This is a genomic window from Klebsiella indica (genome assembly GCF_005860775.1).
GTDB lineage: Bacteria > Pseudomonadota > Gammaproteobacteria > Enterobacterales > Enterobacteriaceae > Klebsiella > Klebsiella indica.
On sequence record NZ_VCHQ01000002.1, the window covers coordinates 115,344 to 173,014 of the forward strand.

Consider the following 57,671-nt stretch of genomic DNA (forward strand, 5'->3'; position numbering starts at 1 on the left):
AGCGCAATGGCTAACAACACCGACGGGAATGCGAACAGCGCATCCATCAGGCGCATTACCGCATTATCAATCCAACCGCCGAAATACCCCGCCACCAGGCCCAGCATGGTGCCCAATAGCCCGCCAATGGCGATAGATGTAAACGCGATAAGAATCGACACCCTGGAGCCATAAATCAGGCGGCTTAAAATATCGCGCCCGAAATTATCTGTCCCCAGCCATGCGCCCGGTGTACCAATGCCTTTTAACGACCGCTCAAGGTTCATTTGATTGGGGTCGTGCGGCGTAATCCAGGGTGCCAGCAATGCCATCAGCACAATGACGATAACCACTATCAGTCCAATAACCGCTATCCGGTTCTGGCAGAAACGTCGTAATGCGTCCATCAACGTTCTCCCTGTGTGGCATTGAGATCGATTCGGGGGTTGACCAGCACATACAGCACATCAACGCAGGTATTCACCACCACAAAGATCAATGCGGTGAACATAATCGTACCTTGCACCACCATGAAATCGCGTTTTTCAATGGCGCTGATAATGAGCCTCCCCATCCCCGGCCAGGCAAAAATGGTTTCGGTCAGAACCGCGCCGCCCAACAAGGTTGAGATCTGAATCCCCAGCACCGTCAGGATGGGGTTTAACGCATTGCGAAACGCGTGCTTACCAATCACGGAGAACTCCGACAGTCCTTTCGCCCTGGCTGTGCGAATAAAAGACGCGTTGATAACTTCCAGCATGGCGGTACGAGTGATGCGCACAAATGTTGCCATCGGCACCGTGGATAACGCGACGCCGGGCAATATCAGATGGCGCAGCACATCCATAGCCCCTTCGTCCCAGTCCCCCATGCCTGTCGCGGGCAGCCACGCCAGTCGAACGGAGAACAGCAACACCAGCAGTAATCCCAACCAGAAGACCGGAATGGAAACGCCAATCAATGCCAGCAACACGCTCACATAATCAAACAGACTGTGCTGACGCACGGCGGAGATAATCCCCGCCGGGATGGCCACCAGCAACGACAACACCAGCGCGAAGCCGCCGAGCAACAACGTGTTCGGCAGACGTTCCATAATCAGCGCACTGACGCTTTCGCCGTAATAGAGGGAATAGCCCAAATCGCCATGCGCTAGATCCCGCAAAAAAAACAGATATTGCGAAAGCAACGAACGATCCAGACCCAGCTTCATCCTCAATTCATGGACAGCTTCCACAGTGGCTTGCGGGCCAAGCATAACGGCGGCCGGGTCGCCGGGGATAATCCGGGTTATCAGGAATACGATAGTCGCTACCAGAAACAGCACCACGACCATTTGCAGCACACGATGACACAGAAAACGGATCATTGCTTATTTGCTCATGGTCACGTTCGTGTCTGGCGTCACGATACGGATTAACCCGTCGGGAGACACCTGATAGCCTTCCACCTTGCGGTTGACGCCGTTCACAAAGTCTTTGGTCCAGAGCTCAATGCGTGGCGAATCAGCCAGGATCTTCTGCTGTGCCTGCTGGTACAACGCGCTGCGTGCCTGCTGATCGCCCGTTTTCCCTACCGCATCGGTCAACAGTTTATCCACATCCGGGTTGCTGTAGCCCTGACCATTCCCCAGCGAACCAATCTGTTTACTGCTAAACATCTGATACAGGAAAAAGTCAGGATCGGGGTACCAGGACCAGCTCAGGTTATAAAACGTCGGCAACCCTTTTGACACGGATTCGCTAAACGAGCCCCATTCCATGCTTTTGATGGAAAGATCAATACCGATCTGCTGGAGTTGCTGCTGCATGATAGTCGCAGCCTTGATGCGATCCGGGTCCTGCGGCGTTACCAGTGTTGCCTTAAAGCCTTGTGGATAACCCGCCTGAGCCATCAGTTTTTTCGCGCCTGCCAGATCCGGCTTCACCGCTTGTTCCGACGCGCCAGTCCAGTATCCCCAGGAGCCTTGCGGCAAAGGCGAGTACGAACGGGAGCCTCCGCCCCACTGGAAAATTCCTTTGACGATGTCATCCACATTCACCACTTTCTCAATGGCCTGGCGCACGCGGATATCCTTTGTGGGACCATTTTGCATATTCATGGCGCTGAAGGTGACATTTAACCCAGGTGTCGACATCAGCCGGGCATTGCGGCTGTCCTGAACCGCTTTACGGTTTGGGCCGTCAATATTGGTCGCGATGTCGATTTCCCCGGTTAACAGGGCGTTAGTCATCATGTTGAGATCAGGGATAAACTTCCAGACCACATGCTCAAGATTCACATTGTGCGCGTAATACTTGTCGAATCGGACAAGGCTGATTTTCTCGTCTTTATTCCACTTCTTCAGCATGAAAGGCCCTGTGCCGACCGGGTGCAGGCCAAAATTGTTGCCCTGTCCTTCCACTTCTTCTTTAGGAACAATGGCGTTGCCCACGTCAGTCAGTACTGCGAGAAAAGCGGCATTCGGTTGGTTAAGCGTGACTTTGACCTGATTAGGGGGGATAACCTGAACGTCCTGAATCATCCGTGCGCGCTTCATGACAGACTCTTTTGCCGAGCGCAGCAAGCTATAGCGCACATCTTCCGCCGTCATTTTCCGGCCCTGCTGGAATTTCCCGGGCTGAAAATAGACATCATCACGCAACGTGAATGTGTACGTTTTCATATCCGGACTAACCTGCCACTGTGTCGCCAGGCCTGGAATAATGCTTTTGAGATTTTTGTCGTAATACACCAGCGTATTGAAGATATTCATCATCACGTCGGATTCGTAAGTCCCGGTATATTTTACCGGATCCAGCGTACCGGGCACCGCTTCCAGGCCGATATTCAGATTCTCAGCAGCATACCCTGCCGCGCTGAAACCCAGACTGGTTACAGAAAATGCTCCTGCAATCACCATCAAAAGACGTTTATTCATTTAACCCCCGAACGGTTAAGGTAGCGAAGTTGTGTGTATCTGTAGCCACGGCATGTGGCCTGACGTTATCCGGGGAACGAACACAGGGTTACCGCAAGACGTGATACCAAGCGGAGACAATAGTGCGACGCATTAGCTCACGGCCTGCCAGCAAAGACTGAATTCCATCCCTTTTTTGTTCCATTTTATGGAACCATGTTCTATTTTTTATGTTCTTAACATAAAGCGGTGAGCAAAAACCCGTCAAGGTGTTTTTGTCCCTGTCATGATATTTTTTTATTTGTAATTCAAAGACATTGCACTAATGTAGAGCGAGTGGTGCACTGAAATTGTGCGTGTATGTCTGACTCAGCATGGACGCCCGATAAATACTGGTGTGTGCATTATCTGGCCATATCGCAAAAATAGTGCGCAGCCTGGATGGATGACCTGAAATGGACGAAACGGGAGCCAACACCTGAGACACTTTCTCCATGTACCGACAATTACATGCTATAAACTACGCTCGCTGCAACGCCGATACAGACGCGCTCAGACGGTTATTATGCGGATGTATTGGCCTTGCGGCCCAGGTTCCTTATTAACGAGATGTGCATGAGCATACTAAATAACACAGCAGCGGTTCTTCAGTTGATGAGCCGTCTGAAGCGCAGTGTCACTGTGAGCGATGTGGTAGAACACCTTGGTTACCCAAAGAGCACTGCATCCCGCTTACTGAAACAATTATCCGAAACCGGCTTTCTGGAGCGCGACAGCCGGACACGGGCCTATCAGCCCAGCCTGCTGCTGCTGGAAGTTACCTGGCTGGTGCGTCATAACTCCAACCTCAGCGACCATATTGAACAGATGTTGCAGCCGTTGTGCCAGCAAACCGGGCACACCGGTTATATCTCCATGCTAAGCGGGCAGGATGTGCTGGTGCTGCGGGTGATGCCCGGTATGCACGCCCTGCGGGTAATTACCCATCCGGGGACCCGCTCCCCCGCCTGGGGGACATCCACCGGACGTGCCTTGCTGGCCTACCTGAACGACAACGAGCTGGAAACGCAGTATCGCCCGATTCTGGCACCCAATGGAGAGGCATCCATGTCACTGGCAACTCTGCAACAGCAGATTCAGGTTATTCGTCATCGCCAGTGGGCCTCGGCCATTAATGAATCCGTCCCTGGCGCAGCGTCAGTCAGCAGCGCTGTGCGCGATCCGCATACCGGCGAAATGCTGGCATTTTGCCTGACATTCCCGTCATCCATCGCGACAGAACAGGAAGTCAGCCAGCTTGGCGAACGCGTTCGCAATGTAGCAAGACAGGTGGGTAAAACGGTCGGGGATCCACGCTGGCTGGAGGGCGGGGAAGAATGATAGCGCACCAGGCGTTATTTCGGGACCCGGTTGTAATACACTATATCCGGGTTAAACCCCTGGATATATTCCTGCACATTTTCGCGTATTCCGATCAGGCTGCGGCCTTGCAGGACAATCACATACGGGGAACGGGCCAGTAGCTCGCGTTGCATCTACTGGTAAATATGCCCGCGTTGCTCAAACGAGAGCGTGGTAATCGCGGCCTGGGTTTGTTGGTTCAACTCGGGGTATACTTAGCCAGAGCGAATTGTCAGGGTTGTGCGTCCATTTCCCGGGATCCAGGCGAACGCCGAAGCAATAAGTATTCGGGGCATAATAATCCGCGCTCCAGAAACTCAGAGTTGCCTGGTAGTGATGCGCTTACGTGGCGGCGGAGATTTCGCGGCTACTGCCGATCTGGAGTTCTACCCTCACGTCCCCGCAGATTAATCTTATCCGTAATGCCTGGGCGATATCCAGATAAGGCAACTGGTCCGCCACGGAAGGCGTAAACGTCACATCTTTCATTCCGGCCTATTCCTGTATCGTGCGGGCTTTATCCGGGTACTAATGAAACGGTGAGTCATCCAGTGTGCCCGTAACCCCATCGGCAGGAAAGCCTGATGCACGAAGAACTCCTCCTTGAACTGTTTTTCGACAATATTGTTGTAATCAGACAAATAACGTGCGGCCTCCCGGAAGGCCGGGTTGCCTGCTCGCACAATGCTCTGGCCTTCTGTACACCCATGGCTAGCTTGATGAAGGACAGACTGTCATGCCGCTCGTTCTCAGCGAGATGCCCTGTCAGTGCAATGAACTCACCATGCTTGGGCCAAGGCTCGAACAGACAGGCTATGAGAAAGAAGCGCTCGTCCCACGTTTCGCTCCACAATAATTAGCTCTGGATGGCCAGGTGTGTAGACGTTAGTCCAGGTTGAACGACCGAGGTTGTTGTAACTGGTTGTAATTTAGGCTGTCGTGCAAAAAAATTGAGAACAGGTATTGCTATCACTCCGGAGTTCGTTCATAATTCCGCCCATCCTGTTATGGGGTTGATGGAAAAGATTTTTAAAATCAATGAATTAGGTTTTAGAGTTGTTTCCCGCTCCAAAAATTTGAAAGCACCATCCAGATGACAGGATTTCAGGTTGCGGTAAAGTAGTTAACGCAGAAGCAGCTTGAAAGACGAAGATTAAGCGGGAATAGCTCAGTTGGTAGAGCACGACCTTGCCAAGGTCGGGGTCGCGAGTTCGAGTCTCGTTTCCCGCTCCAGATTTTGATTTACAGATAGCCGCAGTTATCTGTAAGTCTATGAAAAAGGACCTTCGGGTCCTTTTTTCGTTCCAGCGCATCCCACAAAAATTTCCCCACTCCCGGACTTTTTCGTCTGTTTTTAGTCCATCGTCTGCACGCAGTACCTCCCAAACTGGCCGAGCTTCCTGGCGTTGATGTTGTCTCTGATTTGCAACGTAAGAGAATGCGGATGATTGAGGTCTTTGAGGCGCCCTACAACTAACCGGTTGTGCCGTTTTCCCGGTTGGCGGGCAAGTACAGGGATAAAATCAATCGTGGTCAACCAATCCTTAACTGAACGGCATTACAGGCGGGATTTACCGGCTGGCGCCGCCCTGAGAAGTGAGCTTTTTACCCCAGAAGGGGATTAGCATCTGTTGCGGAAAACATCTTGCCCGCCTGGTGAAACTGAATGCGGGTTGCATGGTAATAAGTGTTATCGGTTATGTCCTGTCTCCGCGTATGATTGGCACCACGAAAAGCAACTTGTTATTCGAGATCCTTTCTCAGCTACGCAAGATGGGGATAGATATCTCTGTGCCGCAGACGGCCATTATCAGAAATACCTGGCCTGAGAAGGTGTCACCTGGAATATCACTATGCAAATTGAACCATTACCGCCGCTTAATACCTTGATTGCTTTTGAGTGTGTCGCGCGCTACGGGAATATCTCACGGGCGTGCCTTGAATTGAATCTGACGCAAAGCGCCATTAGCCGACAGATAATCCAGCTCGAAGAGATGCTTGGCTGCAAATTGTTCCTGCGCACGCAGCGTCGGGTGTTGCTGACGCCGCGTGGCGAGGCTTACGTCGCCCAGGTGCGGACACAACTGGCGGCGCTTTCCCAGGCGACGGCGGAAGTGATGGGCTGGAATGGTCAGCCCCTGGTGACTATCGCCTGTACCAGCGCGATGAGCTCTCTGTGGTTATCTCCCCGGTTAGCGGCGCTACATCGCCAGTTGCCGGACCTGCAAGTGCGGATGCGCATTTCCGATAGTTTTGCCGATTTGCGTACTTCCGAGTTTGACCTTGCGATTTTTTATCTCCGTGAACCCCCGCCAGGGCTGGAGTCGACCGTATTATTTGACGAAATCTGTTACCCCATGTGTGCGCCGGACTATCTGGCGAAAATGGGGCCGCTCGACTCCGCCGCAGATTTATTGCGATTTACGCTGCTGGTTCAGGACGACCCGCAACGGGAATGGACTGGCTGGCGCGAATGGTTCGAGTCGCAGCAAGTGCCTGGTTTTTTCCCCCGCCAGTGCTGGCGGGCCAATAACTACCCTTTTCTGGTGCAGGCGGCGGTTCAGGGGGATGGCATTTTGCTGGGATGGGAAGGATTAGTACAAGACCAGATTACCCGTGGGGAACTGGTCCCCGCCTGGCCTGGCAAACTGGGCGCGGCGGGGAAATGTTTCCTGATGACTCCGAAAGAGCGTTATCTCAAGCCGGTTATTCGCCAGGTGATTAACGCGTTATATCAGTCGCGTTAAACCCCTTGTTTTATCTGTCAGGAATCATTCCGCTGAGATAAATAAACCCCTGATAGCGTAGTGGAAATATCATTACTTTCTTATATGTCCACGCGGGCAGTAAAAGCATTTAATTATAATGATAGACTTTTGTTTATTAAGGTTATTCATTATCCGGTAGTTTTTTTATCCTTGACTATGCTGCGTCTTCTGCGTGAAGTATGCATACCAATAAGGGTGAAAATTAACCACATGCTTTGTGAAATTGCCGCGGCAAGATTAAAATCATGGCTGAGGGAATAAAGTCCGCATACCCCGCCAATAATATTCAGAATGGCATAAATGTCAGAATCTATCTGTAGATTACGCATTTGTACTAATGCATAGGCTAACAGGTAGCAGAATACCCCAATTAACCCGACGACCGTATGTAATTCCACCGGACCTAATTCCTTTTGTATAAATCATTACGATGAAAATAACGTTTTCAGGGGTGTTCTGCCGCCTGTTTTTTGCATAGTCTGATACGAAAAATTCATGCATTAGTCATAAAACATTTTGATATAAATCATAATTGCGACACTCCACGATGCAGAGGAGATGCGTAAAGCAGACTGATAACTCACGGAGAAAAATAAATGAAAGAGAGTCACTCCCATTGGCAGGAATTATTTCAACAGGGGCGTCTGAGCCGCCGGTCTTTTATCACCGGCGCCGCAGCACTGGGGATTGGTAGTTCGTTTTCTCTTTCTCCTCTGAATGTTTTTGCCGCCGATGCCGTTCCAAAAAAAGGCGGCACGCTGAAACTGGGGATGTCCGGCGGGAATACCAGCGATACGCTGGACCCACGTCTGTTTACCGACTGGGTGCCTTTAAACCAGGCTTATATGCTGATGAATGGCCTGGTGGAAATTGATGAACATAACCAGGCGGTGCCGGAACTGCTGGAAAGCTGGGAAGCCAAACCGGGCGCGAAAGAGTGGGTGTTTAAAGTACGTAAAGATGTGACATTCCATAATGGTAAAACACTCGATGCGGATGACATTCTCTGGTCTATCAATTTACACCGTGGCGACCAGTCGCGCAGCGCCATTAAAACGCAACTGGACAGCATTGTTAACCTGGTGAAATCCGCACCGGACGAAATTACGCTCACCCTGGATAGCGGCAATGCCGACTTGCCTTATCTGCTGGCGGATTACCACCTGCTGGTGGTGCCCAATGGTTTTAATGATTGGTCGCACCCGATTGGCACCGGCCCGTTTGTGTTCGGCCAGTACCAGCCAGGGGTACGTTCGTTATTCCAGCGCAACCCCCATTACTGGAAGCCGAACCGCGCGTTTGTCGACGCGGTGGAAGTGCTGGTCATCAACGACGCCACCGCGCGAACCAATGCGTTGATCTCAGGCCAGGTGCACGCCATCAACCGTGTGGACTTCAAAACAGTCGATTTCCTCAAACGTAGCCCTGCGTTGAATATCGTGCGCTCGTCCGGCGGGCAGCATTTCACCTTCCTGATGGATTGCCGCACCCCGACATTCAGCAACAATGATGTGCGTCTGGCGATTAAGTACGGCATCGATCGCGAAAAAATTCTGTCAACCATCCTGCGCGGCTACGGCCAGTTGGGCAACGATCACCCCATTCCGAAAACCGATCGTTTCTTTAATCACGCGCTGGAACAACGGGTGTACGACCCGGACAAAGCACGTTTCCACCTGAAAAAAGCCGGAATGGATAGTCTGGCCGTGGAGCTGTCTTCATCGGATGCGGCATTTGCCGGGGCGCTGGATGCGGCGGCTCTGTTCCAGGATCAGGCGAAAAAAGGAGGGATTCAGGTCAGCATCAAACGCCAGCCCGCGGACAGCTACTGGGACGATGTCTGGATGAAAGCGCCATTCTGTATGGGGTACTGGGGTGGGCGGCCTACCGCCGACCAGATGTTCTCCACCGCCTGGCAATCCACGGCGAAGTGGAACGACACCCACTGGAAAAATGAAAAATTCGACGCATTGCTGCTCCAGGCGCGCTCGTTGCTGGATGACCGCAAACGCGCGGAAATTTATGGTGAGCTACAAAGCATTGCCCGTGACGACGGAGGGGCGATGATCCCCCTGTTTGGTGATTATCTGGATGCCGCCAGCAAGAAGGTCGGCGGTATCGCACCGCATCCATTGTTTAACTTTATGGGTGGCCACCTTGCGGAACGGGTCTGGCTGGAGGCGTGATGAAAAAGCTGATAATCCAGCGTTTGTTGCTGGGGATCGTAACCTTGTGGCTGGTATCAATGCTGATTTTCCTCGGCACCGAATTATTGCCGGGAGATATCGCCAGCGCGTTGTTGGGGCAAAACGGTACCCCGGAAACCATCGCGGCGCTCCGCAGCCAGTTAGGGCTGGATCAACCCGCCGCATGGCGTTACCTCCAGTGGCTGGGCGGGGTGTTGCACGGCGATTTGGGGGTGTCACTGGCGAATAATGAGCCTGTCAGCGCAGTGTTACTGCCGCGTCTGGAGAATACCCTGTTCCTGGCCGGGTATGCGGCGGTGGTGGCTATCCCGTTAGCTATGGTGCTGGGGATAGCCTCGGCTATCTGGCGCGATTCCTGGTTTGATCGTCTGGCTAATAATCTGACGTTGCTGAGTATTTCGGTACCGGAGTTTTTTGTCGGCTACCTGCTGGTGATGTTCTTTGCTATCCATTTCGCGTGGTTTCCCAGCCTGGCGACAGTCGCCCCAGGAGTGAGCTTCGGCCAGCGTTTGTACACCTGCACATTGCCGATGCTCACGCTGGTACTGGTGGTGCTGGCGCATATGCTGCGCATGACGCGAGCGTCGGTCGGGGCGGTCATGTCCAGCAGCTATATCGAAACCGCGTTGCTCAAAGGGCTGCCCAAATGGCGCATTGTTCTCAGCCATGCCTTGCCCAATGCGCTGGCGCCCATTATTAACGTTATCGCGTTTAACCTGGCTTATTTGATAGTAGGGGTCATTTTGGTGGAAGTGGTGTTTGTCTACCCGGGGGTGGGTCAGTACATGGTGGATGCCGTTACCCGGCGCGACCTGCCGGTAGTGCAGGCGTGTGGACTGATTTTCGGCGGCACCTATATTATCCTGAATATGCTGGCAGATTTGTTGGCTATCTGGTGTAACCCTCGTTTACGTCACGCGAGGTCTTCATGAACAGAGTGAGACAATGGCGTATACCGCTGTCGGCTATGCTGGGGTTGGCGATTATTGGCGTGAACCTGGTCGCCGCGTTGTTCGCGCCCTGGATCGCGCCGCACAGTGAAACCGCGCAGGTGGGTGATGTCTGGATGCAGTCGGCGGCGGGTTTGCCGTTTGGCACGGACAGCCTGGGGCGCGATATGCTTTCCCGCCTGTTGTTTGGCGCGCGCACCACTATTTCTATCGCGCTGATCATCACATTTTGCTCGTTTCTGCTGGGGATTATCACCGGTTTTACGGCCGCGATTTATGGCCGTTGGGTGGATGTCTTGCTGACGCGTATCGTCGATACCCTGATGTCTATTCCGGTGCTTATCCTGGCGTTGATTGTGTTGTCGGTGCTCGGCACCTCCATTCCGGTCCTGGTGGCGACCATCGCCTTGCTGGACGCGACCCGTGTGTTCCGCCTGGCGCGCCTGGTTGCCCAGGACATTGTGTGCCAGGAATATGTCGAAGTCGCTCGCCTGCGCGGGGAGGGGATTGGCTGGGTACTGCGTAAAGAGATCCTGCCCAACGCGATTCCCCCGTTACTGGCGGAGTTCGGCATGCGTTTTTGCTTTACGTTTTTGTTTATCGCGGGCTTGAGCTTCCTGGGACTGGGCATTCAACCGCCTTATGCCGACTGGGGCAGTATGGTGCGCGACAACGCGCAGGCGATTAACTTCGGCCTGTTGGCGCCCCTTTATCCGGCGGCGGCTATCGCGTTGCTGACCATTGGCGTAAATCTGGTCGTGGACTGGCTGTTAACCCGCCAGCACCTTTCTGTCGGGGGGGAATTATGACGCAACCTGTTCTTGAGATGCGCCAGTTGCGTATCGAAACGTACGAAGGCTTACCGCTGGTGCAGGACATTTCCCTGACGCTGCTTCCTGGCGAGGTTCTGGGGCTAATTGGCGAATCTGGCGCGGGGAAATCCACCATCGGCCTCGCGGCGTTGGGATACGCGCGCCCCGGTTGCCGGTTCGGCGGTGGGGAAGTCTGTATCAATGGCACCGATCTGCTGGGGCTGTCTTCCGCGCAAAAACGCGATTTTCGCGGCAAACGCGTGGCTTATGTAGCGCAGAGCGCGGCGGCGGCATTTAATCCCTCGCTTACCATTGGCCAGCAGGTATGCGAAGGACCGGTACGCCATAAGCTGATGAGCAAAGAGGCGGCCCGGCAATGGGCGGTGACCTTGTTCCGGGCGCTGGATCTCCCGGACCCGGAATATATTGGCAAACGTTATCCGCACCAGCTTTCCGGCGGGCAGCTCCAGCGCGCGATGGCGGCGATGGCGATGTCCTGCAAGCCCGATCTGTTGGTGATGGATGAACCGACCACCGCGCTGGACGTGACCACCCAGATTGAGGTACTGGTGATGCTGCGCAAACTGGTGCGTGAATTCCACACGGCGGCGCTGTATATCACCCATGACCTGGCGGTGGTGGCGCAAATCGCCGACCGCATTATGGTGTTGCGTCAGGGGCGGGAGGTGGAGTGTGGCACGGCCGGGCAAATCCTCCAGCAACCCCAGGAAGCCTACACACGCCAGTTGGTGAGTGAACGCACCCACCCGCTGGCGCCAGCCCAGGCGCAAACATCAGACCCGCAACCACTGCTGGCGCTGGAGCGGCTCAGTACCAGCTACAGCGGTAAAATCGTGGTGCATGACGTTTCCCTGAGCCTGACTCGGGGCGCGACGCTGGCGGTTATTGGTGAATCCGGTAGCGGCAAAAGCACCCTGGCCCGCGCATTGTGCGGCTTAAATAATGAAACTCAGGGCAAGGTGCGCTTTCAGGGGGCCACGCTGGCGAATCACTACAAACAGCGCGATAAAGAAACGCTGCGCCGTATCCAGATGATTTATCAGTTGCCGGATATCGCGCTGAACCCGCGCCAGACGGTGCTGGAGATAATCGGCCGCCCGCTGGTGTTTTATTTCGGGTTCGACAAAAAACAGGTGCGCGTCAGGGTCGGGGAACTGCTGCGCCTGACGGAGTTGCCGGAAACCTTACTGGAACGCACGCCAGGCGCGTTATCCGGTGGCCAGAAACAACGCGTCTGTATTGCCCGTGCGCTGGCCGCCAACCCGGATCTGATCATTTGTGATGAAGTGACCTCGGCGCTGGACCCGCTGGTGGCGGAAGAGGTGCTGAATCTGTTGCGCCGCTTACAGGAGCAACTGGGGCTGTCCTATCTGTTTATCACCCACGACCTGAGCACCGTAAAACGCATCGCTCACCAGGTCGCCGTGATGTATCAGGGCAACATCGTCGCGCAGGGCGCGACCAGCGATGTCTTTAGCGCGCCGATGCACACTTACACTGAAAAACTGCTGACCTCGGTGCCTGAAATGCGCACCACCTGGCTGGATGATGTGCTGGGGAAGCGGGGCGGCAATAATTTACTGGCAGGCGCGTCATGAAAAAAATCCTTACCCACTTCCCTTATTCGGTCACAGTCAGTGAACACGTGTGGATCCCGCTGGCCGATGGCACCCGGCTGGCCGCGCGGATGTGGCTCCCCGACAGCCCACAACCCGTGGCGGCGATTCTGGAATATATCCCGTACCGCAAACGGGATGGTACCCGTACCCGCGATGAACCCATGCACGGGTATTTCGCGGGCCATGGGTACGCCGTGTTGCGCGTGGATATGCGCGGTAGCGGCGAATCCGATGGTTTACTGGCTGATGAATATCTGCTTCAGGAGCAGGAAGACGCACTGGAAGTTATCGACTGGATAAGCCGCCAGCCCTGGTGCAGCGGGGCGGTGGGCATGATGGGCAAATCCTGGGGCGGGTTTAATTGCCTGCAACTGGCGGCACGTCGCCCGCCGGCGCTGAAAGCGATCATTACGGTGTGCTCCACGGATGACCGTTATAACGACGATATCCACTACAAAGGCGGTTGCCTGCTGAACGACAACCTGTGGTGGGGCGGGATCATGCTGGCCTACCAGAGCCGACCCCAGGACCCGGCGCTGGTGGGTGATAGCTGGTTCGATGCCTGGCGTGAGCGCCTGGAGAACATGCCTTTTTTCCCGGCGTTGTGGATGGAACACCCGCACAAAGACGCCTACTGGCGACATGGTTCCGTCGGGGAGGACTGGGCGGCGATTCAGTGCCCGGTCCTGGCGGTCGGTGGCTGGGCGGATTCCTACAGCAATGCGGTGTTTCGTTTGATGGATAATCTGACGGTGCCGCGTCGGGCGATAATCGGTCCCTGGGCCCATATCTATCCGCAGGACGGTACGCCCGCGCCAGCAATAGGTTTCCTTCAGGAAGCGGTGCGCTGGTGGAATCACTGGTTGAAGGGGGAAGACAACGACGCACTGGCAGGGCCGCGCCTCCAGGTCTGGCTGAATGACAGCCAGCCGCCTGCCGCCAGTCGCCCGACGGCGAGTGGCACATGGGTCGCCGTGGATTGCGACACCGCCGATGCCGCGCGTCAGATGGCCTGGTATCCCGCACATGGCCGCCTCGCGCTTCAGCCCGACGCACAGGCAGGCTGGCAGGCGATATGTTCCCCGCAAAGCCACGGACTGATGGGCGGCGAGTGGATGGGGGCGGGCGTTCTGGGGGAAAGCCCGCCGGACCAGCGTATCGACGACGGCCAGGCGACCTGTTTTGAGAGCGCACCGCTGGATGCTCCCCTGACTATTTATGGCTTCCCGCGTTTTCGGGTGGCGCTGCAGAGCGATAAACCGGCGGCCATGTTGTATGTCCGGTTGTCGGATGTCGCCCCGGACGGGGCGGTGACACGCATCACTCATGGTTGGGTCAATCTCTGTCATCATCAGGGGCAACACCAGGCGCAGGCATTAACGCCCGGGGAAACCATTGATGTTGAGGTGCAGTTAGATGGCATCGCCTGGCGGTTTGCCCCCGGACACCGGGTGCGTATCGCGCTGGCGACCACCTTCTGGCCTATGGTCTGGCCCATGCCGGAGGCGGCGACGCTGACGCTGGATCTCGCGCGGGCGGTGTTGCATCTGCCGGTGTGCGATAGTCTGGCTACGATCCCTGGCCCCAACCCGCATCCGGAAACGGCGCCGGATACTCCGCTGACGGTGTTAAGTCCAGGCCGGGTGGATCGCGAGTTGCATTATGATGTGGTGACGGATAGCTGGATCTGCGTCACGCAGGGCGTAGGTGGGGTATTCGGGGAAGGGGTGTATCGCTTTGATGATATCGACACCACGGTAGATCACAGCCTGCGCCGCGAGCTGACTATCTGCAACCAGGATCCATTGTCGGCCTGCTACCAGCTTACCCAGACGATGAAGATTGGCCGGGAAGGCTGGTGGACGCAGGCGGATGTCGCGTTGACGCTACGCGGCGACAAAGACGACTACCTGATTAGCGGGGAAATGACGGTCACGCACAACGATCAATCTGTCTGGCATCGTTGCTGGGAACAGCGCATTCCTCGTCAGTAATTAGCCGCTCTCCCGGTGGGATTTCCCGCGGGGAGAGCGGAAAAATTTTTTTAACTCAACGAGTTAATGTGTGGATTTTCGTTTTGTTTCCCACTCCCGGCGTTTTTCGCTGATCCGCCAACGGATACCTGCCAGCACCTTTGACCGGGTTTACCGGATGATTCTCCGACAAACCCGGAAGGTACGGACGGTCAATCCCCCGTATCGTTAAACGACGGGGTCAGGCCCGTTTGTTTATCATGGCTGCGTATTCCGCCAGGGGTTAGTCTCCGGACCAGTTACCATGTAGCGACATGCGTAAACGGAAGGGAATTTTGACTCTGGCCAGCGGACCCTGTACCCAGTGCGCAGTATCCATAATAAGTAGCTCAGAGGTGTGCGCCCGAAGGTCGTTCATGACGCACACAACCCATCCATCACCTTCTGGCGCATCTTTGCTGCGCGGGATAAAGGCTGGCTCCTGGAAACACTGCGCATCGCCTGGATACCACATTTCACTTTTCCCGGTGACAACATCAATACGCGCTAACTGGTTGAAAAACTGGAACGGAAGGGCGCCCAGCGTTGCCGAATCAAAGGGCAACTGCGGATCGTAGGCGAGCGTAAAACCATAACGATAAGGTTTGCCGTTATAGCGTTCGTCACAGCGTGGGAATTCGCAGGGGAAGGGCGTGGCCGTCAACAGTTGCGGCACAACATCATGGTCTTCGGCGTCCAGGTCGAATGTCCAGCGCATCAAGGCGGCTTTCAGGGATTCCGGCGGTGGGACGGCGCCATCGGCCTGAGGGAAAAAATAGAAGACGTTGCCGTTTGTGACCGGCATATCGACAAAAATTTTATTGCCCTCTTCATAAGCATTGAGCGTATGCCCCTGAAAGCCATTCACCGGCCCATAAAACCAGCGTATATCTTGCGCCGAGCCGTTACGCGGCAGGACACCGAAAAGCTGCGGCAGGTCAGGTTGCCACTGGAAGTGTTGCCCGCCTTTGCGCATGCGTTCAAGATCTGCTGTCAACGGGATAATCGGGAAAATGACGTAATTTTGCGTGACGGCAAAGTCGTGGATCATGGCGGCATAGGGGGCCTGGAACCAGATTTCCCTGGTCAGCTCCCCGGTATCGCTGATTTCGAAATAGGCGATGTCCGGCGTGGCGTCGCCTTTGGCTTCATACGCAAAGCAGAGAAGCGCATCGTTATCCGGGTCCCGTTTGGGGTGTGCGGTAAAGGTTGCGGATTTAATCTGCCCGTTGAAATCCCATTCACCGATTGTTTCCAGTGTATCGGGGTTCAACGCCCAGGGCAGCGAGTCTTCCTTCATGGACAGCAGAATACCATTGTGTGTAATCACTGTGGTATTCGCCGTTGTATTATTCGAGGCCGCCAGGGGATCGTTGGTGTAGACGTTGCGATAAACCCCATTCAGGGAACGATGTTCGCGGCGTTGTGCTTTCAGGCGCTCGGTTTCGACATAGCGTCGTTTCAGGCTGACTTTCCCGCCTGTAAAGCGAAATGCGCTGACAATACCATCGCCGTTGAAGAAGATATCGTTGCCAAGCATGGGAGGATATTGCGGATCGGGAGCTACCTGATAGAAGGTGCCGTTGATGGCCTCCGGGATAGTGCCCTCCACCTCAAGGTCGACAATGCTGGCTTCCACGCGACTGGGTTTGTAAAGACCGGTGAATTCGGGTGTATCTGGAAATTGCAGGCTCATATATTACGCTCCATTAATCATGGTTATGGGTTTCGCGTCATGTTCAGAATGGGTAAGAAAGGCGCGAGTTCTGTACGCTTATCCAGTGTTCTGTCGTAAATTCGGCGATCATCCAGTCACCGTTAAAGCGGCCCAGACCGCTGTTTTTTTCTCCGCCGAACATGCAGTAGGGATCGTCGTTAGGCGAAATGTCGTTTATGTGCGTCATTCCCGCTTCTATCTGCCGGGCAAAGCGCATGCCGCGCCCTTCATCCCGGGTGAACACCGCACTGGACAGGCCAAATTCAGTTTCGTTGGCTAATGTCAGCGCATGTGCTTCGTTGTCGGCCTTAATGAGCGGGGCTATCGGGGCGAATTGCTCGGATTGCGCCAGATCGGCGTGGTTTGGTACATCAATGAAAACGTGCGGCGGCAGAAGACAGCCATCGGCCTCGCCGCCCAGCGCCAGCGCGATCCCAGCCTGACGGGCGGACTGAATACGCGATAACGCGGCGTTTAGTTGTTTGTGGTTGATCAACGGGCCGATCACGGTGTCCGGCTCGTTTGGATCGCCGACTTTAAGCTGGCGCGCCCGTTCCACAAAAGCTTCCGTGAATCGTGGGTAGATGCTGGCATCGATAATAATGCGATTGCTGCTCATACAAATTTGCCCCTGGTGCAAAAAACGTCCGACGATGGCACCATCAACCGCCAGAGCGATATCCGCATCGTCCAGCACGACGCAGGGCGCATTGCCGCCCAGTTCCAGTCCGACATGCTTGAGCGTCGGCCCCGTCGCCGCCAGTTTGCCAATATGCCTGCCGACCCGCGTGGACCCTGTAAAGGAAATCAGACGAGGGACGGGATGGAGCGTGAAGGCGTCGCCAATCTCCTGCACATCGCCAATGACGACATTCAGTACACCCGTAGGCAAACCCGCCTGTTCGTAAATGCTGGCCAGCAACAGGCCGCCCGTTACCGGGGTATCTTCGGCAGGTTTGAGCACAACGGCGTTCCCCAAGGCCAGCGCTGGCGCGACGGAACGGTTTGACAGGTGCAACGGAAAATTCCAGGGGCTAATGACGCCGATAACACCCAGTGGGGAACGGTAGATTCGATTTTCCCTGCCAGGCACATCGCTGGGCGGTATGATGCCTTGTACACGCCCCGGCAACATCGCGGCGGCGAAGGTGCAGTCGCGCGCGGATGCATATTCGATTTCGGCTTTGATTCGGGTACTGCCGGATTCCGCAATTAGCCAGTCGACGATTTCGTCATGACGCTGCTCCATGATGTGCACGACGTTAAGCAGCACGGCGCTACGGTGGGCGACACTCGTCCCGGCCCAGGCTTTTTGTGCGATGGCGGCACTGCGATAGGCCTCGTCAAGATCGGCCTGGCTGGCCTGGGCTATTTCGGTCAGCACTGATTGATTAAAAGGATTGATGTCAATGAGTGGGGTGCCCGATGCGCCGGGACGCCAGTTTCCATTAATGTATTGGCCAGTGTAAGCATGTTGGTGTGTGTTCATGATGAACTCCGGTTGCAGGTGAGATAGCGATGAACCAGCCGTGCTGCCAGCATTGTGTGCAGGCCGTTGTCAGTTTTCTGGCGGTTAAACGCGCGTTTGTTATTGTGAGTGTGAAACTGGATAGCAGTGCGCTGCCCCGGACGTAGATAGCAAGCCCTGACCTGATGAACTGCGCATCCTGGCTAAGTTGTGGCGCAATCCATCGCAGCAACAGGCAATCCACCAACGTGTCGGCCGATGGCTTGAAGGGTTGATTTTTTCTCACAGCACTCCTCCGTCGCGTGGTGGTGTAGTGGACAGGTACCGGGGCCCGGTCTGGCAATGCACAGGCCGTCTCCAAAAGATAAATGAACGACTCCGTTTACTTTATTCACAGTATAGATAAAAGATCAACATTTCTGTACCATGTCGTTCACAAATGAGGGAGCAGAAAACACAATGCGTAAAAAAACAGAAGCTCGCCGCCTGCAATTTGTCATGGCTGCCGGGAAATTATTTGTCACTCAGGGATTTGCCTCGGTCACCATGGAAGCGATCGCTGCGGAGGCATCCAGTTCCAAAGTGACGCTGTACAACTACTTCTCATCCAGGGAAGCGCTGTTCGAGGCCTATATCATCGAGGCGGGTAAAGGCTGGGTGGAGCGTTTGCTGGATGCGCCAAAGACAAGCCAGAGTCTGTCTGACACCTTGCATCATCTGGGGATGGCTTATCTGGATTTGGTCACTAAAGCAGATATCGTGGCGCTCAACCGGCTGATCATCGGCGAGGCGGGGCGTTTTCCGGAGCTGGCAAATTTGTTTTATCAATTAGGGCCGAAAAAAACGTTGTTGCATATTGGCGAGGTCATCAGCGGGCTTATGGAGAAAAAGTTGCTGCGTCAGGGAGACACGCGGGCATTATCTCTGCATTTTAAAGCGCTATGTGAGGCGGGGATTGTCGAACGGATTATGTGGGGTCTGGATCCTGTTCCAGCCGATACGGCCCAACTGGAATCAGCAGTCAGCACCGCGACCGCGGCGTTTATTCAACTTTATGCGCAGCCTTAGGGCCGTCGCGTCAGGTATTGCGTATTGGTAATGAAAACAGGAAGCTAAATCTCCCGTTATGGCGGAATTCTCTGTCGTCACGCGGATAATGAAGTGCAATAGCCTGTGGCTAACGGCACACATTCGATACCCGTAAACCCCTACGGTTTAACCGTAAAAAACTGGGATTCACATTGCCGCGCAATCTCCCACAACTTATTACGGATCACCTGCTTCAGCTGCAGGGTCGATTGTGACTGAGGTCGGTCGCGTCGGCTGAGCAGCATCACCTCGAACGGCAGCGGCTGTGCTACGGGTAACAGCTTCAGTTGATCGGCATAGCGACAGGCGGTGAACAGATCGACAATCCCCACGCCACCGCCCGCCAGTACCATGTCGGCAATCACCGAGTAGGTTTTTATCGATAGCGAAACCCCAGGATTTAACCCTTTATCGCGCAACGCGCGATGCAGCACGCGTCCCAGCGGGTCCTGGTTTTGCATCATCAGCAGGTTATTAGCGCACAGCCATTCGAGGGTGACCGGTTCGTTGTGCGGGTGAGCCAGCGGTAACAACGCCACCATCGAAGATTGGAATAAAGGTTCCGCCAGCAGGTTTGCATCCGCCTGCTGACCAAACACCAGCGCGAAATCGAGCTGGTTGTCGAGAATGCCGCGGCACAGGGTGCTGAAGTGTTCGGTGACCAGTTCTACGCTGACCGACGCAGCCTGCTGACGCCAGGTCACCAGCGCCGGGGCCAGCACCATCTGGCCAAAAGCGTGCGCGGCGCCGACGCGTACCGTCTGCCCTTCGCCGTGCCGCAGTTGCTCCGTTAACTGGGTAATGGCTTGTAAACGTTGATACAGATCTTCCACTTCCGGCAGCAGACGCCGCCCTTCCGCGGTGACAATCATCCCCTGGGTACGCCGTTCAAACAGCGCAAAACCAAGCTGCTGCTCGGCATGATTCAACACCCGGCTGACATTTGGCTGCGACACATTCAGCAGGCGTGCCGCACCGCTGATGCTACCGGTCTGCACTATGGCCTGAAACACTTCAATATGCCGCAATCGCATGGTTTATTCGCCCCAGGTGGCGTCGAGCACACGCAACCAGTTACCGTAACAAATCTTCTCCAGCAGGTTTTGCGTATAACCGCGTGCTGCCAGTGCCTCCACTACCTTCGGGAAACCGGCTACGTCTTTTATATCGCCGGGCATTGTCGCGCCATCGAGGTCGGAGCCAAAGCCGACGCCATCTTCACCGACTTTCTCCAGCAGGTATTCGACATGACGTACGATAGCCTCCACGGTGGTAGGGGCGTGGCGATCGCCATCTTCACGCAGGAACGGTACGGCAAAGTTCACGCCAACAAAACCCCGGGTTTCGGCAATCGCCGCCAGTTGACGGTCGGTAAGGTTACGCGACTGGGCGCTCAATGCATGCGCATTGGAGTGGCTTGCCACCAGCGGCGCATTGCTGATGTCCGCCGTCTGCCAGAAGCCTTTTTCATCCATATGCGACAGATCCACCATGATGCGGCGTTGGTTACAGTCGCGTACCAGCTGCTTACCCGCTGGGGTCAGGCCATTGCCGATATCCGGCGAGGAGGGATAACGAAACGGCACACCTTCGCCAAACTGGTTCGGGCGGCTCCACAGCGGCCCAAGGGTGCGCAACCCGCTGGCGTAGAGAATGTCCAGCAGCTCGCCGTGCGTATCCAGCGCTTCCGCCCCTTCAATGTGCATTACCGTCGCCAGCACCCCTTTCGCCATGCACTCACGAATCTCCCGCACGCTGTGGCAAATCTTTACCTGACCGTTTGACGCCTGCTCAATACGCAGCAATAACGCAAGCATAGAGAAGGTCGCATCGCGTGCACTGCTGATAATTTCCTGAGGAAAATCTGAGAGATCTGGCGTACTTCTTGCAACTGACGGATGTGACGGCACCCAGGTGGCAAAAATTCCACCGGCCATATTCCCCTGGCGGATGCGGGGAAAGTCCATCTGGCCTGATGCACTGCCGTTGAAAAAGACCTTCACCGCATCGGGTTGATGGTGTTGCCACAGTTTGTTCAGGACATCGTTGTGACCATCAAAAACCGGAATGGCAATCTGCTTGGCGTTAGGTGAGTCAGACATGTTGTATCCGTTGCTTATTCAGGGGAAAGCGTAAAGCTGCCAGTTAGTAGGGCAGGATGCACCAAAACAGGGCGAGCGGCCGCACATGAAACAAAAGGTTAATGCCTGTTATTAATCCCCCCGCACGGCGGGAATGTCAAGACAAAAAAACAGCAAATGATATTTTTTTATTATAATAATCAATGGATTGGAGTTGATATGGTAACCAGAAGACGTTTTCTTGTAGGATGCACCGCCGTACCTTTTCTTTCGTATCTCAGCCTCAATTCCGCCTTTGGCGCCACTCCGCCCAGTATGCTGGTGATGGCGATGCAATTGGATAATATGACCAGCCTCGATCCTCACGAGAGTTTCGAAGCCACTGGCGGGCAGATTTGCGGCAACCTGTATCAGAAGCTGGTGATGCCTGACCCGCAACAGCCGGATAAGGTGATTGGCGCCCTGGCAAAAAGCTGGGAGGTCAATGCCGACAACAGCGTGTATACCTTCCATATCGACCCGACGGCCAAATTCGCCGATGGTACCCCCGTCACCGCCGACGATGCGGCGTTCTCCATCGAACGTATCGTAAAACTGGATAAAAGCCCGGCGTTTATCATCAACCAGTTTGGCTTCACTAAAGATAACGTCACCCAACTGGTGACCGCGAAAGACACCCATACGCTGGAGATGAAGCTGGGCGCTCCGGCGGCTGAAACCTTCCTGCTGTATTGTCTGTCGGCCACCGTCGGCAGCATTGTGTCGAAGAAAGCCTGCCTGGCAAATCAGCAGAATAACGACTTCGGCAACGCCTGGCTGAAACAGCACAGCGCGGGTTCTGGCGCTTTTACCCTGCGTACCTGGAAAGCCAGTGAAACCGTGATTCTGCAACTCAGCCCGCAGTTCGCGGACCAGAGCAAAATCAAACGCGTGATCCTCAAACACATCACTGACCCGGCAGCACAGGCGTTAATGCTGAAAAAAGGCGACGTGGATGCGGCTTACGACCTGACCACCGAACAACTGTTACAGGTGAAAAACGACCCTGCGATCTCGCTGGTGACGCAGCCGCTTTCGGCTATCATGCTGATGTCGTGCAACACCAGTAATGAGTACCTGAAAAAACCGCAGGTGTGGCAGGCGCTAAAATGGGCGCTGGATTATGACAGCATCCAGAAGAACATTCTGTCGATGAGTTTCACCACTCATCAGAGCTTCCTGCCGAGCGGTTTCCCGGCGGCGCTGGATGATACCCCTTTCCATAAAGACGTTGCCAAAGCCAAAGCGTTGCTGGCCGAGGCGGGCTATCCGGACGGTTTTGCCATCACCCTCGATCACTACTCGATGCAGCCGTACCCGGATATTGCACAGGCGATTCAGACCCAACTGGGTGCGATTGGCATCAAGGTATCGCTGATTGCCGCTGAGAACCGCCAGGTGTTGACCAAAATGCGCGCTCGTCAGCATCAGTTGGCGCTCACCGCGTGGGGAGCGGATTACTTCGACCCGAACTCCAATACTGAAGCCTTCTGCGTTAACACCGACAACAGCGATAACGCGCGCAACCGCACGCTGGCGTGGCGTTGTAGCTGGTCTGACGATGAGTTCAACAAACTCACCGCACAGGCGCTGCACGAAGCCGACCCGGCCAAACGTATCGCGCTGTATCACCAGCTTCAGCAGATGGGGCGTGAGAAGAGTCCGTTTATCTACATGATGCAGAAAACCAAAAACGTCGCCGTTGGCAAAAATATCAGCGATGTCCACATGACCGTTCTGGAGCAGTGGCCGTATCAGCAGGTGAAAAAAGCCTGATGCAGTTACTGAAAAAGATCGTCAGCACCCTGAGCAGCCTGGTGCTGACGTTGTTCGGCTTGTCGGTTTTGACCTTTTTTATTGGTCGCGTGATGCCCACCGATCCGGTGCTGGCGGCGGTCGGTGATAACGCCCCGCAATCGGTAGTGGAACGCGTGCGTGCGGAAATGGGGCTGGATCAACCGCTTTACATCCAGTTTGGTCATTACCTCAATCAGCTGTTACATGGCGATCTCGGTAAATCGATTTTGACCTCCAATCCGGTCACTACCGATATCGCGCGTTTCTTTCCAGCGACCATGGAGCTGGCGACGGCGGCGATTATTATCGCCGCGTTGATCGGCATCCCACTCGGCGTGTGGGCGGCGGTGCGACAAAGTAGCTGGGTGGATCAGACCATTCGCGTGGTGTGTCTCGCCGGCCATTCGCTGCCGGTATTCGTGCTGGCGTTACTTAGCCTGCTGGTGTTCTACGCCGTGCTGGGCATTGCGCCGGGACCCGGCCGTCAGGACATTATCTGGCAGGATATGGTGCCGCAGGTCACCGGCTTTCTTACCATCGACTCTTTGCTGGCGGGTGAGTATGACGCCTTTCGCGATGCGCTGGCGCATATGGCCCAGCCGGTGTTGATCCTCGCCTATTTCAGCATGGCTTACATCACGCGGATGACGCGCACCTTTATGCTCAATGCCCTTAGCGGCGAGTTTGTGATCACCGCGCGCGCCAAAGGATTGTCTGCGGCGCGGGTGATCTGGCGCCACGCTTTTCCCACCGTAGCGGTACAACTGGTGACGGTACTGGCGCTGACTTACGCCGGGCTGCTGGAGGGCGCGGTAGTGACGGAAAACGTTTTTTCCTGGCCGGGGCTCGGACAGTATCTGACCACTTCGTTGATGAACGCTGATATGAACCCGGTAGTTGGCGCCACTCTGCTGGTCGGCACCGTGTATGTCGTGCTTAATCAACTGGCCGATCTTCTCTATCGACTTTGGGATCCGCGCGTAAAATGATCTTCTTTTCTCGTGACTGGCTACTTGATGACACGCCAGCGAACCGCCGCCAGGCGGTATGGGGCCGTCGCTATCGCCTGTGGCTCAGCCTGCGTAACAACCCGTTGGCGATGGCGGGGCTGCTGGTCATTTTCCTGATGTTACTTCTGGCGGTGTTTGCGCCGCTGCTGACGCCGTTTGATCCAGGAACGCAGCATCTGGCTAATCGCCTTGCGGCGCCGTCATGGGCGCACTGGCTCGGCACCGATGAACTGGGCCGCGATGTCTGGACTCGAATCATCTATGGCGGACGTACCACGCTTGGTATGGTGATCGCGGTCGTGGTGCTGACCGCGCCGCTCGGCCTGCTGATTGGCTGTATCGCCGGTTATGCAGGCGGGATTGTGGACAAGGCGTTGATGCGACTGACGGATATTTTCCTCGCTTTCCCGCGCCTGATTCTGGCGCTGGCGTTTGTTGCTGCGCTGAAACCGGGCGTCGAGAGTGCGGTTCTGGCCATCGCGCTGACTGCCTGGCCGCCCTATGCGCGTCTGGCACGGGCGGAGACCTTACAGTTCCGCAACAGTGATTTTATCGCCGCCAGCCGTCTGACCGGCGCAGCGCCGTTGCGTATTATTCTGCGCCATATCATGCCATTGTGCGTGCCGAGCCTGATTGTGCGCGTCACTCTTGACATGAGTTCTATCATTATCACCGCCGCCAGCCTCGGCTTTCTCGGTATGGGCGCTCAGCCGCCTTCACCGGAATGGGGCACGATGATTGCCACTGCGCGTCGTTTCCTGTTTAGCGAGTGGTGGGTGCCGCTGATGCCGTGCATCGCCATTTTCCTGACCTCGCTGGCGTTCAACTTTCTGGGCGACGGTCTGCGCGACGTGCTCGATCCGAAGGAGCGCTAAATGCTGGTAGAAATTGAAAATTTGCGCATTGCCTTTCGCAACCGCGCCGACACCTTTGAAGCGGTGCGCGGCGTCAGTTTTAGCGTTGGCCGGGAAAAGTTTGCCCTTGTCGGCGAGAGCGGTTCCGGCAAATCGCTGACGGCGCGCAGCCTGATGCAACTGCTGCCAGGCAACGCGGCGGTGACGGCGGACGTCCTGCGTTTTGATGGCATCGACCTGCGCGGCGCCAGCGAAAAAGTGCTACGTCAGATCCGCGGCAAGCGCGTTGGTTTTATTTTGCAGGACCCGAAATATTCGCTCAATCCGGTGATGACGATTGGTCAGCAGATTTCCGAAGCCTGGCGCGAACATAAGGGGGGGAGCAAAAAGGCGGCGCTGCAGGCCGCGATTGGCTTGCTGGAACAGGTAAAAATCCGCGATCCCGAATCGGTGGCGAAACGCTATCCACATGAAGTTTCTGGTGGGATGGGCCAGCGGGTGATGATTGCCATGATGCTGGCGCCGGACCCGGAGTTGCTGATTGCGGATGAACCTACCAGTGCGCTGGATGCCACGGTACAGGCGGAGATCCTCAAACTGATTGACGACCTGGTGTCTGCTCGTGGCATGGGACTGATCCTGATCAGTCACGATCTGCCGCTGGTGTCGCATTTTTGCGATCGCGTGGCGGTGATGTATGCCGGGCGTATCGTCGAACAGTTAGCGGCCGGACAACTGCAACAGGCGCAGCATCCCTATACCCGCGGGTTGCTGGCCTGCCTGCCGTCGCTGCGCCATCCGCGCGATCGATTACCGGTGCTGCAGCGTGATGCGGCGTGGCGGGATTAATGCCGCATCCAGGTATTGCGCGATTTATCGCGCGGGTTGCAATGCAGGGGGCGGATTTTAGCTCAACAGGCAAAATACATGATTCAAATTGATAATCTGCGTATCTCTTTTGGTTCGCTTACGGTGGTAAAAGACGTCAGCTTTTTTGTTGCTAATGGCGAGAGTTTCGGCCTGGTTGGCGAAAGCGGTTCCGGTAAATCCACCATTCTGCGAGCGCTGGCCGGGCTGAATGAACACTGGCAGGGCAATATGATCTTTGGCGGTCAGGCATTGGGCGCCAAACGCAGCCGCGCTTTTTTTCGCCAGGTTCAAATGGTCTTCCAGGACCCGTTTGGCTCGCTGCATCCGCGGCAGACCATTGACCGCATTCTGCACGAGCCGTTGCTGGTGCATCAGTTCGATCGTGCTGAACAACGCATCAGCCGGGCGCTGAGTGAAGTTGGTCTACCTGCGGCGGTGCGTTTTCGCTATCCCCACCAGCTTTCCGGCGGGCAGCGTCAGCGTGTGGCGATCGCCCGGGCGCTGATTGCGGAGCCGGAGGTCCTGCTGCTGGATGAACCCACCTCGGCGCTCGATGTATCGGTACAGGCGGAAATCCTTAATCTACTTAGCGATCTTCGCAGCGAGCGTGAACTGACCTACATTATGGTGACACATAATCTCGCGGTGGTGACGCATTTGTGTCAGCGCATTGGCGTGATGCAGCATGGCGAGATGGTCGAGCAACTGAGCGCTGACGATCTGCGCGCCCGCCGCATCCAGCATCCGCACACCGCGCAACTGTTTGATCTCAGCATGACGCTGGAGGAACCGGTATGACAACAGCCCGCTGGCAGCAGGCCGCAGATGTGGCAGATTCGATCGTGCAAAGCTGGCGACAACCCGGTGCGCCAGGCGGTGCGATCGTGTTGTTTGATGCCGACCATATTCACTCAACGCATTACGCCGGGCTGGCCGATCTGTCCCGGCAAACGCCGTTTACGGTGGACAGCGTGGTGCGTTTTGCCTCAATAACCAAACATCTGTTTGCCGCCCTGGTCACCGGCCCGGGAAGCCGATTTATGCAGCTGGATGACACGCTGGCGCAACATCTGCCGCAGCTGACCGGCGCCAACGGCGCGGTGACGATAGGGCAGGCGCTGGATATGAGCAGCGGCCTGCCGGACGTGCGTGAAACCCTGTCGCTGCTGGGTTTATCGGTGTATAACGCCACTACTGCCGCCGATTTGCTCGATTTTGTCGCTCGCGAAGGCGATCTGAACTACCCGCCGGGCAGCGAGATCTCCTATACCAACACCGGCTACCGTCTGGTGGAGGAGGCGCTGAAAGCCAAAGGCGTGCTGTTTAACGAGCTGTTACAGCAATACGTGTGCAACCCCCTGGATATTAATCTGTTCGCGGCGGAAAGCTGGTTTGATATTGTCCCTGGCCTGGTGCCGGGTTACTGGCACAACGGGCAGCAGTGGCAACTTTCCAGCGCCGGTTTGCATCTGTCGGCATCCGGCAGCGTGACCGGCAGTCTGCGGGATCTGACTCGCTGGCTGCAAAGTCTGCTGGCGGATACCGGTCCGGGCGCCGGTGTGCTGCAACGGCTGAGCGCGCCGCGCAGGCTGAATGACGGGCGCGCCAGCGGTTATGGGCTGGGGATAACGCGTTCGACGATCGACGGCCAGACGCTGTTTGGTCACGGCGGTTCCCACGCCGGTTATAAAAGCTATTTCCTGTTGCATCCGGCGTTGAAGATCGGCGTGGCGCTGGTGGCAAACCGTGAAGATGTCGCCACTTCCGAAAGCGCTCTGCGCATTCTGGCCGCCGCGTTGGGCCGCGCATTACCGGAAAAAGGCCACGATCTGACGCCCGGGCTGTATGTGGCGCCGGATGCCGCCGACTGGCTGGAGATCAGCGGCGTGACCGCCACCTGGCTGGGAGCGGGTGAAACGCTATGGCGCGATGAACACGCTGGTGATGCCATCTCACTTTCCAGCACTTTCCCGATGCGATTACATCACGAGGGCGCCGCGATTGCCGGTGAAATCGGCCATGCGGCGCGCCGCTTTGTACCGGTGCAGCCGGATTGCGCCAGCCTCGACAATATGCAGGGCTGCTGGTTCGCGTCGCAGTGGCGTAGTGAGATGGTGGTTGCGGCGGATACCCTGACGATGGGAATTGGCCCGGCGGCGATTCGCGCCACGCTGCAATCGCTGGGTGGCGATCGTGTGCTGGCAACGGCGCAGGATGGCCCGTGGGAGAAACGTTTTGTGCTGGCGCGAGCGGGCGATAGCGTGCGGCTGCTGCTCAACCGCAGCCGCGTTGTGACCTTCAGACGCCAGCGATGAGCCTTAGTTTTGCGTACTCGCCAGATAGGAGAAGGCGCTCAACAGGCTGATTAGCGTGCCCATCTTCTCCGCGCGATAGCCCACGGTGACCGCATCAATGCGCGTTACGCCCGGGATCAGGCTGAAGAGATCGGCCAGCACCGGTTTACTCGCCTGAAGCTGCATCTCATAAGGGGAACTGATGCGGGTGGTTTCAACCTGACCTGCACGCTGTACGACTGCCGTGGCGGCGACGCGGATAGCATCCTGCGCCGCCCGCGGGCTGATGGATTCCGCACAGGTATGGGAGATGGCGCGTTTGACGCAGACGTAATCAACCGACGGGTAATGTTCGCCAATCCAGCCCTGGAGCCGATCGTCGCCGCTCACCAGCCACAACGGCGTGCCCTGTTCGGCCGCCGCCGCCGCATAGATATCGCTTTCGCCCATCACTTTGCCGTTGATATGGATGCGCCAGAACGCGCGCCCGTTAATGGTATGCGCCAGCACGCCGGGCTCGCCTGCCGCGCTGTGATAGCCGATAAAAAACAGGCCATCGAAGGGCTGCTGTTCCAGCCCTTCCACCATTGACAGACCGCGAGGTTTGCCCTGGACCAGTCGGGCGCGGGGATCGATATTTTCCGCACGCAGATTGGTCATTTGCGCGTGGCTGTCAGCCACTACCACTTCGGTTGCGCCACCGGCAAACGCCCCATCGATGGCGGCATTAACTTCCTGTTCCATCAATCCGCGTGCCAGCTGGTATTCCGCATGGCCTGGCGAACATTGTTCCGGGCGCATGACGCCCGCGATGCCTTCGATATCGGCGGAGATAAAGATTTTCATTGTCTGATGTTTTCCGTTAATCGCGATATACCCGTTGTATTTCAGGTCGCTTGTACATTGGCTACGCCCGTTTCTGTGTCGGGTATAAACCCCAATATGATGTGATCAATCGCGCCGTTACGGTAGCGATAACCTGTTCAGCACCTCGGTCAACGCCGGACGGTGGTGGCCGCGAAAACCGGTGACCGCTTCCGCGCTCAGCAACGCATCCAGCACCGCGTGTTCGGTGGCATCGGCAGCGGCGGCGAGCAATGGCTCCAGCGCCGCATCCTCCGGTGGCTGAGGCTGAACGCAGGTAGAAAATGCCACCGCAATATCACCGGAACCGTGTCCCCAGTAACTGCCCAGTCGTCCGAGGCCTGCCCCGGCGCGTTTTGCCACACGCTTCAACTGGCGCGCGTCAAGCGGCGCATCGGTGGCCATAATGATGATGATCGAGCCCGCATCGCGCTGGGGCGCCAGTTCCGGCAACAGCGGGGCGATCATCTCGCCAAGACGCACGCCATCCAGCGTTAACGCTGTCAGCGCGCCAAAGTTCGCCAGCACCAGTACGCCAAGCGTGGCATTCAGAGCGGGGATCAGGCGCGAGGCGCTGCCAATGCCGCCTTTCAGGCTAAAACAACTCATACCGCGCCCGGCGCCAACGCTACCACGGGCGAAATCGCTCTGCGCATTCTGTAGGGCCTGTTGCGCCAGCGTTTCTGTCACCGCCAGCGCCTGGATGTCATTGAGCCAGCCGTCGTTACACTCCAGCGCCAACGGATTGACCGTGGGCATACTGCGGCCCAGCTCCGGGTTGCGGCTGATGGCATTGCGCACCAGGGTGGTAAACAGCGTGCCGACCGCCAGAGTGTTGCTAAGCAGGATCGGCGTCTGCAATACCCCCAGTTCTTCCAGTTGTACCAGCCCGACCGGTTTGGCAAAGCCGTTAAATACCGCCGCCGCGCAGGGCAGTGGTTGTCGGAAAAGGTTATCACCCGGCGGCACAATCGCCGTGACACCGGTCTGGATCTCGCCTTCTGCCAGAGTGGCGTGGCCGACGCGCACGCCAGGTACATCGCTGATCAGGTTGGTCGGCCCGCAGTGGCTGCGCGGCTGACCGAGCTGACGATCTTCACGCCAGCGTTGCAGCAGCAGGTCACGCTGCCTCTGTTGAAAATCCATGTTTAACTCTTCAGTTTGGGATCGAGCGTATCGCGCAGGGCATCGCCCAGCAGGTTAAACGCCAGTACCGTAATAAAAATCGCCAGGCCGGGGAAGACGCTGATGTGCCACATGCCTGCCATCATCATATTGCGACTCATCGCCAGGATGTTGCCCCACTCAGGAACGTCCGGCTCCGGACCAAGGCCGATAAAACTCAGTCCGGCTGCGGTGAGAATACTGGTGCCGATACGCATGGTGAAGTAAACAATCACGTTCGACAGGGTACCCGGCAGAATATGGCGCAACAGAATGACGCGGTTTGGCGCGCCAGCACAGCGTACCGCTTCAACATAAGCGGCCTGTTTCAGCGACAGCGTCGAGGCGCGTACGATACGGGCAAACACCGGCACGCTGAACACCGCGACCGCGATAATCACGTTATTCAGACCCGGACCGAGAATCGCCACCACCGCAATCGCCAGCAACATGCCTGGAAAAGCGAAGAGGACATCGGAACCCCGCATAATCAGCATGTCGATCCAGCGGCCATAATAGCCGGCCAGCAGCCCAAGCAGTACTCCCACCACCATGCCAAGCGTTACCGAGACGACGCCAATATACAACGAGATACGCGCGCCATAGATGATACGGCTCAGCAGGTCGCGACCGAGATCATCGGTGCCCATCCAGTGCGCGGCAGAGGGCGGTGAGGAGAGCGCCATCCAGTCCGGCGCCATCGGATCCCAGGGCGCCAGCCACGGAGCGAAAATCGCCACCAGCACCAGCAACAGCACAAACCCGCCCGAGACCAGCGCCAGTGGATTGCGCACAAAAGCATGCAGAAAATCGCGCCACGGCGAACGGATCGCCTCCTGCGCATTGGCAGGCAGAGATTGTAGGCTCATCATGGCTCCTGTCGCAGGCGAATCGCCGGGTTCACTACTGCATACAGCAGGTCGACCAGCAGGTTAATCACAATAAATTCAAACACGAACAGCATCACCAGCGCCTGAATCACCGGCTGGTCTTGTGCTTTGATCGATTCGATCAGCAGCCAGCCTAATCCCGGCCAGTTGAACACGCTTTCCACCACGATCGAGCCGCCCAGTAGAAAACCAAACTGCAAACCGAGCATGGTGATGACCGGGATCAGCGCATTGCGCATTACATGCTTCCAGGTCACCAGACGATTGCGCAGGCCTTTTGCTTTGGCGGTACGGACATAATCTTCCTGCGCCACCTCAAGGAAGGCTGAGCGGGTAAAACGCGCCATCACCGCAGCCACCGAGGAACCCAGCGTGATGGCGGGGAGGATGATATCCGTGGGCTTATTGAAGCCGCTGACCGAAAACAGGCCAAATGGCATAGCAACAAACTGGATCAGCAACAGGCCCAGCCAGAATGTCGGCATGGAAATACCGCCCACGGCAACGCTCATTAGCGTCCAGTCCTGCCATTTTCCGCGTTTCAGGGCTGCCAGCACGCCAAGAAACAGGCCGAGGATCACTGACCAGGCAAAACCGGCGAGCGCCAGCCACATGGTAGGCATAAAGCTTTTTTCGATCACTTCCAGCACCGGCTGCTGTGTGCGGTAGGTTACGCCGAGATCGCCACGGAACAGGCCGCCCAGCCAGTGCAGATATTGTTGCGGCAGCGGGTCGTTAAGACCGAGATGCTGGCGCGCGGCTTCCACTGCTTCCAGCGGCGCATCCGGCCCGGCATAGATGCGTGCCGGATCGCCCGGAAGCAGTTTGATAAAGCCGAATACCAGCAGTGAGACCACCAGCAGAACCGGGATCATCTCCAGCAGACGACGAATAATGTATGCGAACATGCGTTTCCTTTAATTCGGTACGGACATCCCCCTCGCCATTAATGGCGAGGGGGATGCAGGGCTTACTTAAACGCCGCCTGGGTATACAGCAAGTTACCATCCGGCAACATCGAGACGCCGCTCAGATCGCGACGTTTGCCCACCAGGTTATCCGGCGTGCCGAGGAAGGCAACCGGCGCATCTTTCCACAGCAGCTTCTGCGCTTCGGCATACGCCACGGCGCGCTTCGCCGGATCTGCGGTAGCCAGACCCTCGGCAATCGCTTTATCTACCGCCGGGTTGCTGAAGTAGGAGACGTTGTAGGAAGTTGGCACCCAGGATTCGGTGGCGTACAGCGGACGCAGCGCCCAGTCAGCATCGCCTGTAGAGGTAGACCAGCCGCCATAGTAGAGGTCAAATTGCGCCTGCTTCGGATCTTTCACCCCCCACAGTTTGGCGTCGCGCATACCGGAATCCATTGGCGTTACGGTGACGCGGATCCCCACAGTAGCGAGCTGTGCTTTCAGGAACTGCGCCGCGCGCACGCTGGCGGTGGCATTGGTGGTCCACAGCTTCAGATCGAGACCGTTCGGGTATCCTGCCGCTTTCAGCAGCGCTTTGGCTTCATTCGGTGCATAGCGATAGTTGGGGTCGCTCTGCTTTTGGTAGAACTGTACTCCTTCCGGAATGGCTGAACTGGCGGGTTTGCCCATACCGGCAAACGCCACTTTTAGCCACAGATTACGGTCGATGGCGTAGTTAATCGCCTGACGTACGCGCACATCCGCCAGCGGTTTATGCTGGTTATTGATCGCCATGTAGTAGAGGTAAATGCTCGGATCGCGCTGGATTGCCAGTTTGCTGTCGTTTTGTACGGTGCTGATCAGATCGGACGGCAACGGCCAGATCGCATCAGCCTGACCTGACTTCAGCGCTGCCACGCGGGTGGCATCTTCCGGGCTGGGGGAGAAAACCACCTTATCCACCTTCGGCCAGCCTTTCTGCCAGTAACCGTCGTATTTGGTCAGAGTGACGGCTTTCCCCGGCTGCCAGTTGACAAATTTAAACGGACCCGTGCCCACCGGATGCAGGCGCAACTGCGCTTCGTCCGGATACTGCTTGAGGATCGCCGGGCTCCACATCACCGCTGACGGGTGGGCCAGGGTATTGATGAATGCGCCAAATGACTGGTTCAGATCAATTTTCACTTTGTCTGGCGCCAGTACCGTAACGCTCTCAATCATCTTATACAGACTGTTGCGCTTCAGTCCTTTGGTCTGATCGGCGAGACGATCGAGGTTGGCTTTCACCGCCTCTGCATCGAAGGGCGTGCCGTCCTGGAAGGTAACGCCTTTGCGCAGCGTCAGGGTGAATTCAGTGGCGCTGTCATTACTGGTGTACCCGGTTGCCAGCCAGGGTTGCAGCTTCATCCGGGCATCGAACTGGAACAGGCGCTCGAAGATGCCGCTTTGCACTGAATAACTGACGTTGTCTGAGGTATCGTGTGGATCGAGGCCGGTGATATCCGCATACATCGAGATATGCAGATCCTGCGCCTGCACAGCAGCCGCCAGGGAGAGGGTAAGTCCGAGAGCGAGCGAGGTGCGACGGAAGAACGGGTTCATAAAATCTCCTGGTATTGGGGTTAGCACGGAACAATGCCATCAGCGACCCAGTGCTGCGGGGCAACCTGGCGATAACGGGGTTTAATGACCGTTTCTCCTGCTTTGCGTAACGGCGAGGGGATCTCGCTGTCCTCGAAAGCGCGTTGTGGACGGTTCAGTGGATCAGCGACCGGCACCGAGGCCAGCAGCCGTTGGGTATAAGGATGTTGCGGATTATTGAATACCGACTGGCGCGGCCCCAGTTCAACAATCTGGCCGAGGTACATTACCGCCACGCGGTTAGCAATACGCTCCACCACCGCCATGTCATGGGAGATAAAAATCCACGCCACACCGGTTTGCTGTTGCAGATCCATCATCAGATTCACCACCTGCGCCTGAATCGACACATCCAGCGCAGAAACCGCTTCGTCCGCAATGATCACTTTGGGTTTCAGCGCCATAGCGCGGGCAATGGCGATACGCTGACGCTGGCCGCCGGAAAACTCATGCGGATAACGGCGCGCATGTTCCGGTTGCAGGCCAACGCTTTTCAGCAGTTCCGCCACCTGAGGCGTCGCCTCTTCCAGCGACTGCACCACGCCATGCAGCAGCAGCGGCTCGGCGATGGTGAATCCCACGGTTAAACGCGGATTAAGCGAGGCATAGGGATCCTGAAACACCATCTGGATTTCACGCCGTAGCGGCTGAAACTGGGCCTCTTTCAGGTTGGCGATTTCGTTACCCTGGAAATGGATGCTGTCGGCATCGCTGTTGATTAAACGCATCAGCGCGCGACCGGTGGTGGATTTACCGCAACCACTCTCGCCAACAATCGCCAGCGTCTCCCCCGGCCACAGGGTGAAGTCGATCTGCTCTACCGCATGAACTTCATGGGTCAGTGCCGAGAAAATACCGCTGCGAATGGGGTAATAGACTTTCAGGCCGCGTACATCAAGCAGGGGGTTATCATCGTAACGGGCGGTGCGTTGTTCATCCTTCTCCGTTTCTTCTGCGCCGAGTAACGGAAAGCGCTGTGGCCATGCGTGTTCGCGCATGTCCCCCAGTTTTGGCACCGCTGCCAGTAACGCTTTGGTGTAGGGATGCTGCGGCGCGTTAAAAATCGCTTCCACCGTTCCCTGTTCCACCACATTGCCGCGATACATCACCACCACACGGTCAGCGATTTCTGCCACGACGCCCATATCGTGGGTGATAAACAGCACCGCCATCTGCCTGGCGCGTTGCAAATCACGCAGAATTTGCAGAATGCGCGCCTGTACCGTGACGTCGAGCGCGGTGGTTGGTTCATCTGCAATCAACAGTCGCGGATCGCAGGCCAGCGCCTGGGCAATCATCACTCGCTGACGCATCCCGCCCGACAGCGAGTGCGGATAGCTTTTCATGACCCGATCGACATCGGCAATACGGACCTGGCGCAGCAGTTCGCGGGCGCGTGCATTCGCCTCGGCTTTACCACAAATTTTTTGGTCGAGCAGGGCTTCTGTCAGCTGATCGCCGACACGCAGTACCGGGTTCAGCGACGTCATTGGCTCCTGAAAAATCATTGACATCTCACGACCACGCAAAGCATTGCGCTGCGTTTCGTCGAGTTTTTCCAGGTGATGTAATTGACCATGACGATCGCGGAACTGAATGCTGCCGTGATCGATATGACCTGAGGCAGCCAGTAGCCCCATTACCGACAGCGAGGTGACTGATTTTCCCGACCCGCTTTCGCCCACTACGGCGACGATTTCGCCCTGGTGTATCTCAAAGTTGATGCCTTTCAGCGCCTGGTTAACGCCGCTACGGCCGCGAAAGCTGACGCTGAGATCCTGAATAGCGAGTACCGGCGCAGAGGCGGAACCGGCAACGCTGGCGGCGTTCTGCATGGGTAAAGTGTCCGTCATCGTTGCTCCGTGTGCGGGTTATAGCCAGATTTGGCCTCTGGAATAGGAGAGGAACGGCGAACTGTCTGCCGCCAGCCAGATCGGGCCATCGAGATCGATATGTTCGGCGGCAATCGCCACCGGCAGCGCGGCTTCCATTGCCAGCGATGAACCCAGCATACAGCCCACCATCAGACGCATATCCCGCTTTTTCGCCTCTGCCACCATCGCCAGCGCTTCGGTTAATCCGCCACATTTATCCAGTTTGATGTTGATCATCTCGTAGCGATTACGCAGTTGGGCGATATCTTCCCGCGTGTGGCAACTCTCGTCGGCACAGACCGGGATTGGATGAGTGAAACGCTGTAAATCCTGGTCCTGACCGGCCGGTAACGGTTGTTCGATCATCGCGATGTTATAGGGCAACAGCGCGTTGAACAGGCTGTGCAGATCGACACCGGACCAGGCTTCGTTGGCATCAATAATCAGCGTGGCGTGGGGCGCGGCGGCACGGATCGCGGCCACTTTTTCCAGAATATCGTCACGGTTGAGTTTAATTTTCAGCAGGATGGCGCCACGTGACACCGCGTCAGCGGCGGCCCGCGCCATATTGTCCACGCTATCCAGACTGAGTGTTTCGGCGGTGATGACCGAGACGGGGGGAGTCCGGCCGCTCATCTGCCACAGCGTCTGTTTCGCCAGTGCGGCATCCAGTCTCCACAGCGCGCAGTCCAGCGCATTACGCGCTGAACCCGCATGCAGACGGGTTTGCAGATCGACTCGGCTGAGACCGGCTTCGATGTCGCCGCGCATCGTTTCCAGTTCGGCGTTGACGCTTTCCGGCGTTTCGTCGTAACGCGGGGTAGGCGTGCATTCACCACGACCAATAAAGCCATTCTGCTCCAGGGTGACGCGAATCACCGTCACCGCGGTGCGTGTGCCGCGTGAGATGGCAAACGGGCGCGCCAGCGGCAGTTCCAGCACCTCTATCTGCATACGTCGCATCTTAGCCGCGCTCCTTCAGGAAGGCTGCGATTTCCGTGATGCCAAAGCGCACCGGATCGGTGGCGGGCACGCCAAATTCGGCGCTGACTTCGGCGCAGTAAGCGCGCGCTTCTTCTTCACTGTAGTTTGAGGTGTTGATGGCAAAACCCGCCAACTGCACGGTGTCGCTGGTGACAGCGGCGGCGCGCAGGTTGGCGTCGACGCAATCCTTCAGGCTGACCATCGGCTGATGCGGCAGATGGCGCATTTTTTGGCGACCCATTTCGTGACACATCACCAGCCATTGTGGCTGGGCGCCGTGGATCAGCCCCATCGATACGCCTGCATAGGAAGGATGGAACAGTGAACCCTGACCTTCGACGATATCCCAATGGTCGTCTTCGTTGGCGGGGGACAGCGCTTCCGCCGCGCCGGCGATAAAGTCTGCAATGACCGCGTCGATGGCGATACCGGCTCCGGCAACCAGGATACCGGTCTGGCCGGTGGCCCGGAAATCGGCCTTCAGACCGACGTCGCGCATTGCCGCTTCCAGCGCCAGTGAGGTGTACATCTTGCCGACTGAGCAGTCGGTGCCGACAGTAAGCACACGCTTACCGGCACGTTTTTTACCGCTGCCAACACTCAGCTTCGGACGCATGTGGCGGATATCAAACAGTTCCACGCCAAATTCCTGCGCTAACGCTACGAGCTCCGGTTCATCTGCCAGACGATGGTGCAGGCCGCTGGCGACATTCATTCCGGCTTTGATAGCGTTGCGTACAGTATCCAGCCAGTGCGGCGGCAGATATCCTCCGGCGTTGGCGGTACCGAGTACCAGGGTTTTTGCCCCGCGCGCTTTGGCGGTGGCAATGTCGATCTCTTCCAGACCGAGGCTGACGGTGCAACCCGCCAGTTTGATTTCACCAACGCACTGTTCCGGCCGCCAGACGTGAATACCGCGCGCCGTTTTTGCCGCCAGGGGATCGGTGACATCACCAAGAAAGAGTAAATAGGGTTGAGGGATCAGCATGATGTTTCTCGTATCAGACAGGTGAAAAGGATCTGTACTGACTATTCCATGCTGCGGGCTGAGGGAGGAATGCTTGTTTAGTGGCAGGATATAACTTCAGGCTATATCCAGAAGAAAAACTGATGTTTGACGGGGGAAAATGGTGATTTTAAGGGCGTGTGGGGAAAATCATCCGTGTGAGAGATAAGAAAATCATTGATATTTACCGCTCGACGCGCATAGCGTGCTGTGTCCTTCGCGATGAAAAACCCATCTGCGCTCCTGTCTGATACAGGGACGTGACGGTCGGGCGTATGGGGGCGTTGTTGTTTTTTCTGTATGGAAATTGTTCAGTTGTGCATAAAATTAAGAACAGGGCTTGCCATTGCCTCATGGTTAGTCCATAATGCCGTCCATCCTGTTGCAGGATAGGTGTAAAGGTTATTAAAATCAATAAGTTAAGCTCATGATTTTAAATTATCTTTCCACGTTCAGAATTTGAATGTCTCCATTCTAATCACTGAATTTCAGGTTGCGGCAAAGCCGTTAGTGCTCAGGCAGCTTGAAACGACAATTAAGCGGGAATAGCTCAGTTGGTAGAGCACGACCTTGCCAAGGTCGGGGTCGCGAGTTCGAGTCTCGTTTCCCGCTCCAAAATTTCTTCCGGTACTTATTTTATCCACAGCGCAAGATCGCGTCAGAGATGATTTCCGTCAGGCCATGCAAAATACTGTGAACAGAGTTATCCACAGATTGTTTTTGGCGGCTTTTCACGAGGAAATTGTCTGCGGTGTAAACGGTGTGTTTTTATGTTATTGAAACATAAGTATTAAATTTCAATGAAAATTGTTAATTCGATCACTTGACGAATGACTGCTCATTGAAACGCAATGCATTTTTATTTTTATCCACAGCCTGTGAATCACTCAGGCATCTCGCGGCAATCCTTTCTCCACCACTCTTACCAGCCGTAGTTTCTTCGGCAATTGCACTTCAATCACGTTGGCATTTCGCTTGTCAATTTGCTGCGCAACCGCCCATTCTATGTGCTCATCGAGAAGTGGGTGCTCACCTCGGCGACTTTCCAGAGCCGTAAGATTCGCTTTATCCCAGGGCGCATTTCCCAATGCGACGGCAATATTACGCAGCCAGCGCAGATGACCGATACGCCGAATGGCTGACCCTTCAGTCACTTTCAAGAAATAAGGCTCACTCCAGGTGAACAGCTCCTGGAGTGCAGGTGCGTGTAATGCCTTACGCGGGCTAAAGTCCTCTTCATCAGTGAGTTGCGCGAAGCGGTTCCACGGACAAATGAGCTGGCAGTCATCGCAGCCGTAAATGCGGTTACCGATCAGCGAGCGAAATTCTTCCGGGATCGCCCCTTCCAGTTCGATGGTCAGATAGGAGATGCAGCGCCGGGCGTCAACGGTATAGGGCTCGACGATAGCGCCGGTTGGGCAGATAGTCATGCAGGCGACGCAGCGTCCGCACGCTTCTTCGACGGGATGATCGACGGGCAGCGGGAGGTCGATAAGCAGTTCACCGAGAAAAAAGAACGAGCCGGCATCGCGACTGAGGATGAGTGAGTGCTTACCTGTCCAGCCAAGCCCTGCTTTTTCGGCTAAAGGACGTTCAAGAATCGGCGCGGAATCGACAAAAGGTCTAAAATTGAGCGAAGCACACTGTTCCTGAATCTTCTCACCTAATTTTTTCAGGCGATTACGTAACAGCTTATGATAGTCCCGACCGAGGGCATAGCGGCTAACGTAACCCCGCGCGGGATCCTTCAGGGTACGGGCGAAAGCGGCGTTAGCGGGCAGGTAGTTCATCCGCACGCTAATCACGCGTAATGTACCGGGCTGGAGTTCATGAGGGCGCGCGCGCATCATTCCGTGGCGCGCCATCCACTCCATTTCGCCATGGTATTGTTTATCCAGCCATGCCTGCAGTTTAGGCTCACTGGCGCTGAGATCGGTATCGGTAATACCGACCTGCTGGAACCCCAACTCTGTGCCCCATTGTTTGATTTGCTGCGCTAACTGATTGAGATCGAGGGGTTGTGACATGATGGACCATACGATGACAAAAAACTCTGACAGTATACCACACATCATCTGGCCGGCAGATGCGCTACGGCAGGCGGAAAAAGAGGCGGCGGATAGCCTCGGGCTTACCCTATTTGAACTGATGCGCCGCGCGGGTGAAGCGGCCTTCCAGCTTGCCCGCGCGCAATATCCGGCCAGCCAGCACTGGCTGATTCTCTGCGGTCATGGTAATAACGGCGGCGACGGTTATGTGGTGGCCCGTCTGGCGCAGGCGCAGGGGATTAAGGTTACCCTGCTGGCGCTGGAGAGCGAGAAACCGTTGCCGGAAGAGGCCAGTGCCGCGCGTGAAGCGTGGTTGAGCGCTGGCGGTACGATCCATGCTGCAAACATTGTCTGGCCGGAAGATATCACGCTGATTATTGACGGCCTGCTGGGAACCGGGCTGCACAGCGCCCCGCGGCAAGAAATAGCCGAGATTATCGCCCATGCGAACTCGCATCCTGCCCCGGTTGTGGCGCTGGATATTCCTTCGGGGCTGAACGCGCAGACCGGGACGACGCCGGGGGCGGCGATCAATGCCGCGCATACCATTACCTTTATCGCGCTCAAACCCGGCCTGCTGACCGGTAAAGCCCGCGATGTCGTGGGCCATCTGCATCATCATGCTTTGGGGCTTGAGGGCTGGCTGGCAGGGCAATCTACGCGATTAAACCGTTTTGATGCTTCACAGCTCGCGGAGTGGCTGCCGCCGCGACGTCCCACATCGCATAAAGGCGACCACGGTAAACTGGTGATTATCGGCGGCGAACCGGGAACGGCGGGGGCTATCCGCATGACCGGCGAAGCCGCGTTGCGCGCAGGCGCGGGACTGGTGCGGGTTCTGACCCATAAAGACAATATTGGGCCGATTCTGACCGCCAGGCCGGAACTGATGGTCCATGAATTGACAGCGCGCTCGCTGGCACAAAGCCTGCAATGGGCTGATATCGTCGCGATTGGCCCGGGGCTGGGGCAGAGTGAGTGGGGCAAAAATGCGCTGCGCCAGACGGAGAATTTTCGTAAACCGATGGTCTGGGATGCGGATGCGCTTAACCTGCTGGCAATCAATCCCGATAAACGTCACAATCGCGTGCTGACACCGCATCCCGGCGAGGCCGCCCGTCTGCTGAACGTGAGTGTGGCAGAAATTGAAAGCGATCGCTTACATTCTGCACAACGTCTGGTAAAACGGTATGGCGGCGTTGTTGTGCTTAAGGGGGCGGGCACGATTGTCAGTAACGACGCTGGCGCAACAGGCATTATTGATGCCGGTAACGCAGGAATGGCCAGCGGAGGGATGGGCGATGTACTGACTGGTATCATTGCCGCATTGTTAGGGCAAGGTCTGACGCCATATGATGCTGCCTGCGCCGGATGCGTTGCTCATGGCGAAGCCGCCGACCAGCTTGCGGCCAGAAATGGCACGCGCGGCATGCTGGCGACCGATCTTTTTTCCACGCTCAGGCGTGTTGTTAACCCGGATGTGATTGACGTAGACCATGATTAACCGAGTGATTCCTTTACCTGATGAACAGGCCACTTTACACCTTGGCGACCGCGTAGCACAGGCGTGCACTGGCGCCACGGTTATCTATTTGTATGGCGATTTAGGTGCGGGGAAAACGACCTTTAGCCGCGGTTTTCTGCATGCGCTCGGTCACCGCGGCAATGTCAAAAGCCCGACGTATACCCTGGTCGAGCCTTATCACCTTGATCGTTTCGTGGTCTACCACTTTGATCTGTATCGCCTTGCGGATCCTGAGGAGCTCGAATTTATGGGGATCCGCGATTATTTTTCTGACGATGCCATCTGCCTGGTGGAGTGGCCGCAACAGGGCACGGGTGTCCTGCCTGAACCGGATGTCGAAATTCACCTTGAGTATCAGGCGCAAGGGCGTGAGGCGCGCGTAACGGCGGTCTCCGCATTGGGTGAGTCTTTATTGGCGCGTTTGGCGAATTAGCCTGAAGGACGACGGGATGATATATCGCATAATCAGTTGGCTGGCCGCCGCACTGATACTGTTCAGTATTCAGGTCTCTGCGGCAAGTTTATCCGATATTCAGGTCTCAAACGGAGATAAGCAGGCCCGCATTACCCTTAACTTTATCGGCAATCCTGAATATTCGTTTAGCCCTCAGGGCAAACGTACGGTGGCGCTGGATATCAAGCAAACAGGTGTGCTTCAGGGTCTACCGCTGCAGTTTAGCGGCAATAATCTGGTGAAAAGCATTCGTTCCGGTGCACCGCAGAACCTCCAGTCGTTACGCCTGCTGGTTGATTTAACCGCCGATGGGAAAACGCGGGCGGTGAAACAACAACACGGCTCTAACTATACCGTGGTGTTCACCATTAATGCCGACGCACCACCACCGCCGGTGGTGGTGAAACAGGTCGAGAAGCCCGTTCTGCAACCTGCTCGTCCGAGTGAACCGCCGCGTAATCCGTTTAAAGCCGATAATGACCGGCTCACTGCGGTGACCAGTACGCGTACCGCAACGGGCTCTGCGGCCCGCACCGTATCGACCAACGATAAAGTGATTATCGCTATTGATGCCGGTCACGGCGGTCAGGATCCGGGGGCTATCGGCCAGAACGGCACAAAAGAGAAGAATGTCACCATCGCGATTGCCCGTAAGCTTCGCACGTTACTGAATGCCGACCCGCAGTTTAAAGCGGTGATGACCCGTGACGGCGACTATTTTATTTCGGTAATGGGCCGTTCCGAGGTCGCGCGTAAGCAAAACGCTAACTTCCTGGTCTCTATTCACGCCGATGCGGCACCGAACCGCGATGCGACAGGCGCCTCGGTTTGGGTGCTCTCCAATCGCCGGGCAAACAGTGAAATGGCCGGTTGGCTCGAACAGCATGAGAAACAGTCCGAGCTACTTGGCGGTGCGGGTGATGTGCTGGCCAATAGCCAGTCGGATCCCTATCTGAGTCAGGCGGTGCTGGATTTACAGTTCGGTCATTCCCAGCGCGTCGGGTATGATGTGGCGACTTATGTGTTGAGTCAGCTACAACGTATCGGCGATTTACATAAGCGCCGTCCAGAGCATGCAAGTCTCGGCGTGCTGCGCTCGCCGGATATCCCGTCAATCCTTGTTGAAACGGGGTTTATCAGTAATACCGGTGAAGAGCGCTTGCTGGCCAGTGACGCTTACCAGCAGCAGATCGCGGAAGCAATTTATCACGGTCTGCGTAACTACTTTATGCAACATCCGCTGCAATCGGCGCCGCGAGGAGCGGCGGCGCAGACGGCCAGTGCAGGTGCGTCGGACGGTATGTTGTTAAATTAAGGAGACGTCCATGCCGATTCAGGTTCTGCCGCCGCAGCTCGCCAACCAGATTGCCGCCGGTGAAGTCGTGGAACGTCCGGCGTCGGTGGTTAAAGAGCTGGTGGAAAATAGCCTCGACGCCGGGGCGACACGCGTCGATATTGATATTGAGCGCGGTGGCGCGAAGCTGATCCGTATTCGTGATAACGGCTGCGGTATTAAAAAAGACGAACTGGCGCTGGCGCTGGCGCGTCATGCAACCAGCAAAATCGCGTCTCTTGACGACCTGGAGGCGATAATCAGCCTCGGTTTTCGCGGAGAAGCGTTAGCCAGTATCAGTTCAGTGGCCAGACTGACGCTGACGTCGCGCACTGAGGAACAGCAGGAGGCCTGGCAGGCCTATGCTGAAGGGCGCGATCAGGCGGTGACCGTCAAACCGGCGGCCCACCCGGTGGGGACGACGCTGGAAGTGCTGGATTTATTCTATAACACTCCCGCGCGCCGCAAATTCATGCGTACTGAAAAAACCGAGTTTGGCCATATTGATGAAATTGTGCGGCGTATCGCATTGGCGCGTTTTGACGTCACTATCAACCTGAGTCATAACGGTAAAGCGGTACGTCAGTATCGCGCCGTGTCGCAGGACAGCCAGCGTGAGCGGCGGCTTGGCGCCATATGCGGTACGCCTTTTCTTGAGCATGCGCTGGCTATCGAGTGGCAGCACGGCGATCTCATGCTCAGCGGCTGGGTGGCCGATCCTCTGCACACCAACCCGTCGCTGGCGGAAATTCAGTATTGCTACGTCAACGGACGGATGATGCGCGATCGCCTGATTAATCACGCGATTCGCCAGGCCTGCGAAGATAAACTGGGCACCGATCAGCAGCCTGCCTTTGTGCTGTATCTGAAGATCGATCCGCATCAGGTGGATGTGAACGTTCATCCGGCGAAGCATGAAGTGCGCTTTCATCAGTCGCGGCTGGTGCATGATTTTATCTATCAGGGCGTGCTGAGCGTGCTTCAGCAGCAACTGGAGGCGCCATTGTCGGCAGAGGGCAGTGAACCCGCGCCGCGGATGGTGCCGGAAAACCGTATCGCGGCAGGCGGCAACCATTTCGCTCAGCCGGCAGTCGCGCGTGAAACGGAGGCTCCCCGCTATCGCGACGAGCCCGCTACGCCGCGTTTTAATGCCGGAGGTTCACGAGAGCCCTCGGCTTCCGGTTCCTCTGGTGGCGCTAACTGGCCGCATGCTCAGCCCGGCTATCAAAAACAGCAGGGAGCGCTGTATCGCCAGTTGCTGGATACCCCGGCAGCGGAGCGAAAAGCGAAATCACCTGCTCCGGCAGAGGAAGGTCTGGCGGGGCACAGCCAAAGCTTTGGCCGCGTATTGACGATTGTCGATGGCGATTGTGCGCTGCTGGAGCGCGGCGGGCAGTTAGCACTACTGGCGTTGCCGGTTGCTGAACGCTGGCTGCGTCAGGCGCAGCTGACGCCTGGCGCGGAGGCGGTTTGCGCTCAGCCGCTGCTTATTCCACTGCGGATAAAGGTGTCCGAAAAGGAAAAAGAAGCGCTGAACCACGCGCGGTCGACGCTGGCCCAGGTCGGTATTGAGCTGCAGTCCGATGCGCAGCACGTGACTATTCGTGCGGTGCCTTTACCCTTACGACAACAAAATTTACAAATCTTGATTCCTGAACTGATAGGCTACCTGGCGCAGCAGCAAAAATTCGATGTTGGCAATATCGCTCAGTGGATGGCGCGTAATCTGGCGAGCGAGCATGCGCAGTGGAATATGGCGCAGGCGGTTGCTGTACTGGCGGACGTTGAACGTTTATGTCCGCAACTGGTTAAGGCGCCGCCGGGTGGTCTGTTGCAACCTGTTGATTTACATTCGGCGATGAATGCCCTGAAAGATGAGTGATGTAACCGAGGCGAGCCTGCCTAAGGCAATATTTTTAATGGGCCCGACGGCCTCCGGGAAAACCGCGCTGGCGATCGCCTTACGTAAAGTTTTGCCAGTGGAGTTGATTAGCGTTGATTCCGCCCTCATTTATCGAGGAATGGATATTGGGACGGCCAAGCCTGATGCCGCAGAGCTGCGCGCTGCGCCGCATCGTTTGCTGGATATTCTCGATCCGGCTGAGGCTTATTCCGCCGCGGATTTTCGGCGCGATGCGCTGGCCGGGATGGCGGAAATTGTCGCTGCCGGGCGTATCCCGCTGCTGGTTGGCGGAACGATGTTGTATTTTAAAGCGTTACTGGAGGGGTTGTCGCCTTTACCTTCCGCTGATCCAGCGGTCAGGGCCAGAATTGAGCGACAAGCCGCAGAGCAGGGGTGGAACGCGTTACATCAGCAGTTACAGGCGATCGATCCGGTTGCCGCCGCGCGTATTCATCCAAATGATCCGCAAAGACTTTCCCGAGCACTGGAAGTTTTTTTCATTTCGGGTAAAACTTTAACGGAACTGACGCAAACGTCAGGTGATGCTCTGCCGTATAAGGTGCATCAGTTCGCCATCGCCCCGGCGAGCCGTGAACTGCTCCATCAACGCATAGAACAGCGTTTTCATCAGATGTTGGCTTCAGGTTTTGAAGCTGAAGTACGGGCGCTATTTGCCCGGGAAGATTTGCATACGGATATGCCTTCCATTCGTTGTGTCGGATATCGCCAGATGTGGTCATACCTCAATGGCGAGATCCCGTATGATGAAATGGTTTATCGAGGTGTTTGCGCTACGAGACAGTTGGCGAAACGTCAGGTGACCTGGTTGCGCGGTTGGGAAGGGGTTCACTGGTTAGACAGTGAACAACCTGAACAGGCGTTCAACAAAGTATTACAGGTTGTTGGTGCTAGCCTGGACTGAACGTGTACAATTGAACGGGTATCGTGCGTAATTTTTAAGAATCGTAAGGTTCTGAGTACAAAACAAGCATACATATAAGGAAAAGAGAGAATGGCTAAGGGGCAATCTTTACAAGATCCGTTCCTGAACGCTTTGCGTCGGGAACGTGTTCCGGTTTCTATTTATTTGGTGAATGGTATTAAGCTGCAGGGGCAAATTGAGTCTTTCGATCAGTTCGTGATTCTGTTGAAAAACACGGTCAGCCAGATGGTCTATAAGCACGCAATTTCTACCGTTGTCCCGTCTCGTCCGGTGTCACACCACAGCAATAACGCGAGTGGCGGTACAAACAACTATCACCACGGTGGTGGTGCGCAGGGGTCGTCTGCGTCGCAGCAAGACAGCGAAGACACCGAATAAGGTCAGTGCTGTTTTTCCACGTCGGGGAGCCAGATTTTCTGCGTTCCCCGCTGGTATTTTATAAGGGGTTTACGCTTGTTTGACCGTTATGATGCCGGTGAGCAGGCGGTACTGGTACACATCTATTTTTCGCAAGACAAAGATATGGAAGATCTCCAGGAGTTTGAAACTCTGGCCTCTTCCGCCGGTGTCGAAGCAATGCAGGTGATTACCGGTAGCCGTAAAGCACCGCACCCGAAGTATTTTGTTGGTGAAGGTAAAGCTGTCGAAATTGCGGAAGCCGTAAAAGCGACCGGTGCGTCGGTCGTGCTCTTCGATCATGCCCTGAGTCCGGCGCAGGAACGAAACCTTGAGCGCTTATGCGAATGCCGGGTTATTGATAGAACCGGTCTGATTTTAGATATTTTTGCACAGCGAGCGCGTACCCACGAAGGGAAACTACAGGTTGAGCTGGCGCAGTTGCGTCATATGGCAACACGTCTGGTTCGTGGCTGGACCCACCTTGAAAGACAAAAAGGCGGGATTGGTTTACGCGGTCCGGGGGAAACCCAGCTCGAAACTGACCGTCGATTGTTGCGTAATCGTATTATGCAGATCCTGTCACGACTGGAAAAAGTTGAAAAACAGCGTGAGCAGGGACGGCGGTCACGTGCCAAAGCCGATATTCCCACCGTGTCGCTGGTCGGTTATACCAACGCCGGGAAATCAACGCTGTTCAACCAGATCACTGAAGCTGAGGTCTATGCCGCGAACCAACTGTTCGCCACGCTTGACCCAACGCTGCGCCGGATTGATGTCCCTGATGTGGGAGAAACCGTTCTGGCCGACACCGTGGGCTTTATCCGCCACTTACCGCACGATTTGGTCGCGGCATTTAAAGCGACCCTGCAGGAGACACGTCAGGCGGCGCTGCTGCTGCATGTGATTGACGCGGCGGATGTTCGCGTGCAGGAGAATATTGATGCTGTGAATACAGTCCTCGCCGAAATCGAGGCCGATGAGATCCCCGCGCTGCTGATCATGAACAAAATCGACATGCTGGATGATTTTGCGCCGCGTATCGATCGGGATGAAAAAAATAAACCGATTCGGGTCTGGCTTTCCGCTCAGACCGGGGTTGGTGTGCCACTTCTTTTTCAGGCTTTAGCGGAGCGACTTTCGGGTGAGGTGGCCCAGCATACGCTGCATCTGCCGCCCCAGGAAGGGCGTCTGCGGAGCCGGTTTTATCAGCTTCAGGCGATAGAAAAGGAGTGGATGGAGGATGACGGTAGCGTTGGTCTGCAGGTGCGCATGCCGATCGTTGACTGGCGTCGCCTCTGTAAACAAGAGCCAGCGCTGGTTGAATACGTGATTTGACCTTGCAGCTTGCCTGAAGATATTAACCCCTGTGGGGATATCAAAAACAAATATGGAGCATATACATGGCGTGGAATCAGCCCGGTAATAACGGACAGGACCGCGACCCGTGGGGAAGCAGCAATAACCAAGGCGGCAACTCTGGGGGAAATGGCAACAAAGGTGGTCGCGAACAAGGGCCGCCCGATCTGGATGATATCTTCCGTAAGCTAAGTAAAAAACTTAGCGGCCTGGGCGGCGGAAAAGGTGGACTGGGCGGCGGTAGCGGCTCCCAGGGATCGCGTGGCCCAATGGGGGGACGTATTGTCGGTATCGTTGCTGCTGCTGCGGTTATTATCTGGGCCGCCAGCGGTTTTTATACCATTAAGGAAGCTGAACGCGGTGTTGTCACCCGTTTTGGCAAATTCAGCCATCTGGTTGAACCCGGTCTTAACTGGAAACCCACCTTTATTGATAATGTCCAGGCGGTTAACGTTGAATCCGTACGCGAGCTGGCGGCCTCCGGTGTCATGCTGACGTCTGATGAAAACGTGGTGCGCGTTGAGATGAACGTGCAGTACCGCGTGACCGATCCGGAGCGTTACCTGTTTAGCGTAACCAATGCCGACGACAGCCTGCGTCAGGCGACCGACAGCGCGTTGCGCGGGGTTATCGGTAAATACACCATGGATCGTATCCTGACGGAAGGTCGTACCGTGATTCGTAGCGATACCCAGCGTGAGCTGGAAGAGACGATCCGTCCATATAACATGGGGATTACCCTGCTGGACGTTAACTTCCAGACCGCGCGTCCGCCGGAGGAAGTTAAAGCCGCGTTTGACGATGCGATTGCCGCGCGTGAGAACGAACAGCAGTACATTCGTGAGGCTGAAGCTTACGCTAACGAAGTTCAGCCGCGGGCGAACGGTCAGGCGCAGCGTATCCTTGAAGAGGCGCGGGCGTACAAGACGCAGACTGTTCTCGAAGCACAGGGTGAGGTGGCGCGTTTTGCCAAGATCCTGCCTGAGTATAAAGCAGCGCCGGAAATCACTCGCGAGCGTCTGTATATCGAAACCATGGAAAAAGTGCTGAGCCATACTCGCAAAGTACTGGTGAACGATAAAGGGAATAACCTGATGGTTCTGCCTCTGGATCAGATGCTGAAAGGCGCGGGTGCGCCAGCGGTAAAGAGCAATAGCAGTAGTGCAAGCGATCTGTTGCGTCTTCCGCCTGCGTCCAGCTCAAGCAGCGCCAGTAATGTTCAGACCTCAACGGGAGGCACCATTATGGACCAACGCCGCGCCAACGCGCAGCGTAACGACTACCAGCGTCAGGGGGAATAACGATGCGTAAATCTGTTATCGCGATAATTGTCATCGTGCTGGTGGTGCTCTACATGTCCATCTTTGTGGTTAAAGAAGGCGAGCGCGGCATTACTCTGCGTTTTGGTAAAGTGCTGCGCGACGATGAAAACAAACCACTGGTATACGCACCGGGTCTGCACTTCAAGATCCCTTTCATTGAATCAGTGAAGACCCTGGACGCGCGTATCCAGACGATGGATAACCAGGCCGATCGCTTTGTCACCAAAGAGAAAAAAGACCTGATCGTTGACTCCTATATCAAATGGCGTATCAGTGACTTTAGCCGCTACTACCTGGCGACCGGCGGCGGCGACGTCTCCCAGGCCGAGGTGCTGCTGAAGCGTAAATTCTCTGACCGTCTGCGTTCTGAAATTGGTCGTCTGGATGTGAAAGACATCGTAACCGACTCCCGTGGTCGTCTGACTCTGGAAGTGCGCGATGCGCTGAACTCCGGCTCCGCCGGGACCGAAGATGAAGTCAGCACGCCGGCTGCCGATGATGCGATTGCCAAAGCGGCGGAGCGTATCGAAGCAGAAACTAACGGTAAAGTGCAGGTGATTAACCCGAACAGTATGGCCGCGCTGGGTATTGAAGTGGTTGATGTGCGGATCAAGCAGATTAACCTGCCTGCCGAAGTTTCTGAAGCGATCTACAACCGTATGCGCGCCGAGCGTGAAGCGGTTGCTCGTCGTCATCGTTCGCAAGGTCAGGAAGAAGCTGAAAAATTGCGCGCGGCAGCGGACTATGAAGTGACGAAAACGCTGGCAGAAGCTGAACGTCAGGGGCGTATCCTGCGCGGTGAAGGCGATGCTGAATCGGCGAAGCTGTTTGCTGATGCATTCAGTCAGGATCCGGGTTTTTACGCCTTTATCCGTAGCCTGCGCGCCTATGAGAACAGCTTCCAGAGCAATCAGGATGTGATGGTGCTCAGCCCGGACAGCGATTTCTTCCGCTATATGAAATCGCCTGAGGCGGCGGCAACTCGCTGATAAGTGATGATGTAAGTAAAAAAGGCGCCGTAATCAGGCGCCTTTTTACATTGCGCAGAGTGAGTGACGAGGGCGCCCATTCAGCAGTTCATCGACAACAGGGACCCGTGCTGGCGTTTCTACGATAGCGCCGCTGATCATTGCGCCAGTATTTTCAACAATATCGGGAATATTCACCGGACCAAATATGGGCAAATCAACATTCAGATTGTCGCAGGGAAAGAATATTGCAGAACTTGCTTTGTTGGCTTGGCCCTGAGCGGCAAAACCACTTTGTCGCCCGCAGGCGCCGCTTACCACATTGATTTCAACAGCGAGCAATTCTCCGATAATCATCATCCTGATTATCTTATTGCCCGCATCTGAATCTGATATGCGACATTATAATTGACGCTTTAAAAAGAACATTTAATACAACAGGTTATAAATTTTATTTTATAAAATTGATTCATAATAGCAGTGAAATAGCGGACAATATGCTGCGAAAGCAAACATAACGTGGGCAACCCGTCGTCCGTACGGCGCGGCGTTTATATATAAGGTGAAAAATGAACTCAACTATCTGGCTGGCACTGGCGCTGGTTTTAATACTTGAAGGGCTTGGGCCACTGCTTTATCCACGCGCGTGGCGTCGGATGGTCGCTACCATGAGCCAACTGCCAGATAATTTATTACGCCGGTTTGGCGGGGGGCTTGTGGTTGCCGGAGTCGTCATCTACTACATGTTGAGGAAAACGATTGGCTGATCAAAAAGTGGTCGGATTTGCCGGTTTTAGCGTGCAAAAAGTGCTGTAACTCTGAAAAAGCGATGGTAGAATCCATTTTTAAGCAAACGGTGATTTTGAAAAATGGGTAACAACGTCGTCGTACTGGGCACCCAATGGGGTGACGAAGGTAAAGGAAAGATCGTCGATCTTCTGACTGAACGGGCTAAATATGTTGTGCGCTACCAGGGCGGTCACAACGCAGGCCATACTCTCGTAATCAACGGTGAAAAAACCGTCCTCCATCTTATTCCGTCAGGTATTCTTCGCGAGAATGTCACCAGCATCATCGGTAACGGTGTGGTGCTGTCTCCGTCTGCGCTGATGAAAGAGATGAAAGAACTGGAAGACCGTGGGATCCCCGTCCGCGAGCGCCTGCTGCTTTCTGAAGCTTGCCCGCTTATCCTTGAATATCATGTGGCGCTGGATGTTGCGCGTGAGAAAGCGCGTGGCGCGAAAGCCATTGGTACCACCGGCCGCGGTATCGGCCCGGCTTACGAAGATAAAGTGGCTCGTCGCGGTCTGCGCGTTGGCGATCTGTTTGATAAAGCCACCTTCGCTGAAAAGCTGAAAGAAGTGATGGAATATCACAACTTCCAGTTGGTGAATTACTATAAAGCGGAAGCGGTTGATTACCAGAAAGTGCTGGATGATGTGATGGCGATTGCCGACATTCTGACAGCGATGGTGGTTGATGTTTCCGACCTGCTCGCTCAGGCGCGTCAGCGCGGCGACTTCGTGATGTTCGAGGGCGCGCAAGGTACGCTGCTGGATATCGATCACGGTACCTATCCGTACGTGACGTCGTCCAACACCACCGCCGGTGGCGTGGCGACGGGTTCCGGTCTGGGGCCGCGTTATGTCGACTACGTTCTGGGCATCATCAAAGCTTACTCTACTCGCGTCGGCGCGGGTCCGTTCCCGACTGAGCTGTTTGATGAAACCGGCGAGTTCCTGTGCAAGCAGGGTAATGAATTTGGCGCAACGACTGGCCGCCGTCGTCGTACCGGCTGGCTGGATGCTGTCGCGGTGCGCCGCGCGGTGCAGATTAACTCCCTGTCTGGCTTCTGCCTGACCAAACTGGACGTGCTGGACGGCCTGAAAGAGGTGAAAATCTGTGTCGCTTACCGTATGCCGGATGGCCGAGAAGTGACCACCACTCCGCTGGCCGCCGACAACTGGGAAGGTATTGAGCCGGTTTATGAAATCATGCCCGGCTGGTCTGAAAGCACCTTTGGCGTGAAAGATCGCAGCGGGTTGCCGCAGGCAGCGCTCAACTACATCGCGCGCATTGAAGAACTCACCGGCGTACCGATCGATATTATTTCCACCGGTCCTGACCGTACCGAGACGATGATTCTGCGCGATCCGTTCGACGCATAATGATCTTCCAGAGGCGCCGTTCAGGCGCCTCTTGTTTTGCTGTTAGCCCGCCCATTTTAAATAAATTAGCGGCCTGAGCGCTGGCTGGTTTATCATCAATAGAAATGACGTCTACCGACACATCCTGTATTTCTTTTCCCTGAGGTTGATTGTGCAGTTAACGAGTTTCACTGATTACGGGTTACGCGCGCTGATTTATATGGCGTCGCTACCGGAAGGAAGAATGACCAGCATCACTGAGGTGACGGAGGTTTACGGCGTTTCACGTAATCATATGGTTAAAATAATCAATCAGTTAAGTCGGATAGGCTATGTCATGGCCGTTCGGGGAAAGAACGGAGGTATTCGCCTCGGTAAACCCGCAAATATGATTCGTGTGGGGGATGTCGTTCGCGATCTGGAACCGCTCACTTTGGTTAATTGCAGCAGCGAATTTTGCCATATTACGCCTGCCTGTCGTCTGAAACAGGCGCTTGCAGAAGCCGCGCAAAGTTTTCTCAAGGAACTGGACAACTACACGCTGGCCGATTTGGTTGAAAAGAATCAACCGCTTTATAAATTATTGCTGGTGGAGTGACGTAAACTTCACCAGAGATGACAACGGAGGAACCGACATGTCACAAGACCCTTTCCTTGAGCGCGAATCTGAAAAGTACGCCAATCCCATCCCGAGTCGGGAATTCATCCTCGATCATTTAGCAAAACGCGAAAAACCCGCCAGCCGGGATGAGCTGGCTACAGAACTGAATATTGAGGGTGAAGAACAGCAAGAAGCATTGCGTCGTCGGCTGCGAGCCATGGAACGCGATGGTCAACTGGTCTTCACGCGTCGCCAGTGTTATGCGCTGCCGGAACGTCTTGATCTATTGAAAGGTACCGTTATCGGTCATCGCGATGGTTATGGCTTCCTGCGCGTGGAGGGCCGTAAAGATGACCTTTATTTGTCCTCTGAGCAGATGAAGACCTGCATTCACGGCGACCAGGTGCTGGCGCAACCGCTGGGCGCTGACCGTAAAGGCCGTCGGGAAGCGCGTATCGTCCGCGTGCTGGTGCCCAAAACCGGGCAGATCGTCGGCCGCTACTTTACCGATGCGGGCGTGGGCTTTGTGGTACCGGATGACAGCCGCTTAAGCTTTGACATCCTGATCCCTCCGGAAGAGGTGATGGGCGCGAGAATGGGGTTCGTGGTGGTGGTTGAACTCACCCAACGCCCAACCCGCCGCACTAAAGCGGTCGGCAAAATTGTTGAAGTGCTGGGCGACAACATGGGAACCGGCATGGCGGTCGATATGGCCCTGCGCACCCACGAAATCCCCTACGTCTGGCCGCCTGCGGTAGAAAAACAGGTCGCCGGACTGAAAGAGCAGGTGCCGGAAGAGGCGAAAGCAGGGCGCGTTGATCTACGCAGCCTGCCGCTGGTCACCATTGATGGCGAAGATGCCCGCGACTTTGATGACGCGGTGTATTGCGAGAAGAAACGCGGCGGCGGCTGGCGCTTGTGGGTTGCGATTGCTGACGTCAGCTACTATGTGCGCCCGGGCACGCCGCTGGATGGCGAAGCGCGTAGCCGCGGTACGTCAGTCTATTTTCCGTCGCAAGTGGTCCCGATGCTGCCGGAGGTGCTGTCTAATGGTCTGTGCTCCCTGAATCCGCAGGTCGACCGGTTGTGTATGGTGTGCGAGATGACGATTTCGGCAAAAGGTCGGCTGACCGGCTTCAAATTCTATGAAGCGGTAATGAGCTCCCATGCCCGCCTGACTTATACCAAGGTCTGGCATATGCTGCAGGGCGACCAGGATCTGCGTGAACAGTATGCGCCGCTGGTGAAGCATATCGAAGAGCTGCACAACCTTTACAAAGTGCTGGACAGCGCACGTGAGGAGCGAGGCGGTATCTCATTTGAGAGTGAAGAAGCGAAATTTATCTTCAATGCTGAACGCCGTATTGAACGTATTGAGCAAACTCAGCGTAATGACGCGCATAAACTGATTGAAGAGTGCATGATTCTGGCGAACATTTCCGCCGCGCGTTTTGTTGAGAAGGCTGAAGAGCCAGCGCTGTTCCGTATTCATGATAAACCCAGTACGGAAGCGATTACCGCGTTCCGTTCCGTTCTGGCGGAACTGGGGCTGGAGCTGCCCGGCGGCAATAAGCCGGAACCGCGCGACTATGCGGAATTGCTGGAATCTATTGCCGACAGGCCGGATGCGGAAATGTTGCAAACCATGCTGCTGCGCTCGATGAAACAGGCGGTGTATGATCCGGAAAACCGCGGCCACTTTGGCCTTGCGCTCCAGTCTTATGCCCATTTCACTTCGCCGATTCGTCGCTATCCCGATTTGTCACTGCATCGCGCTATCAAGTATTTGCTGGCGAAGCAGCATGGGCATAAAGGCAATAGCACCGAGACAGGCGGCTGGCACTACAGCATGGAAGAGATGCTGCAACTGGGCGTCCACTGCTCGATGACCGAGCGTCGCGCGGATGAAGCTACTCGCGATGTGTCGGATTGGCTGAAGTGTGATTTTATGTTGGATCAGGTGGGTAACGTCTTTAAAGGCGTGATCGCCAGCGTCACCGGCTTCGGCTTCTTTGTGCGTCTCAATGAACTGTTTATTGACGGTCTGGTGCACGTTTCTTCGCTCGACAACGATTACTACCGTTTCGATCAGGTGGGTCAACGTCTGATTGGCGAATCCGGTGGTCAGACGTACCGTCTGGGAGATCGGGTAGAAGTGCGCGTTGAAGCGGTTAATATGGACGAGCGTAAGATCGATTTCTCGCTTATCTCCAGCGAACGGGCGCCGCGCAACGTCGGTAAGACCGAGCGTGAAAAGGCAAAAAAAGGTGCTGCGGGTAAATCGTCCGGGCGTCGTCGTCAGGCTGGGAAGCAGGTAAACTTCGAGCCGGATAGCGCATTCCGTAAACCGAAAGGCAAATCTCAGTCGAAGGCCGCTCAGCCAAAAGGCGAGAAGAAAGCGAAGAAGCCGTCGGCGAAAACGCAAAAAATCGCCGCCGCGACCAAAGCTAAGCGCGCGGCGAAAAAGAAAATCGCTGAGTAAATTGGATTCCCTTAACTCCCTGTATCGCGGGAAGAGCGGAGAAAGGGAGCTGATAACAGAAATTAAAACGAGTAGATAAATGAGTGAAATGATTTACGGCATCCACGCGGTGCAGGCACTGCTGGAACGCGCTCCTGAGCGCTTTCAGGAGGTTTTTATTCTGAAAGGCCGCGAGGATAAGCGCCTTCTGCCGCTGATCCATGCCCTGGAAGCACAGGGGGTGGTGATTCAGGTCGCCAGCCGTCAGTTCCTTGATGAGAAAAGCGAGGGTGCCGTTCATCAGGGAATTATTGCCCGCGTGAAGCCCGGGCGTCAGTACCAGGAGAACGATCTGCCGGATCTGATCGCCTCTCTCGATCAGCCGTTCTTTTTGATCCTCGACGGCGTGACCGATCCGCACAATCTTGGCGCCTGTTTGCGGAGCGCCGATGCCGCTGGCGTGCATGCGGTGATTGTGCCGAAAGATCGCTCCGCGCAGCTGAATGCTACGGCGAAAAAAGTGGCCTGCGGGGCGGCGGAAAATGTTCCGTTGATCCGCGTTACCAACCTGGCGCGCACCATGCGTCTGCTGCAGGAAGAGAACGTCTGGATCGTCGGCACCGCCGGCGAGGCCGACCATACGCTGTTCCAGAGCAAAATGACCGGCTCGCTGGCGCTGGTGATGGGGGCGGAAGGCGAAGGTATGCGTCGCCTGACCCGCGAGCACTGCGATGAATTAATCAGTATTCCCATGGCCGGTAGCGTTTCGTCGCTGAATGTATCTGTCGCCACCGGGATTTGCCTGTTTGAAGCGGTACGCCAGCGCAGCTAATTAAAGCCGCTATAAAACCAAAAGCCCCAAACCATCCTTCGGGATGGTTTTTTTGTGACTGCTTTCGCGGGCGTGGTTTGTTCCCGGTGACCATACTTAATGGCGACGCCATTGAAGGAGGGAAACACCATGCACTGGCAAACTCATACGGTATTCAACCAACCTACGCCGCTGTGTAACAGTAACTTATTCTTGTCCGATAGCGCTCTGCGTGAAGCCGTAGTGCGTGAAGGCGCGGGCTGGGATGGCGATCTTCTGACGAGCATTGGCCAACAGCTGGGGACGGCAGAATCACTGGAACTGGGTCGCCTGGCCAACAGCAACCCGCCGGAACTGCTGCGCTACGATGCGACGGGCTCGCGCCTTGACGATGTGCGTTTTCATCCTGCGTGGCACCTGCTGATGCAGGGATTGTGCTCAAACCGGGTACATAATCTCGCCTGGCAGGAAGAGGTGCGTGAAGGCGCTTTTGTCGCTCGGGCCGCCCGCTTTATGCTGCATGCCCAGGTAGAGGCGGGGACCTTATGCCCCATCACGATGACTTTTGCCGCGATCCCGCTGCTACAGCGTTCATTACCCAGGCTATTTAGCGACTGGTTATCCCCCTTGTTAAGCGATCGCTATGATTCTCATCTGGTGCCGGGCAGCCAGAAGCGCGGGCTACTTATTGGCATGGGCATGACCGAAAAGCAGGGTGGGTCTGATGTTCTGAGCAATACCACGCGAGCGGAGAAAACCGCCGAAGGTTTTTATCATCTTGTCGGGCATAAGTGGTTTTTTTCGGTCCCGCAAAGTGATGCCCATCTGGTGCTGGCGCAGACGTCGGCCGGGTTATCCTGCTTTTTTGTCCCGCGCCTGCTGCCGGACGGCCAGCGCAACGGTGTTCGCCTGGAAAGGCTGAAAGAGAAGCTGGGTAACCGGTCAAACGCCAGTAGCGAAGTTGAATTCTTCGACGCCTGCGGTTGGCTGGTAGGCGAAGAGGGCGATGGCGTTCGGCAAATCCTCAAAATGGGGGGGCTGACTCGCTTTGATTGTGCCCTGGGTAGCCACGCGCTGATGCGCCGGGCCTATTCGGTGGCGCTCTATCACGCTATGCGCCGTCAGGCGTTTGGTAAAAATCTGGCCGATCAGCCGATGATGCGTCAGGTACTAGGCCAGATGGCATTGCAACTCGAAGGGCAAACGGCCTTTTTGTTCCGTCTTGCGCGCGCCTGGGACAGGCGTACCGATGTGCAGGAGGCACTGTGGGCAAGGCTGTTCACGCCAGCGGCGAAGTTTGCTATCTGCAAATCCGGGATGTCGTTTGTCGCCGAGGCGATGGAGGTTGTGGGGGGCGCAGGCTACTGCGAAGAGAGCGAATTACCGCGTTTATATCGTGAAATGCCGGTAAACAGTATCTGGGAAGGGTCGGGCAATATTATGTGTCTTGATGTGATGCGCGTTCTCATCAAGCAACCCCAGGCGCTGGAGCTTCTGGCGGCGGAATGTGCGGAGGTGAAAGGACAGAATCGCCATTTCGATCGCACCTGGCGGCAGTTGCAACAAAGGCTACGGCGGCCTCTGGAAGAGCAGGGGCGAGAGATTACCCGGCTGGTTTATCTGCTTGGGGTTGGCGCGCAGGTATTGCGCTTCGCTTCGCCACCGTTGGCTGAGTCATGGTGCCGTATGATGCTCGACACGCGCGGTGGTATGCGCCTGGATGCGCAGACGCTGGACGATTTATTATTACGGGCAATGGGACGTGGTCGCCAGGCGCCTCAGGCGTAGAGAATGGCCTGTACCCGCCAGTTATCTGGTTGCTGATCTTCGTACATCTGAACAATACGATACCAGGATGCGCCATGCTCATCGGCCTGCACAGCGATAGCGTGTTCCACATCCTGTTGACTACCGGAGATGTTGTTAACGCAAATCAGACCAATTTCATTCAGGCCCGTTACGCAATCGGCGCTGGCCAATTCTGCTGGCTGAGCAGAGGTATTGGCGGTGACGGGGGCCAGCATCATACCGGGTAGGGTAAAGGTTCTTTTCATCGTCAGCTCCATTCCACATCGTCCTGAGGGCATTCCGTTACTGGCGTCCCGCCAGAATTACCGCTGGCTGAACAGTATTATGCACAGGAGAATGTGAATGGATGCAAAGCAAAGTAAAGCTGGCTT

Annotated in this window: 49 protein-coding genes and 2 tRNA genes (1 of these 51 only partly in view); 31 read left to right on the forward strand and 20 right to left on the reverse strand. The window is 55.9% G+C overall.

Features of this window, described 5'->3' with window-relative positions; genetic code table 11:
- The 3 genes in view from FE839_RS01745 to FE839_RS01755 are tightly spaced (at most 3 nt apart) and all read right to left on the reverse strand, a layout consistent with a single transcriptional unit that may run on beyond the window.
- Positions 1-386, reverse strand: partial view of an ABC transporter permease gene (locus FE839_RS01745; RefSeq protein WP_138358516.1) — the 5' end (the start) only. It extends 445 nt beyond the left edge of the window; 386 of the gene's 831 nt are visible here — the first part of the coding sequence; it begins with the start codon at positions 384-386; its stop codon lies beyond the left edge, outside the window.
- Positions 386-1,348, reverse strand: coding sequence for an ABC transporter permease (locus tag FE839_RS01750; protein ID WP_138358518.1), 963 nt, complete (start codon positions 1,346-1,348; stop codon positions 386-388). The genes FE839_RS01745 and FE839_RS01750 overlap by 1 nt, the downstream gene beginning before the upstream one ends.
- A 3-nt stretch (positions 1,349-1,351) precedes the next feature.
- Positions 1,352-2,899 carry an ABC transporter substrate-binding protein gene (locus FE839_RS01755; RefSeq protein ID WP_138358520.1) on the reverse strand — a complete coding sequence of 516 codons (1,548 nt, stop codon included), beginning with the start codon at positions 2,897-2,899 and terminating at the stop codon, positions 1,352-1,354.
- Between the two features lie 594 nt (positions 2,900-3,493).
- Here FE839_RS01755 and FE839_RS01760 point away from each other — a divergent pair.
- Positions 3,494-4,258, forward strand: coding sequence for an IclR family transcriptional regulator (locus tag FE839_RS01760; protein WP_171034798.1), 765 nt, complete (start codon positions 3,494-3,496; stop codon positions 4,256-4,258).
- A gap of 363 nt (positions 4,259-4,621) precedes the next feature.
- Here FE839_RS01760 and FE839_RS24620 read toward each other — a convergent pair whose 3' ends face one another.
- Positions 4,622-4,768: a hypothetical protein gene (locus tag FE839_RS24620; RefSeq protein ID WP_171034799.1), complete on the reverse strand. Its 147-nt coding sequence runs from the start codon at positions 4,766-4,768 to the stop codon at positions 4,622-4,624.
- Positions 4,769-5,436: 668 nt separating this feature from the next.
- Here FE839_RS24620 and FE839_RS01765 point away from each other — a divergent pair.
- A tRNA-Gly gene (locus tag FE839_RS01765) sits at positions 5,437-5,512 on the forward strand.
- Positions 5,513-6,132: 620 nt separating this feature from the next.
- Positions 6,133-7,026, forward strand: coding sequence for a LysR substrate-binding domain-containing protein (locus tag FE839_RS01770; RefSeq protein WP_138358524.1), 894 nt, complete (start codon positions 6,133-6,135; stop codon positions 7,024-7,026).
- A gap of 149 nt (positions 7,027-7,175) precedes the next feature.
- Here FE839_RS01770 and FE839_RS01775 read toward each other — a convergent pair whose 3' ends face one another.
- On the reverse strand, positions 7,176-7,445 hold the full coding sequence (locus FE839_RS01775; RefSeq protein WP_138358526.1) for a CBU_0592 family membrane protein: 270 nt from the start codon (positions 7,443-7,445) through the stop codon (positions 7,176-7,178).
- Between the two features lie 198 nt (positions 7,446-7,643).
- On the opposite strand from FE839_RS01775, the gene FE839_RS01780 reads away from it, so the two are divergent.
- The 5 genes from FE839_RS01780 to FE839_RS01800 are packed head-to-tail and all read left to right on the forward strand — an operon-like array spanning position 7,644 to position 14,650.
- Positions 7,644-9,233 (forward strand): ABC transporter substrate-binding protein, encoded by a 1,590-nt coding sequence (locus FE839_RS01780; RefSeq protein ID WP_138358528.1) that lies wholly within the window; start codon positions 7,644-7,646, stop codon positions 9,231-9,233.
- Positions 9,233-10,186: an ABC transporter permease gene (locus FE839_RS01785; RefSeq protein ID WP_138358530.1), complete on the forward strand. Its 954-nt coding sequence runs from the start codon at positions 9,233-9,235 to the stop codon at positions 10,184-10,186. The genes FE839_RS01780 and FE839_RS01785 overlap by 1 nt, the downstream gene beginning before the upstream one ends.
- Positions 10,183-11,013, forward strand: a complete 831-nt coding sequence (locus FE839_RS01790) for an ABC transporter permease (protein WP_138358532.1) — start codon at positions 10,183-10,185, stop codon at positions 11,011-11,013. Before FE839_RS01785 ends, FE839_RS01790 begins: the two co-directional genes overlap by 4 nt.
- Positions 11,010-12,635, forward strand: a complete 1,626-nt coding sequence (locus FE839_RS01795) for an ABC transporter ATP-binding protein (RefSeq protein ID WP_138358534.1) — start codon at positions 11,010-11,012, stop codon at positions 12,633-12,635. The genes FE839_RS01790 and FE839_RS01795 overlap by 4 nt, the downstream gene beginning before the upstream one ends.
- Entirely contained in the window at positions 12,632-14,650 is a 2,019-nt protein-coding gene (locus tag FE839_RS01800; protein WP_138358536.1) for a CocE/NonD family hydrolase, read from the forward strand. Before FE839_RS01795 ends, FE839_RS01800 begins: the two co-directional genes overlap by 4 nt.
- 262 nt (positions 14,651-14,912) lie before the next feature.
- On the opposite strand, the gene FE839_RS01805 is transcribed toward FE839_RS01800, so the two are convergent.
- Both FE839_RS01805 and FE839_RS01810 read right to left on the reverse strand, forming a co-directional pair.
- Positions 14,913-16,364 carry a carotenoid oxygenase family protein gene (locus FE839_RS01805; RefSeq protein WP_138358538.1) on the reverse strand — a complete coding sequence of 484 codons (1,452 nt, stop codon included), beginning with the start codon at positions 16,362-16,364 and terminating at the stop codon, positions 14,913-14,915.
- A gap of 43 nt (positions 16,365-16,407) precedes the next feature.
- A complete protein-coding gene (locus FE839_RS01810; protein WP_138358540.1) occupies positions 16,408-17,874 on the reverse strand; it encodes an aldehyde dehydrogenase family protein in 1,467 nt (488 codons plus the stop codon).
- A gap of 438 nt (positions 17,875-18,312) precedes the next feature.
- Between FE839_RS01810 and FE839_RS01815 the strand changes: the two genes are divergently transcribed.
- Positions 18,313-18,921, forward strand: a complete 609-nt coding sequence (locus tag FE839_RS01815; protein ID WP_138358542.1) for a TetR/AcrR family transcriptional regulator — start codon at positions 18,313-18,315, stop codon at positions 18,919-18,921.
- Positions 18,922-19,061: 140 nt separating this feature from the next.
- On the opposite strand, the gene FE839_RS01820 is transcribed toward FE839_RS01815, so the two are convergent.
- Both FE839_RS01820 and FE839_RS01825 read right to left on the reverse strand, forming a co-directional pair.
- Positions 19,062-19,976 (reverse strand): LysR family transcriptional regulator, encoded by a 915-nt coding sequence (locus FE839_RS01820; protein ID WP_138358544.1) that lies wholly within the window; start codon positions 19,974-19,976, stop codon positions 19,062-19,064.
- Between the two features lie 3 nt (positions 19,977-19,979).
- Positions 19,980-21,044, reverse strand: coding sequence for a dipeptidase (locus FE839_RS01825; RefSeq protein ID WP_138358546.1), 1,065 nt, complete (start codon positions 21,042-21,044; stop codon positions 19,980-19,982).
- A 198-nt stretch (positions 21,045-21,242) separates the two neighbouring features.
- Between FE839_RS01825 and FE839_RS01830 the strand changes: the two genes are divergently transcribed.
- The 6 genes from FE839_RS01830 to FE839_RS01855 all read left to right on the forward strand — a co-directional run bounded on the left by FE839_RS01830 (position 21,243) and on the right by FE839_RS01855 (position 27,908).
- The gene (locus FE839_RS01830) at positions 21,243-22,838 is read left to right on the forward strand and encodes an ABC transporter substrate-binding protein (RefSeq protein ID WP_138358548.1); all 1,596 of its coding nucleotides are present in this window, start codon (positions 21,243-21,245) and stop codon (positions 22,836-22,838) included.
- Positions 22,838-23,848 carry an ABC transporter permease gene (locus FE839_RS01835; RefSeq protein ID WP_138358550.1) on the forward strand — a complete coding sequence of 337 codons (1,011 nt, stop codon included), beginning with the start codon at positions 22,838-22,840 and terminating at the stop codon, positions 23,846-23,848. The genes FE839_RS01830 and FE839_RS01835 overlap by 1 nt, the downstream gene beginning before the upstream one ends.
- A complete protein-coding gene (locus FE839_RS01840) occupies positions 23,845-24,744 on the forward strand; it encodes an ABC transporter permease (RefSeq protein WP_138358552.1) in 900 nt (299 codons plus the stop codon). Before FE839_RS01835 ends, FE839_RS01840 begins: the two co-directional genes overlap by 4 nt.
- The gene (locus FE839_RS01845) at positions 24,745-25,572 is read left to right on the forward strand and encodes an ABC transporter ATP-binding protein (protein ID WP_138358554.1); all 828 of its coding nucleotides are present in this window, start codon (positions 24,745-24,747) and stop codon (positions 25,570-25,572) included.
- 78 nt (positions 25,573-25,650) lie between these two features.
- Entirely contained in the window at positions 25,651-26,391 is a 741-nt protein-coding gene (locus tag FE839_RS01850) for an ABC transporter ATP-binding protein (RefSeq protein WP_138358556.1), read from the forward strand.
- Positions 26,388-27,908 (forward strand): serine hydrolase domain-containing protein, encoded by a 1,521-nt coding sequence (locus FE839_RS01855; protein ID WP_138358558.1) that lies wholly within the window; start codon positions 26,388-26,390, stop codon positions 27,906-27,908. Before FE839_RS01850 ends, FE839_RS01855 begins: the two co-directional genes overlap by 4 nt.
- Positions 27,909-27,911: 3 nt before the next feature.
- On the opposite strand, the gene FE839_RS01860 is transcribed toward FE839_RS01855, so the two are convergent.
- The 8 genes from FE839_RS01860 to dgcN form a co-directional block, all read right to left on the reverse strand.
- Complete coding sequence (locus tag FE839_RS01860) at positions 27,912-28,733, reverse strand: M55 family metallopeptidase (RefSeq protein ID WP_138358560.1); 822 nt, start codon at positions 28,731-28,733, stop codon at positions 27,912-27,914.
- Between the two features lie 117 nt (positions 28,734-28,850).
- Positions 28,851-29,897, reverse strand: coding sequence for a DmpA family aminopeptidase (locus FE839_RS01865; RefSeq protein ID WP_138358562.1), 1,047 nt, complete (start codon positions 29,895-29,897; stop codon positions 28,851-28,853).
- A 2-nt stretch (positions 29,898-29,899) separates the two neighbouring features.
- Positions 29,900-30,784, reverse strand: a complete 885-nt coding sequence (locus FE839_RS01870; protein ID WP_138358564.1) for an ABC transporter permease subunit — start codon at positions 30,782-30,784, stop codon at positions 29,900-29,902.
- Entirely contained in the window at positions 30,784-31,713 is a 930-nt protein-coding gene (locus FE839_RS01875; RefSeq protein WP_138358566.1) for an ABC transporter permease, read from the reverse strand. Before FE839_RS01875 ends, FE839_RS01870 begins: the two co-directional genes overlap by 1 nt.
- Before the next feature lie 62 nt (positions 31,714-31,775).
- A complete protein-coding gene (locus FE839_RS01880; RefSeq protein WP_138358568.1) occupies positions 31,776-33,317 on the reverse strand; it encodes a glutathione ABC transporter substrate-binding protein in 1,542 nt (513 codons plus the stop codon).
- A 20-nt stretch (positions 33,318-33,337) separates the two neighbouring features.
- Positions 33,338-35,209: an ABC transporter ATP-binding protein gene (locus tag FE839_RS01885; RefSeq protein WP_138358570.1), complete on the reverse strand. Its 1,872-nt coding sequence runs from the start codon at positions 35,207-35,209 to the stop codon at positions 33,338-33,340.
- A gap of 18 nt (positions 35,210-35,227) precedes the next feature.
- Positions 35,228-36,193 carry an N-acetyl-D-Glu racemase DgcA gene (gene dgcA / locus FE839_RS01890; protein ID WP_138358572.1) on the reverse strand — a complete coding sequence of 322 codons (966 nt, stop codon included), beginning with the start codon at positions 36,191-36,193 and terminating at the stop codon, positions 35,228-35,230.
- A 1-nt stretch (position 36,194) separates the two neighbouring features.
- Positions 36,195-37,202 carry an N-acetyltransferase DgcN gene (gene dgcN, locus FE839_RS01895; protein WP_138358574.1) on the reverse strand — a complete coding sequence of 336 codons (1,008 nt, stop codon included), beginning with the start codon at positions 37,200-37,202 and terminating at the stop codon, positions 36,195-36,197.
- 557 nt (positions 37,203-37,759) lie between these two features.
- On the opposite strand from dgcN, the gene FE839_RS01900 reads away from it, so the two are divergent.
- Positions 37,760-37,835 (forward strand) — tRNA-Gly (locus tag FE839_RS01900).
- A gap of 272 nt (positions 37,836-38,107) precedes the next feature.
- Here the strand turns inward: FE839_RS01900 and queG are convergent.
- On the reverse strand, positions 38,108-39,247 hold the full coding sequence (queG, locus tag FE839_RS01905) for a tRNA epoxyqueuosine(34) reductase QueG (protein WP_138358576.1): 1,140 nt from the start codon (positions 39,245-39,247) through the stop codon (positions 38,108-38,110).
- Between the two features lie 13 nt (positions 39,248-39,260).
- Here queG and nnr point away from each other — a divergent pair, with 13 nt between their 5' ends.
- From nnr to hflC, 9 genes are all read left to right on the forward strand, one after another.
- Entirely contained in the window at positions 39,261-40,772 is a 1,512-nt protein-coding gene (gene nnr / locus FE839_RS01910) for a bifunctional ADP-dependent NAD(P)H-hydrate dehydratase/NAD(P)H-hydrate epimerase (protein ID WP_171034800.1), read from the forward strand.
- Entirely contained in the window at positions 40,765-41,226 is a 462-nt protein-coding gene (tsaE, locus tag FE839_RS01915; RefSeq protein WP_138358580.1) for a tRNA (adenosine(37)-N6)-threonylcarbamoyltransferase complex ATPase subunit type 1 TsaE, read from the forward strand. The genes nnr and tsaE overlap by 8 nt, the downstream gene beginning before the upstream one ends.
- Positions 41,227-41,242: 16 nt before the next feature.
- Positions 41,243-42,562 carry an N-acetylmuramoyl-L-alanine amidase AmiB gene (gene amiB / locus FE839_RS01920; protein ID WP_138358582.1) on the forward strand — a complete coding sequence of 440 codons (1,320 nt, stop codon included), beginning with the start codon at positions 41,243-41,245 and terminating at the stop codon, positions 42,560-42,562.
- A 10-nt stretch (positions 42,563-42,572) separates the two neighbouring features.
- Positions 42,573-44,462, forward strand: a complete 1,890-nt coding sequence (gene mutL / locus FE839_RS01925; RefSeq protein ID WP_138358584.1) for a DNA mismatch repair endonuclease MutL — start codon at positions 42,573-42,575, stop codon at positions 44,460-44,462.
- Positions 44,455-45,405, forward strand: a complete 951-nt coding sequence (gene miaA / locus FE839_RS01930; protein WP_138358586.1) for a tRNA (adenosine(37)-N6)-dimethylallyltransferase MiaA — start codon at positions 44,455-44,457, stop codon at positions 45,403-45,405. The genes mutL and miaA overlap by 8 nt, the downstream gene beginning before the upstream one ends.
- A gap of 90 nt (positions 45,406-45,495) precedes the next feature.
- On the forward strand, positions 45,496-45,804 hold the full coding sequence (gene hfq / locus FE839_RS01935; RefSeq protein ID WP_138358588.1) for an RNA chaperone Hfq: 309 nt from the start codon (positions 45,496-45,498) through the stop codon (positions 45,802-45,804).
- 75 nt (positions 45,805-45,879) lie between these two features.
- Positions 45,880-47,160 (forward strand): ribosome rescue GTPase HflX, encoded by a 1,281-nt coding sequence (gene hflX, locus FE839_RS01940; RefSeq protein ID WP_138358590.1) that lies wholly within the window; start codon positions 45,880-45,882, stop codon positions 47,158-47,160.
- A gap of 65 nt (positions 47,161-47,225) precedes the next feature.
- Positions 47,226-48,482 carry an FtsH protease activity modulator HflK gene (gene hflK, locus FE839_RS01945; RefSeq protein ID WP_138358592.1) on the forward strand — a complete coding sequence of 419 codons (1,257 nt, stop codon included), beginning with the start codon at positions 47,226-47,228 and terminating at the stop codon, positions 48,480-48,482.
- Positions 48,483-48,484: 2 nt separating this feature from the next.
- Positions 48,485-49,492 (forward strand): protease modulator HflC, encoded by a 1,008-nt coding sequence (gene hflC / locus FE839_RS01950; protein WP_138358594.1) that lies wholly within the window; start codon positions 48,485-48,487, stop codon positions 49,490-49,492.
- Between the two features lie 45 nt (positions 49,493-49,537).
- On the opposite strand, the gene FE839_RS01955 is transcribed toward hflC, so the two are convergent.
- Entirely contained in the window at positions 49,538-49,831 is a 294-nt protein-coding gene (locus tag FE839_RS01955) for a hypothetical protein (protein WP_138358596.1), read from the reverse strand.
- Between the two features lie 209 nt (positions 49,832-50,040).
- Between FE839_RS01955 and FE839_RS01960 the strand changes: the two genes are divergently transcribed.
- From FE839_RS01960 to FE839_RS01985, 6 genes are all read left to right on the forward strand, one after another.
- Positions 50,041-50,238 (forward strand): DUF2065 domain-containing protein, encoded by a 198-nt coding sequence (locus FE839_RS01960; RefSeq protein ID WP_138358598.1) that lies wholly within the window; start codon positions 50,041-50,043, stop codon positions 50,236-50,238.
- 102 nt (positions 50,239-50,340) lie between these two features.
- Positions 50,341-51,639, forward strand: coding sequence for an adenylosuccinate synthase (gene purA, locus FE839_RS01965; RefSeq protein WP_138358600.1), 1,299 nt, complete (start codon positions 50,341-50,343; stop codon positions 51,637-51,639).
- Between the two features lie 151 nt (positions 51,640-51,790).
- A complete protein-coding gene (nsrR, locus tag FE839_RS01970) occupies positions 51,791-52,216 on the forward strand; it encodes a nitric oxide-sensing transcriptional repressor NsrR (protein WP_138358602.1) in 426 nt (141 codons plus the stop codon).
- A gap of 37 nt (positions 52,217-52,253) precedes the next feature.
- Positions 52,254-54,701: a ribonuclease R gene (gene rnr / locus FE839_RS01975; protein WP_138358604.1), complete on the forward strand. Its 2,448-nt coding sequence runs from the start codon at positions 52,254-52,256 to the stop codon at positions 54,699-54,701.
- A gap of 79 nt (positions 54,702-54,780) precedes the next feature.
- Positions 54,781-55,512 carry a 23S rRNA (guanosine(2251)-2'-O)-methyltransferase RlmB gene (rlmB, locus tag FE839_RS01980; protein ID WP_138358606.1) on the forward strand — a complete coding sequence of 244 codons (732 nt, stop codon included), beginning with the start codon at positions 54,781-54,783 and terminating at the stop codon, positions 55,510-55,512.
- A gap of 129 nt (positions 55,513-55,641) precedes the next feature.
- Entirely contained in the window at positions 55,642-57,279 is a 1,638-nt protein-coding gene (locus tag FE839_RS01985; protein WP_138358608.1) for an isovaleryl-CoA dehydrogenase, read from the forward strand.
- Here the strand turns inward: FE839_RS01985 and FE839_RS01990 are convergent.
- Positions 57,270-57,545 (reverse strand): YdgH/BhsA/McbA family protein, encoded by a 276-nt coding sequence (locus tag FE839_RS01990; protein ID WP_171034802.1) that lies wholly within the window; start codon positions 57,543-57,545, stop codon positions 57,270-57,272. The two genes, FE839_RS01985 and FE839_RS01990, sit on opposite strands and share 10 nt — an antisense overlap.
- Between the last annotated feature and the right edge of the window lie 126 nt (positions 57,546-57,671).

Bases quoted from the DNA above. Each gene is read 5' to 3' on its own strand.
- FE839_RS01815 (WP_138358542.1), top strand. From the start codon at position 18,313: ATGCGTAAAAAAACAGAAGCTCGCCGCCTGCAATTTGTCATGGCTGCC.
- nnr (WP_171034800.1), top strand. From the start codon at position 39,261: ATGACAAAAAACTCTGACAGTATACCACACATCATCTGGCCGGCAGAT.
- FE839_RS01855 (WP_138358558.1), top strand. From the start codon at position 26,388: ATGACAACAGCCCGCTGGCAGCAGGCCGCAGATGTGGCAGATTCGATC.
- FE839_RS01990 (WP_171034802.1), bottom strand. From the start codon at position 57,545: ATGAAAAGAACCTTTACCCTACCCGGTATGATGCTGGCCCCCGTCACC.
- FE839_RS01835 (WP_138358550.1), top strand. From the start codon at position 22,838: ATGCAGTTACTGAAAAAGATCGTCAGCACCCTGAGCAGCCTGGTGCTG.
- FE839_RS01955 (WP_138358596.1), bottom strand. From the start codon at position 49,831: ATGATGATTATCGGAGAATTGCTCGCTGTTGAAATCAATGTGGTAAGC.
- hfq (WP_138358588.1), top strand. From the start codon at position 45,496: ATGGCTAAGGGGCAATCTTTACAAGATCCGTTCCTGAACGCTTTGCGT.
- FE839_RS01885 (WP_138358570.1), bottom strand. From the start codon at position 35,209: ATGACGGACACTTTACCCATGCAGAACGCCGCCAGCGTTGCCGGTTCC.
- FE839_RS01875 (WP_138358566.1), bottom strand. From the start codon at position 31,713: ATGTTCGCATACATTATTCGTCGTCTGCTGGAGATGATCCCGGTTCTG.
- FE839_RS01795 (WP_138358534.1), top strand. From the start codon at position 11,010: ATGACGCAACCTGTTCTTGAGATGCGCCAGTTGCGTATCGAAACGTAC.
- FE839_RS01750 (WP_138358518.1), bottom strand. From the start codon at position 1,348: ATGATCCGTTTTCTGTGTCATCGTGTGCTGCAAATGGTCGTGGTGCTG.
- FE839_RS01880 (WP_138358568.1), bottom strand. From the start codon at position 33,317: ATGAACCCGTTCTTCCGTCGCACCTCGCTCGCTCTCGGACTTACCCTC.
- amiB (WP_138358582.1), top strand. From the start codon at position 41,243: ATGATATATCGCATAATCAGTTGGCTGGCCGCCGCACTGATACTGTTC.
- FE839_RS01805 (WP_138358538.1), bottom strand. From the start codon at position 16,364: ATGAGCCTGCAATTTCCAGATACACCCGAATTCACCGGTCTTTACAAA.
- FE839_RS01755 (WP_138358520.1), bottom strand. From the start codon at position 2,899: ATGAATAAACGTCTTTTGATGGTGATTGCAGGAGCATTTTCTGTAACC.
- FE839_RS01785 (WP_138358530.1), top strand. From the start codon at position 9,233: ATGAAAAAGCTGATAATCCAGCGTTTGTTGCTGGGGATCGTAACCTTG.
- FE839_RS01790 (WP_138358532.1), top strand. From the start codon at position 10,183: ATGAACAGAGTGAGACAATGGCGTATACCGCTGTCGGCTATGCTGGGG.
- FE839_RS01820 (WP_138358544.1), bottom strand. From the start codon at position 19,976: ATGCGATTGCGGCATATTGAAGTGTTTCAGGCCATAGTGCAGACCGGT.
- FE839_RS01870 (WP_138358564.1), bottom strand. From the start codon at position 30,784: ATGAGCCTACAATCTCTGCCTGCCAATGCGCAGGAGGCGATCCGTTCG.
- miaA (WP_138358586.1), top strand. From the start codon at position 44,455: ATGAGTGATGTAACCGAGGCGAGCCTGCCTAAGGCAATATTTTTAATG.
- rnr (WP_138358604.1), top strand. From the start codon at position 52,254: ATGTCACAAGACCCTTTCCTTGAGCGCGAATCTGAAAAGTACGCCAAT.
- FE839_RS01845 (WP_138358554.1), top strand. From the start codon at position 24,745: ATGCTGGTAGAAATTGAAAATTTGCGCATTGCCTTTCGCAACCGCGCC.
- hflC (WP_138358594.1), top strand. From the start codon at position 48,485: ATGCGTAAATCTGTTATCGCGATAATTGTCATCGTGCTGGTGGTGCTC.
- FE839_RS01770 (WP_138358524.1), top strand. From the start codon at position 6,133: ATGCAAATTGAACCATTACCGCCGCTTAATACCTTGATTGCTTTTGAG.
- tsaE (WP_138358580.1), top strand. From the start codon at position 40,765: ATGATTAACCGAGTGATTCCTTTACCTGATGAACAGGCCACTTTACAC.
- hflK (WP_138358592.1), top strand. From the start codon at position 47,226: ATGGCGTGGAATCAGCCCGGTAATAACGGACAGGACCGCGACCCGTGG.
- FE839_RS01800 (WP_138358536.1), top strand. From the start codon at position 12,632: ATGAAAAAAATCCTTACCCACTTCCCTTATTCGGTCACAGTCAGTGAA.
- FE839_RS01780 (WP_138358528.1), top strand. From the start codon at position 7,644: ATGAAAGAGAGTCACTCCCATTGGCAGGAATTATTTCAACAGGGGCGT.
- FE839_RS01985 (WP_138358608.1), top strand. From the start codon at position 55,642: ATGCACTGGCAAACTCATACGGTATTCAACCAACCTACGCCGCTGTGT.
- mutL (WP_138358584.1), top strand. From the start codon at position 42,573: ATGCCGATTCAGGTTCTGCCGCCGCAGCTCGCCAACCAGATTGCCGCC.
- dgcN (WP_138358574.1), bottom strand. From the start codon at position 37,202: ATGCTGATCCCTCAACCCTATTTACTCTTTCTTGGTGATGTCACCGAT.
- FE839_RS01830 (WP_138358548.1), top strand. From the start codon at position 21,243: ATGGTAACCAGAAGACGTTTTCTTGTAGGATGCACCGCCGTACCTTTT.
- FE839_RS01810 (WP_138358540.1), bottom strand. From the start codon at position 17,874: ATGAACACACACCAACATGCTTACACTGGCCAATACATTAATGGAAAC.
- FE839_RS24620 (WP_171034799.1), bottom strand. From the start codon at position 4,768: ATGAAAGATGTGACGTTTACGCCTTCCGTGGCGGACCAGTTGCCTTAT.
- FE839_RS01760 (WP_171034798.1), top strand. From the start codon at position 3,494: ATGAGCATACTAAATAACACAGCAGCGGTTCTTCAGTTGATGAGCCGT.
- FE839_RS01865 (WP_138358562.1), bottom strand. From the start codon at position 29,897: ATGGATTTTCAACAGAGGCAGCGTGACCTGCTGCTGCAACGCTGGCGT.
- purA (WP_138358600.1), top strand. From the start codon at position 50,341: ATGGGTAACAACGTCGTCGTACTGGGCACCCAATGGGGTGACGAAGGT.
- rlmB (WP_138358606.1), top strand. From the start codon at position 54,781: ATGAGTGAAATGATTTACGGCATCCACGCGGTGCAGGCACTGCTGGAA.
- FE839_RS01840 (WP_138358552.1), top strand. From the start codon at position 23,845: ATGATCTTCTTTTCTCGTGACTGGCTACTTGATGACACGCCAGCGAAC.
- FE839_RS01825 (WP_138358546.1), bottom strand. From the start codon at position 21,044: ATGTCTGACTCACCTAACGCCAAGCAGATTGCCATTCCGGTTTTTGAT.
- FE839_RS01850 (WP_138358556.1), top strand. From the start codon at position 25,651: ATGATTCAAATTGATAATCTGCGTATCTCTTTTGGTTCGCTTACGGTG.
- FE839_RS01860 (WP_138358560.1), bottom strand. From the start codon at position 28,733: ATGAAAATCTTTATCTCCGCCGATATCGAAGGCATCGCGGGCGTCATG.
- queG (WP_138358576.1), bottom strand. From the start codon at position 39,247: ATGTCACAACCCCTCGATCTCAATCAGTTAGCGCAGCAAATCAAACAA.
- dgcA (WP_138358572.1), bottom strand. From the start codon at position 36,193: ATGCGACGTATGCAGATAGAGGTGCTGGAACTGCCGCTGGCGCGCCCG.
- FE839_RS01960 (WP_138358598.1), top strand. From the start codon at position 50,041: ATGAACTCAACTATCTGGCTGGCACTGGCGCTGGTTTTAATACTTGAA.